We start from the raw sequence: 57,671 nt of genomic DNA, 5'->3' as shown, positions 1-57,671 counted from the left end.
GGCGGGCGAGGCGGTCCAGGCGCCCAGGGTCCGGCCCAGCAGCTCGTCGAGGTCGACGCCGGTGAGGTCGCCGACGACCACGGCGGTGGCCGTGGCCGGGCGCACGTGCCGGTCGTAGAAGGCGCGCACGGCCGCCGCGTCGATGGCGCCGACCGTCTCCTCGGTGCCCTGGCGCGGACGCGACATGCGCGCGTCGGCCGGGAAGAGTTCCTTGGACAGCTCCTTGGCGGCGCGGCGGGCCGGGTTGGCCAGCTCGTGCGGGATCTCGTCGAGCCGGTTGCGCACCAGTCGCTCGACCTCGCTGTCGGCGAACGCGGGCGCCCTGAGGGCGTCGGACAGCAGGCCGAGTCCCTTGGCCAGGCGGGAGGCGGGGACTTCCAGGCTCAGCCGTACGCCGGGGTGGTCGGCGTGCGCGTCGAGGGTGGCGCCCGCGCGCTCCAGCTCGGCGGCGAACTCCTCGGCGGAGTGCTGGTCGGTGCCCTCGGAGAAGGCGCGCGCCATGATCGTGGCGACGCCGTCCAGGCCGGCCGGCTCCGCGTCCAGGGGTGCGTCCAGCAGTACCTCGACGGCGACGACCTGCTGGCCGGGGCGGTGGCAGCGCAGCACCGTCAGGCCGTTGTCCAGCGTCCCGCGCTCGGGTGCGGGGAACGCCCACGGCTTGGCCGCGCCGGCCCGGGGCTGGGGGTGGAACTCCATCGTGGCGAGCTCGGTCACTTCGCCGCCTCCTCGGTCTCGTCGGTGGCCGCGGCGTCCGCGTCCTGGGCGTCGTCCTGCGCGTCGGCGGCGGTCGGCTCGTAGACGAGCACCGCGCGGTTGTCGGGGCGCAGCCGGGACTTGGCGACCTCCTGGACCTCCTCGGGCGTCACCTCCAGGACGCGCTTGACGGCGGTCAGGGCGAGCTGCGGGTCGCCGAACAGGACGGCGTAGCGGCACAGTTCGTCGGCGCGGCCGGCGACCGTGCCGAGGCGGTCCAGCCACTCGCGCTCCAGCTGGGCCTGGGCACGCTCCATCTCCTCGGCCGTCGGGCCCTGTTCGGCGAACCGGGCGAGCTCCTCGTCGATGGCCGACTCGATGACGGGCACCTCGACGTCGCCGGAGGTCTTCACGTCCAGCCAGCCCAGGGAGGGCGCGCCGGCCAGCCGCAGCAGTCCGAAGCCGGCCGCGACGGCCGTGCGGTCGCGGCGCACCAGCCGGTTGTAGAGCCGGGAGGACTCGCCGCCGCCGAGGATGGTGAGCGCCAGGTCGGCCGCGTCGGACGCGCGCGTGCCGTCGTGCGGCAGACGGTAGGCGGCCATCAGGGCGCGGGCCGGGACCTCCTCCTTGACGACCTCGCGCCGCTGCCTGCCGATGACCTCGGGCAGGGAGCCGTCGCGGGGCTCGGGCTTGCCGTCGTGGGACGCGATGGAGCCGAAGTACTTCTCGATCCAGGCGAGCGTCTGCTCCGGGTCGATGTCACCGACGACCGACAGGACGGCGTTGTTCGGCGCGTAGTACGTGCGGAAGAACGCGCGCGCGTCCTCCAGGGTGGCCGCGTCCAGGTCCGCCATGGACCCGATCGGCGTGTGGTGGTACGGGTGGCCCTCCGGGTAGGCGAGGGCGGTCAGCCGCTCGAAGGCGGTGCCGTAGGGGACGTTGTCGTAGCGCTGGCGGCGCTCGTTCTTGACGACGTCGCGCTGGTTCTCCATGGACTCGTCGTCCAGCGCCGCGAGCAGGGAGCCCATGCGGTCGGCCTCCAGCCAGAGGGCGAGCTCCAGCTGGTGGGCGGGCATGGTCTCGAAGTAGTTGGTGCGCTCGAAGCTGGTGGTGCCGTTGAGCGAGCCGCCCGCGCCCTGCACCAGCTCGAAGTGGCCGTTGCCCTTGACCTGGGCGGAGCCCTGGAACATCAGGTGCTCGAAAAGGTGAGCCAGACCGGTGCGTCCCTTGACCTCGTGGCGCGAGCCGACGTCGTACCAGAGGCACACCGCCGCGACCGGGGTCAGGTGGTCCTCGGAGAGCACCACGCGCAGGCCGTTGGCCAGCCGGTGCTCGGTCGCTGTCAGGCCGCCGGATCCTGCTTCGGCTGCGGCCGTGTGACCCTTGGGCATGTACGTCCCTTCGATCGCGGTGGCGGTCTGCGAACCGCCCTTTTCCTGCCGGTCCTGCCACTGTATGCAAGCGTGCGGACCCCTGGCGAAGTTCCCACGGTCCGTACGCCGAGAGCGAGACGGAAAGCGACGCGCCCCGGCGGCACCCGGGAGCGGGACGGGGCGCGAGGCGGCCGTGGACGGGCGGGAGGGCGGCCCGGAGGCCGGACGGGACCCCGGAACGCGCACTGTGGGGACGGGGCGTGGTCCGGGTTGTCAGCCGGGCGGTCCACAATGGTCGGCGTCAGATCCCGTCACGCTTCAGCAAGGAGCCGGCAGCGATGGCCCGCCGCAGCACGAAGACCCCGCCGCCCGACGACTCGTACGAGGAGAGAATCCTCGACATCGACGTCGTCGACGAGATGCAGGGCTCCTTCCTCGAGTACGCGTACTCGGTCATCTACTCCCGCGCGTTGCCGGACGCCCGGGACGGACTCAAGCCGGTGCACCGCCGCATCGTCTACCAGATGAACGAGATGGGCCTGCGCCCCGACCGCGGCTACGTGAAGTGCGCCCGCGTCGTCGGCGAGGTCATGGGCAAGCTGCACCCGCACGGCGACGCGTCGATCTACGACGCCCTGGTGCGCCTGACCCAGCCCTTCTCGATGCGCGTCCCCCTGGTCGACGGCCACGGCAACTTCGGCTCGCTGGGCAACGACGACCCGCCGGCCGCCATGCGGTACACCGAGTGCCGGATGGCCGAGGCCACGGGCCTGATGACGGAGTCCATCGACGAGGACACCGTCGACTTCGCCCCCAACTACGACGGCCAGGAGCAGGAGCCGGTGGCCCTGCCGGCCGCCTTCCCGAACCTGCTGGTGAACGGGGCCTCGGGCATCGCCGTCGGCATGGCCACGAACATGCCTCCGCACAACCTCAACGAGGTCATCGCGGCCGCCCGCCATCTGATCCGCCACCCGAACGCGGACCTGGACGCCCTGATGCGGCACGTCCCGGGCCCCGACCTGCCCACCGGTGGCCGGATCGTCGGTCTGTCCGGGATCAGGGACGCCTACGAGAACGGCCGCGGCACCTTCAAGATCCGCGCGACGGTCTCGGTGGAGACCGTGACCGCCCGCCGCAAGGGTCTGGTCGTCACCGAGCTGCCCTTCTCCGTGGGCCCGGAGAAGGTGATCGCCAAGATCAAGGACCTGGTCGGTTCGAAGAAGGTCCAGGGGATCGCCGACGTCAAGGACCTCACCGACCGCGCGCACGGACTGCGGCTGGTCATCGAGATCAAGAACGGCTTCGTGCCGGAGGCCGTCCTGGAGCAGCTCTACAAGCTGACGCCGATGGAGGAGTCCTTCGGCATCAACAACGTCGCCCTGGTGGACGGGCAGCCCCTCACGCTCGGTCTGAAGGAGCTGCTGGAGGTCTACCTCGACCACCGCTTCGACGTCGTACGGCGGCGCAGCGAGTACCGCCGCAGCAAGCGGCGCGACCGGCTGCACCTGGTCGAGGGCCTGCTCACCGCTCTGGTGGACATCGACGAGGTCATCCGGCTGATCCGGGCCAGCGAGAACTCCGCGCAGGCCAAGGAGCGCCTGATGGAGCGCTTCTCGCTGAGCGAGGTGCAGACCCAGTACATCCTCGACACCCCGCTGCGCCGCCTGACCAAGTTCGACCGCATCGAGCTGGAGGCGGAGAAGAGCAAGCTCACCGCGGAGATCGAGGAGCTGACCCGGATCCTGGAGTCGGACACCGAGCTGCGCAAGCTGGTCTCGGCCGAACTGGCCGCGGTCGCGAAGAAGTTCGGCACTCCGCGGCGCACGATGCTGCTGGAGGCGAGCGACGCGCCGGCCGCCGTGGTGCCGTTGCAGGTGGCGGACGACCCGTGCCGGATCCTGCTGTCCTCGACCGGCCTGATGGCCCGCACGGCGAACGCCGGGCCGTTCCCGCCGGGCGCGGACGGCAAGCGGCACAAGCACGACGTGATCGTCTCGGCGGTCCCGGCGACCGCCCGGGGCGAGGTGGGCGTGGTGACGTCGGCGGGCCGCCTGCTCCGCGTGAACGTCGTCGACCTGCCCCAACTGCCGGAGACGGCGTCGGCGCCGAACCTCTCCGGCGGCGCTCCGCTGGCCGAGTTCGTCTCCCTGGAGGACGACGAGACCGTGGTGTGCCTGACCACGCTGGACGAGTCCTCGCCGGGCCTGGCGCTCGGCACCGAACAGGGTGTCGTCAAGCGGGTCGTCCCCGACTACCCCTCCAGCAAGGAGGAGTTGGAGGTGATCACGCTCAAGGAGGGTGACCGGATCGTCGGGGCGGTGGAGCTGCGCACCGGCGAGGAGGACCTGGTCTTCATCACGGACGACGCCCAGCTCCTGCGCTACCAGGCCTCCCAGGTCCGCCCGCAGGGCCGCGCGGCCGGCGGCATGGCCGGCATCAAGCTCGCCGACGGCGCCAAGGTCATCTCGTTCACGGCCGTCGACCCGGCCGCCGACGCGATCGTCCTCACCGTCGCGGGCTCGCGCGGCACGCTGGACGACTCCGTGCAGACGACGGGCAAGGTCACGCCGTTCGACCAGTACCCGCGCAAGGGCCGCGCCACCGGCGGCGTGCGCTGCCAGCGGCTCCTGAAGGGCGAGGACTGCCTGGCCTTCGCCTGGGCGGGCCCGGTCCCGGCCCGTGCCGCCCAGAAGAACGGCAGCCCGGCCGAACTCCCGGACATCGACCCGCGCCGCGACGGCTCGGGCGTGTCCCTGCCGAAGACGGTGGGGGTGGTGGCCGGCCCCGCCTAGCCCGAGGGCCCCTTCCGGTCCCGGCACCGGGACCGGAAGGGTCGGGACCGGGGCGGGACCGGTCCCGCGAGACCCGAGGCCAGGATGCCCAGGCTCGTCTAGACCGAGGGGTCCACCAGGTCCGGGGGCGGGTCCGCGAGGACCGGGTCCGGGGCCGGGATCGTGGGGTCGTGGGGCTCGGGGTCCCGGACGTAGCGCAGGACGCCCCACATTCCGTGTTCGTCGGTCTGCGGAGCGACCCGCTTGCACGCCTCCAGCTCCTTGCCGAGGGCGCCCGCGTCGATGCCGGAACCGATGAGCACCAGCTGGGTGAGGCGGGGCTCGCCGTCCGGCCAGGGTTCGGGGTAGAAGCGCAGGAAGCTCCCGACGGCGTGCACGGCGTACCGGTTGCGCGGATCGTACGGGCCGAAGCCGACGTACCCCTTGATCCGGTAGAGCCCGTCGGGACGGCTGTCCAGGAACCGCATCAGCCGGCGGGGATCGAACGGCACGTCGGAGACGAAGGAGAGGCTCTCGTAGCCGGCGTGCGGATGCCCGGCATGGTGGTCGTGGGCATCGTCCGCGTCGGGCACGTGCAGGTCGTCGAAGGAGAGCTGTCCGACCCGCTCCTCGCTCGGCCGGCAGTCGAAGAGGAACTCGGGGTCCACCCGGCCGTACGAGGCCGGGACGACGGCGGCCCCGTCGGCCAGGGTCCGTACGAGTTCGAGCACCTTCCCACCGGCGCCGGCCCGGTCGGTCTTGTTGACGACCACGAGGTCGGCGAGCGCCAGATGCCGGTCGATCTCGGGATGCCTCGCGCGGGTGTCGTCGAACTCGACGGCGTCGACGACCTCGACGAGCCCGCCGTAGACGACCCTGGGGTTGTCGCTGGCCAGCACCATGCGGACGAGTTCCTGGGGTTCGGCGAGTCCGCTGGCCTCGATGACGACGACGTCGACACCGGCGGCCGGACTCGTCAGCCGGTCGAGGTACACGTCGAGCTCACTGGCGTCGACCGCGCAGCACAGGCACCCGTTGCCGAGGGAGACGGTCGAGTCCCCGAGGGCTCCCGCGACCGCCATGGCGTCGATCTCGACGGCCCCGAAGTCGTTGACGATCGCGCCGATGCGGCTGCCGCCACTGCGGTGCAGCAGGTGGTTGAGGAGCGTGGTCTTGCCCGAGCCGAGGAATCCGGCGAGCACCACGACCGGGATCTGCGCCGCGCTGCGACTCGGACTCGGGTACCGGCTCGGCTGACTCACCGTGCGACCTCTCTCACGCCGACGCGCGCGCCGGCTCAAGAACCGGCGCACGTACGAGGATGGAATGCCGACCAAGGATACGAGCCGTGGGCGTCACGGCTGCCGAACCGTCGGCGCGGCGGTATCCGGAGCAGAACACTCCGGGGGCTGGACGCTGCTCCGGCCGGAGTCAGGTTAGGCTCACCTGCGTGAGTACGTGCTCCACCTCCTCCCGGCAGCTCGACGAGCCGGTGGCCGCCACCGCGGCCACGGCGACGACCTGGCTGCTGCTGTAACAGCCCGGCCCCTGGGGTGCCAAGGCACTCACCTCGAGCCACCTGGACCCCGCGCTCGGGCGTGCGCTGGAGCGCGCGGTGCAGGGCACCGGCGTCCGTGTCGCGCTCATCCGCCGTCCGGGGCGGCACGCCGATCGCCGCACCCGGCCCGTACGGTCCGTACGGCATGTGTACGCGGCCCACACCATCCCGGGAAAGGTATGGCTGCACAGCGCCACGACCACCGACCCGGACGACCTGCTGGCCCTCGACTTCGCCGCCCTGGGCAAGGGTGACCACCACACCTTCGACGCCGCTCTGCGGGGCGAACCCCACACAGGTGATCCGCTCGCGCTGGTGTGCACCAACGGCAAGCGGGACCAGTGCTGCGCCCTCCTCGGCCGCCCCCTCGCGGCCGAGCTCGCCTCCTCCGGAGTCCAGGACGTCTGGGAGGTCACGCACCTGGGCGGCCACCGCTTCTCGCCGACGCTGCTCGTACTGCCGTTCGGATACGCCTACGGCAGGGCCGAGGCCCACGCGGCCAAGGAGGTCCTGCACGGCGTGAGCGAGGGCCGGGTGGTCCTCGAGGGCTGCCGGGGCCGCACGGCCTGGGAGCGGCCCGGGCAGGCCGCGGAACTGGCGGTGCGGGAGGCGGCGGGCGAGTACCGCGCGGACGCGCTGAGCGTCGTGCGCACCGAGGACCTGCTCACCATCGACTCGGCGCCGTGCTGGGAGGTCACCGTCGCCCATGCCGACGGACGCCGGTGGCATGTGACCGTCGTCCAGCGGGCCGCTCTGCCGCCGCACCCGGAGAGCTGCGGCGCCTCGCTGCTGGGCGGGCCGACACGCATGGAGGTCGTCGCCGTCCGCGAACGGGCGACCGCACCGCTCGCCTGCTGACGGCCCATCGGCCGTGGACGACCACCGAGGCGCACGGCGGGAGATCCGCACCACACCCGGGAGCAGCCCCCGCGCCCCGACGTACTGTCATGGCCATGAGCGCCTCTCCTCCCGCACGCCGCCGGCGGCTGGGCCTGCCGCGACGTGTCTTCTCGCAGGTGTTGTTGATGCAGTTGGTGATCGCCGCGGGAGTCGCCGTGCTCGCGACCGGCCTGTTCCTCGCGCCGCTGGGTCACCAGCTGGACGAGCAGGCGATGCGCCGGGCACTCGCCATCGCCGAGACCGCCGCCCAGAACCGGCAGATCGCACGGGACCTCCAGCACACCGCTCCGAGCGTCGACGGGCCCGTGCAGCGGGAGGCGGAGCGGATCCGGAAGGCGACCGGCGCCGAGTACGTCGTGGTGATGGACATGCACGGCACGCGCTGGTCGCACACGGATCCGGAGCAGATCGGCAGGCCCGTGTCCACGGATCCCGCGACGGCCCTGGCCGGCCGGAAGGTCATGGAGATCGACACCGGCACGCTGGGCCGCTCGGCACGCGGAAAGGTGCCCCTGTACGACGACGACCACCGCATCGTGGGGGCGGTCTCCGTCGGCATCGCCTACGGCAGCGTGCGGGCCAAGCTGATCGACGCCATCCCGGGCCTGTTCGCCTACGCCGGCGGCGCCCTGGCCGTGGGCGCGCTGGCCGCGTGGCTGGTCTCCCGGCGGGTCCAGCGGCAGACGAGGGACCTGGCCTTCTCGGACATCGCGGCCCTGCTCGCCGAGCGCGAGGCCATGCTGCACGGCATCCGGGAGGGGGTCGTGGCCCTGGACCGCGGCGGGCGGATCCGGCTGCTCAACGACGAGGCACGGCGGCTGCTCGGCCTCGACGACGCGGCGGTCGGCCAGTCGCTCGACGAGGCGCTCGGCCAGGGCCGTACGACCGACGTCCTGGCCGGGCGGGTGACGGGCACCGACCTGCTCACCGTGCGCGGGCAGCGCGTCCTGGTCGCCAACCGGATGCCGACCGACGACGGGGGCGCCGTCGCCACCCTGCGCGACCGCACCGAACTGGAGGAACTGGGCCGGGAGCTGGACTCGACGCGCGGCCTGATCGACGCCCTGCGCGCCCAGGACCACGAGCACGCCAACCGCATGCACACGCTGCTCGGGCTGCTGGAGCTGGAGATGTACGACGACGCCGTGGAGTTCGTCGGAGAGGTGGTCGGCGACCACCGGGCCACCGCCGAGCAGGTCACCGAGAAGATCCAGGACCCCCTGCTCGCCGCCCTGCTCGTCGGCAAGGCGACCGTCGCGGCCGAGCGCGGGGTCGCGCTGTGGCTGTCGGACCGCACGCACCTGCCCGACCGGCTCGTCGACCCCAGGGGGCTGGTGACGATCGTCGGCAACCTGGTCGACAACGCGCTCGACGCCGTCGCGGCGACCCCCCACGCGCGCGTGGAGGTCGAGCTGCGCGCGGAGGTACGTACCGCCGTGCTCCGGGTGCGCGACACCGGACCCGGGGTCCCGGCGGGCCGGCGTGACCTGATCTTCACGGAGGGATGGTCGACCAAGCAGCCGCCGGCGCACGGCAGGCGCGGTATCGGTCTGTCCCTGGTGCGCAGGCTCGCCGAGCGGCAGGGCGGAACCGTCGCGGTCGGCGAGGCATACGGCGGCGGCGCGGAGTTCACGGTCGTCCTCCCCGAGGCGCTCGCCGAGCCGGAACCGGAGCCAGCAGCCGTCCTCGGCCCCGCCGCGGCGGCCGGCGAGGAGCAGCGGTGATCGAGGTCCTGGTCGTGGACGACGACGTCCGGGTGGCGCGGGTCAACGCCGCCTACGTGGAGAAGGTGCCGGGCTTCCGCGTCGCCGGTGAGGCGCACAGCGCGGCCGAGGCCCTCCTCCGGCTGGAGACGCTGCCGCGCCTGGACCTGGTCCTCATGGACCACTACCTGCCCGACGACACGGGTCTGTCGGTCGTGCGGGAGATGCGCGGTCGCGGCCACCTGACCGACGTGATCATGGTGACGGCGGCCCGCGACGTGTCGACCGTGCGGGCGGCGATGCGGCACGGCGCGCTCCACTACCTGATCAAGCCGTTCACCTTCGCCGGGCTGCGGTCCAGACTGGAGGCGTACGCGGCGCTGCGCCGCGCCCTGGACGACGGCGGGGAGGCCGAACAGGCCCAGGTCGACCGGTTCTTCGGGGCGCTGTCGGCGCCGCCGGGACCCGGGCTGCCCAAGGGGCACTCCCCCGCCACCGCCGAACTCGTCCGCCGGACCCTGATGAGGGCCGACGGGCCCCTGTCGGCCCAGGAGGTCGCCGAACGGACCGGGGTGAGCCGGCAGACCGCCCAGCGCTGTCTGAAGTTCCTGGAGCGCACCGGGCGGGCCCGGCTGACGCTGAAGTACGGCGGCGCGGGCCGCCCGGAACACCGTTACGTGTGGGCGGCCCGCGCCTGAGGCCGTGGCTGGGACCTGTTCGCAACAGGCCCCGGGAGGGACCCCTGCCTACGGATGTCAGCCCGCGGCCTTCTCGACGAACTCGGTGGTGTACGTCTTGCTCAGGTCCACGTCGGCCTTCTGGATGCTGGGGTTGAACGCCTTCAGCACCTTCTCGACGGTCTCCGGACCGTTCTGGGGCATGACGCCGTCGGTGGTGAACATCGGCAGCGTGCTCTTGATCGCCTCCGCGTAGAGCGCCTGGTCGCCCTGGGAGTAGTCGGCGGGCATCTTGGCGGCGATCTCGTCGGCGCTGTGGGTGGACATCCACTTGAGCGTCTTGACGAACGCGTTGGCCAGCTTCTGGACGGTCTCCTTGTGACTGTTGACCCAGTCCGTCTGCATGTAGAGGCTGGACGACGGGTACGGGCCGCCGAGCGCCTCCTGCGAGCCCTCGGGCGTGCGCATGTCGACGAGGACCTTGCCCGCCTTCTTCTTCAGGATCGTCGCGACGGTCGGATCGGTCGTCATTCCGGCGTCGATGGAGCCCTGCTCGAGTGCGGCGATGAAGGTCGGCCCCGCGCCGACGGCGACCGGGCTGAACTCGCTGACCTTCACACCGTTCTTGACCGCCAGGTACTTGGTGAGGAAGTCGGTGGAGGAACCCAGGCCGGTGACGCCGAGCTTCTTGCCCTTGAAGTCCTTCGGTGAAGTGATCTTGTCCGCCGCCTTGTTGGAGACGACCTCCACCTCGCCGGGCGCGTGCGAGAACTGCACCACGGACTCGACGTACTTCTTGTGGGTCTGAAGGTCCAGGGTGTGGTCGTAGAAGCCGACGGCGCCCTGGACCTGGCCGGAGACGAGGGCGGTCTCGGCCTGGACGCCGGCGGGCTCGCTCAGCAGCTCGACATCCAGGCCCTCGTCGGCGAAGTAGCCGAGGCGCTGGGTGAGCATCGCGGGCATGTAGATGACCTTGTCCAGGCCGCCCACCATGATCTTGACGTGCTCGCCCTCGCCCTTGCTCCTGCCCGAGTCGGAGGTGGAGCTCGCTTCGTTCGCGCAGGCGGTGAGGGAGGACAGGGCGAGCAGGCCGGCGGCGGCCGACGCCGCGAATCTGGCGGTCTTGCGCATGAAGGTTCACGTCCTTGTGAGAGAGCAGTACGGAGAACGAAGAAGAAGGGGGAACAGAGCCGGTACGGCAGTGGGCCGTCAGTCCCCGGAGCCCGCCGGCTTCCAGCGGAAGACGCGGCGCTCGGTGAAGGTGAGCAGTCCCTCGGCGACGAGCGCGACCGCGGCGAGGATGACCATCGCGGCGTACACACCGGCCGCGTTGAAGGTGCCCTGGGAGGTCGCGACCAGCAGGCCGATGCCCTTGGTGGCGCCGATGTACTCGCCGACGATGGCGCCGATGAGGGCGAAGCCGAAGCTGACGTGCAGGCTGGTGAAGATCCACGAGGTCGCGGACGGGATGACCACCTGGAAGGTGACCCTGCGGTCGCTCGCGCCGAGGATCCGCGCGTTGGACACCAGGTTGCGGTCGACCTCCCGGGCGCCCTGGAAGGCGTTGAAGAACACCGGGAAGAACACGAGCACCACGGCCGAGGCGATCTTGGAGAGCGGCCCGAGCCCGAACCAGATCACGAAGATCGGCGCCAGGACGATCCTCGGGAGGGAGTTGAGCACCTTGATGTAGGGGCCGAGGACGTCGGCGAGGAAGGTGATGCGCCCGAGCGCGATACCGAGGATCACACCGACCACCACGCCGAACACCCAGCCGATCAGGGCCTCGTAGAGCGTGTACCAGATCTGCTCGCCCAGCGAGCCCTGCGCGGTGCCGTGCATGGTCCAGGTCCAGATCTGGTCCCAGATCTTCGAGGGCATCGAGAAGTTGAACGGATCGATGACCTCGGCCCGGGACAGCACCTCCCACAGGCCGAGCACGGCCACCAGCACCAGGGCGCGGGCGGTGCCGACGACCACCTTGCGTCTGCGGGCGGCGCGGGCCCTGGAGTGCGCGCGGTCCGGGGTCTTGACCGTTTCGGCGACCGGAGTGCTGAGAACCTCAGGCGACATGAGCCGCACCTCTTTCACGGGTGATGCGGACCTCTTCGCCGAGCGAATCCCAGATCTCGCGGTAGATGTCGATGAACTCCGGCTGCAGGCGCACCTGCTCGACCTTGCGCGGCCGCGGCAGACCAATGTCGAAGACCTGCTTCACGGTCGCGGGCCCTGCGGTCATGACGACGACCTTGTCGGCCAGCGCGATGGCCTCCTCCAGGTCGTGGGTGACGAAGACCACCGAGGCGCCCGTGCCCTCCCACAGCTCCAGGAGTTCGTCCGACATCAGGGCCCGGGTCTGCACGTCGAGCGCCGAGAACGGCTCGTCCATCAGCAGGATCTCGGGGTCGTTGACGAAGGTGGCGGCGAGGGCGACGCGCTTGCGCTGACCACCGGAGAGCTGGTGCGGGTAGCGGTCCTCGAAGGCGGAGAGCCCGACGCGGGCCAGCCAGGCGCGCGCCTTCTCCTTCGCCTCCGCCTTCGGTACGCCGCGGAAGCGCGGTCCCGCCATCACGTTGGACAGCACCGTACGCCAGGGGAAGGTGGCGTCCTGCTGGAAGACGAAGCCGACCTTGCCGCCGACGCCCTGCACGGGCTCGCCGGCCACCAGCACATCACCCTCGGTGGGCTCCTCCAGCCCGCTGACCAGGGTCAGGGTCGTCGACTTGCCGCAGCCGGTGGGGCCGACCACGGCCACGAACTCTCCGCGCCGCACGGTGAGGTCGAGGTCCCGGACCGCCGTGTGCAGGCCCCCGGACGGGGTCCTGAACGTTTTGCTCGCGCCCCGCAGTTCGATGGCGGGGCTGGTGTCTGCGCTCATGGCCGGGACGGTAGATGTGGCCCCGCCCACAGCAGCAGTCTTCTGAGCGCAATCCGTTCTTTTGCTCGCAAGCACCTGTTGTGCTCGTTTTGCTCGCGCTACAACAACGGAGCCGGACAACGGCTCAACGCCCGCATGGCCTTCAGGGAAAGTGGCCCGATGATTGACGTCCTGGTGGTCGACGACGACTTCCGTGTCGCTGAGATAAACGCCAAGTACGTGGGAAAGGTTCCCGGTTTCCGGGTGGCCGCCCGCGCGCACAGTGCCGCGCAGGCCCTGACCACCGTGCAGCGCGGTGGCATGGACCTGGTCCTGCTCGACCACTACCTGCCCGACCGCACCGGTCTTGAACTCGTCCACCGCATGCGGGAACAGGGCATCGGCACCGACGTCATCATGATCACGGCAGCCGGCGACGTGGCGACCGTCCAGCAGGCGATGCGCCTGGGCGCGCTGCACTACCTGGTCAAACCGTTCACCTTCGCCGCGCTGCGCACCCGCCTGGAGTCCTACGCCGCCCTGCGCCGCACCGTCGACCGCGTCGGCGGACGCGGCGTCACCGGGCAGGAGCAGGTGGACCGGATCTTCGGCGCCCTGCGCACCGCGCCCGCGCCGGCGTCCCCGGGGCTGCCCAGCGGCCACTCGGAACCGACGACGGACCTCATCTGCGGTGTGCTGCACCGCGCCGACCAGCCCCTGTCCGCCCATGAGGTGGCCGCCCGCACCGGCCTGAGCCGCTCCACCGCCCAGCGCTACCTGCGCCACCTGGAGCAGGCCGGACGCCTGCGCCTGTCCCTGAAGTACGGCGACACGGGGCGGCCGGAGCACCGCTACGCCTGGGTGGCGCCGTAGCCCGTCCTCCCCGCGCCGCACGGCGGAACGGAGGCTCCTGACGCCGCGGTGCGGTGCCGGGCGTCGCTACACGGCCCCCGCCCCCGTCAGCGACCGCACCTCCGTCTCGGCGTGCTTGGCCTCGTCCGGCACCTCGGTGGAGGTGACGGTGCCGAGCCAGCCGGCGAGGAATCCCAGCGGGACGGAGACGAGGCCGGGGTTCTCCAGCGGGAAGAACTGGAAGTCGACACCCGGGAACAGCGCGTCGGGGCTGCCGGAGACCACCGGGGAGAGCGCGACGAGCCCGAGGGCGGGAACCAGTCCGCCGTACACGGCCCACACCGCGCCCCGGGTCGTGAAACCGCGCCAGAACAGCGAGTACAGCAGCACCGGCAGGTTCGCCGAGGCGGCGACGGCGAACGCCAGGCCCACCAGGAAGGCCACGTTGAGGTTGCGGGCGAGCAGACCGAGGGCGATGGCCACCAGGCCGACGCCGACCGCGGCGACGCGCGCCACGGCCACCTCGCCGTACTGCCGGGCGCCGCGGCGGCGCAGCGACGCGTACAGGTCGTGGGCCACCGACGCCGAGGAGGCGAGGGTGATCCCGGCCACCACCGCGAGGATCGTGGCGAAGGCGACCGCGGCCACCACCGCGAACAGGACCGTCCCCGCCGTGGAGTCGGCGCCGCCGCCGAGGTCGAGGGCCAGCAGCGGGACCGCCGTGTTCCCGGCCGCGTTGGACCCGCGCAGGGCGTCAGGACCGACGACCGCGGCCGCGCCGAAGCCGAGGACGATCGCCATCAGGTAGAAGCCGCCGATCAGCCCGATGGACCAGATCACCGAGCGCCGGGCGGCCCGCGCGGTCGGCACGGTGTAGAAGCGGGACAGGATGTGCGGCAGCCCCGCCGTGCCGAGCACCAGCGCAAGACCGAGACTGATGAAGTCCAGGCGCGCGGTCAGGTCCCCGCCGTATTTCAGTCCGGGCACCAGGAAGGCGTCGCCGTGGCCGCTGCGCTCGGCCGCGGTGAGCAGCAGCCGGTCGATGTCGCCGTGGAACCTGACCAGGACGAGCACGGTCAGCACGACGGTGCCGCCCAGCAACAGGACCGCCTTGACGATCTGGATCCAGGTGGTGGCCCGCATCCCTCCCAGCGAGACGTAGATCACCATCAGGGCGCCGACGCCGATGACGGTCCAGGCCTGCGTCCCCGCGCCGGTCCGGCCCAGGAGCAACGCCACCAGGCTGCCCGCGCCCACCATCTGCGCGACCAGGTACAGAACGGACACGGTGACCGAGGAGGTTCCCGCCGCGATCCGCGCCGACCGCTCGCTCATCCGCGCCGCGACCACGTCGGCGAGCGTGAACCGCCCGCAGTTGCGGACCAGTTCGGCGACGAGGAAGAGCACGACCAGCCAGGCCACGAGGAAGCCCACCACGTACAGCACCCCGTCGTAGCCGAACAGGGCGATCAGTCCGGGGACGCCCAGGAAGGAGGCGGCCGACGCGTAGTCGCCCGCGATGGCGAAACCGTTCTCCATGGGCGAGAACAGCCGGCCGCCCGCGTAGAACTCCTCCGCGGATCCATGCCGGTTGCGGCTCACCCAGGTGGTGATCCCCAGAGTGACCGCCACGAACACGCTGAACAGGACGAGCGCCAGCGTCTGGTGGTTGCCCGTCACGAGGCACCACCGCGCACGCCGCGCGTCAGCTCCTGTGTGTCCCAGCGCAGTTCGAGCGCCGCCCGGTCCCTGCGCAGCCGTGCGTGCCGGGCGTAGGCCCAGGCGAGGAGAAAGGTGCTGAGGAACTGCCCGAGGCCCGCCAGCATTCCCACGTTCAACGCGCCCACCACCGGCCGCGCCATCAGCCCGGGCGCGGTCGTCGCGGTCAGGACGTATCCCACGTACCAGGCGAGGAAGAGGGCGACCGCCGGCATCACGAACCTCCGGTACCGGTTGCGCACCTCCTGGAACGCCGCGCTGCGCTGCACCTCGAGGTACGCCTCGGCCGCCGCGCCGGCCTCCGGCCCGGCCGCCCCCTCCCGGTGGGCCGCCGGTACGGGTGCGGTGGGAGCTCCCGTGCCGTTGCCGTCACCCCAGCCGGAGGCCAGCGCGTCGTACCACGGGTCGCGGTACCTGATGTCCTCGGGCTCCGGATCCTGGCCTTCGTCGGTCCCGGGCACGTTCCCGGGACCGCCACCTCCGGCGCGGAAGCGGTCGTTGCTTGGCTGCATGTCCAAGGATGGACAGAAGCGGAAGTTCCCTGACTTCTCTTCTCTCCGCTCTTCACTCCATCAGGTGACGCAGCCCGTCGGTGGCCGCGCCGGCACCGACACGGCGGTGCGGGCCTCCCCCGGAGGGAAGACCCGCACCCGCACTTGTACCCGCGCCCACGCCCGCGCCGAAGGGAACCGGTGTGCCCTGGCTAGGCGTCGATGCGCGAGCGGTCCAGGGTCGCGGCCGAGCTTGCGATGAACTCCTTGCGGGGTGCCACGTCGTTGCCCATCAGGAGGTCGAAGACCTGCTCGGCGGCCTCCAGGTCGGAGAGGTTGATCCGGCGCAGGGTGCGGTGGCGCGGGTCCATGGTGGTCTCCGCGAGCTGGTCGGCGTCCATCTCGCCGAGACCCTTGTAGCGCTGGATCGAGTCCTTGTACCGCACGCCCTTGCCCTGGAACGCGAGCAGCTTGTCGCGCAGCTCGCGGTCCGAGTAGGTGTAGACGTACTTGTCCTGGCCCTTCTTCGGCTGGATCAGCTCGATACGGTGCAGCGGGGGCACCGCGGCGAACACCCGGCCCGCCTCGACCATGGGCCGCATGTAGCGGTGGAACAGCGTCAGGAGCAGGGTCCTGATGTGGGAGCCGTCGACATCGGCGTCGGTCATCATGATGATCTTGCCGTAGCGGGCCGCGTCCAGGTCGAAGGTGCGGCCCGAGCCGGCTCCTATCACCTGGATGATCGCGCCGCACTCGGCGTTCTTCAGCATGTCCGTGACGGACGACTTCTGCACGTTGAGGATCTTGCCGCGGATCGGCAGCAGCGCCTGGAACTCGGAGTTCCGCGCCAGCTTCGCCGTACCGAGCGCGGAGTCACCCTCGACGATGAACAGCTCGCTGCGGTCGACGTCGTCACTGCGGCAGTCGGCGAGCTTGGCCGGCAGCGAGGAGGACTCCAGGGCCGTCTTCCGGCGCTGCGCGTCCTTGTGCTGGCGGGCCGCGATGCGCGTGCGCGCCGCGGCGAGGGCCTTCTCCAGCACCACGCGCGCCTGCTGTGCGGCGTCACGCTTGGTGGAGGTCAGAAACGCCTTGAGCTCCTTGGTGACGACGTTGTTCACGATGCGGCGGGCCGCCGAGGTGCCGAGGACCTCCTTGGTCTGGCCCTCGAACTGGGGCTCGGCCAGGCGGACGGTGACGACCGTGGTGAGGCCCTCCAGGGCGTCGTCCTTGACGATGTCGTCCTCGGCGACGCGGAGCATCTTCTTGGCGCGCAGCACCTCGTTCACGGTCTTGGTGACGGCCTGCTCGAAGCCGGCCACGTGCGTGCCGCCCTTGGGGGTGGCGATGATGTTGACGAAGGACCGCAGCGTGGTGTCGTAGCCGGTCCCCCAGCGCAGGGCGACGTCCACACCGAGCTCGCGGGTGACCTCGGTGGGCGTCATCTGCCCGTGCTCGTCGAGGACCGGGACCGTCTCCTTGAAGGTCCCGTGCCCGGTGAAGCGGAGCACGTCGCAGACCGCCCGGTCGCTCGCCAGGTACTCGCAGAACTCGCTGATGCCGCCGTCGTAGCGGAAGGACTCCTCGCCCTTGCTGCCGCCGTCCCCGAGGCCGTACTCGTCACGGACGACGATGGTCAGTCCGGGCACCAGGAACGCCGTCTGGCGGGCGCGCTGGTGCAGGGTCTCGAGGGAGAGCTTGGCGTCCTTGAGGAAGATCTGGCGGTCGGCCCAGTAGCGCACGCGGGTGCCGCTGCGGGTCTTGGGGATCTTCTTGGCCTTGCGCAGACCGCTCCCGGGCTCGAACCTGGCGTCGGGTCCGCCCCCGGTGAACGCGCCGGGCACGCCGCGCCGGAAGCTGACGGCGTGGGTGTGGCCGCCTCGGTCCACCTCCACGTCCAGCCGGGCGGACAGGGCGTTGACCACGGAGGCGCCGACGCCGTGCAGACCGCCGGAGGCGGCGTACGAGCCGCCGCCGAACTTGCCGCCTGCGTGCAGCTTGGTCATCACGACCTCGACACCGGACAGGCCCGTCTTGGGCTCGACGTCGACCGGGATGCCGCGGCCGTTGTCCCGCACCTCCACCGAGGCGTCGTCGTGCAGGACGACCTCGATGTGGTCGCAGTAGCCGCCGAGGGCCTCGTCGACGGAGTTGTCGATGATCTCCCACAGGCAGTGCATCAGGCCGCGACTGTCGGTCGAGCCGATGTACATGCCCGGACGCTTGCGCACGGCTTCGAGTCCCTCGAGGACGAGCAGGTGCCGAGCGGTGTAGTTGGACCCGTCGCGGTCTGCTCCTGCCAGCAGCGCTGTGGACGGCACGGACGTCTCGGCGGTCACGCGGTTCGCTCCTCGCTGAATTTCAGTTGGGGTCCCGTTGGGTACGGGCACGGCTTGGGTAGCCGCTCAGAGGGTACCGAGGCCTGGTAGGGCCCTTGTAACGCAACCCTCGACAGGAACCCAGACTAGTAGAGAGTCGCATACACGTTCGATCCTTCAGCCGAGTGAAGCACATATCACGTTCCCTTCGAGGCATGAACCATTTAGGCTCCGGGCACGTCCTCATTCACAACCGGCAACCCGGCCGGGGAGGACCGACCATGACCGACAGCGCGAACCCGTACGACACATAGACACGCAATACGGCACATTCGCCGCCAAACCGGCAGCAACCAACCGGCCTGGAATTGATTTTTCGAGGAAAAGCCACGATCGGGAACGTTTGGGGCTGGTTGGATGTTGACCCTGGTACGACAGCTCGTCGAGCTAGAGAAGAGGCGACGTGACTACTGTTCTGACCCCCGCGAGCCCACTGACGGCCGCTGATCGCTGCGACCGCTGCGGCGCGCAGGCATATGTGCGCGTCGTCCTGCTGAGCGGCGGAGAACTGCTCTTCTGCGCCCACCACGGTCGCAAGTTCGAGCCAGAACTCAAGAAGATCGCCGCTGAGATACAGGACGAGACCGAGCGCCTGACCGCCGTTCCGGCGAACGCCTCCGACGAAGAGCGCTGACATCCCGCCCGACGAGCGAGTTCCCGCGCAGGCCGGTGAACGGGCGGTCGCTCCTGGCATCCAGGAGCGACCGCCCGTCCCTGTGCCCCTGGACGCCAATCAGGACTCGACGGACGACGGGCGCGGCGCCTTCGCGCCGGTCCGGGCCAGCGCCCGGACGACCTCGGACACCCGCGTGTAGACGCCGGGGCTCCCGGCGCGCCCGCAGCCGCTGCCCCACGACACAAGGCCGATCAGCCGCCCCTGCGCGACCAGCGGGCCCCCACTGTCTCCCTGGCACGCGTCCCGGCCTCCGCCACTCTCCCCCGCACACAGCATGCTCTCGGGCCGGTACGTACCGTCACCGCCACCCGGATAGGCCTTCTGGCACTCCGCATCGTGCAGGACGTGGACGGACGCGGCATGCAGGCTGGTGGAATAGGAGGCGGCGCCCGTGGTGTCCCCCCATCCGTAGACCGTGGCACTCGTGCCCGGCGAGTACGCCGGGTCGCCGGCGCCCGCCATGGGGATGACGGCTCTCTTCGGCAAGGGCTCGGCAAGCGTGAGTACGGCGAAGTCACCGGCATTGGTGGCGGGGTCGTAGTGCGGATTGATCCAGGTGCCACGCACGGGGACCTCCTTGCCCTGATCGGAGAGCAGATCCGTGCGTCCCGTGATCACCTTCAGATCCGGCGTGCGTGGCGCGCCCACGGCCTCCGCTGACAGGCAGTGGGCCGCGGTGAGCACCGCGGTGCGGCCGATGGCCACGCCCCCGCAGAACTGCCCCGCACGGGTGCCTCCGAACCGGGCACGGCTGGAGAGCGCCACGGTCCACGGACTCTGCGAGACATCGCCGGGGAAACCGCCGATGACAACGCTGTCGGCGGCCACGGGGGCCGCGGTGGCCAACGGTATCGCGGCTCCCGCGGCCGCCAGGACCAGCGGCCCGATCAGGGCACGGGCAATACGGCGTCGCATGGATGCTCCTCACTCTCGGGCGATCATGGAACACCCAGAGTCATGCAGAGTGGCGCGACGCGCAGCACGGAGAGCCCGGCCCCTCGCGGGGGCCGGGCTCTCTGTGTCATACGACCGGACTAGTCGAGGTAGTCGCGCAGCACCTGGGAACGCGACGGGTGGCGCAGCTTCGACATGGTCTTGGACTCGATCTGGCGGATCCGCTCACGCGTGACGCCGTAGACCTTGCCGATCTCGTCGAGGGTCTTCGGCTGACCGTCGGTGAGACCGAAGCGCATGGAGACGACGCCGGCCTCGCGCTCGGACAGGGTGTCGAGGACCGAGTGCAGCTGCTCCTGCAACAGCGTGAAGCTGACCGCGTCGGCCGGGACGACCGCCTCGGAGTCCTCGATGAGGTCACCGAACTCGCTGTCGCCGTCCTCGCCCAGCGGGGTGTGCAGCGAGATGGGCTCGCGACCGTACTTCTGGACCTCGATGACCTTCTCCGGGGTCATGTCGAGTTCCTTGGCCAGCTCCTCCGGGGTGGGCTCGCGGCCCAGGTCCTGGAGCATCTGGCGCTGCACACGCGCGAGCTTGTTGATGACCTCGACCATGTGCACCGGGATACGGATGGTGCGGGCCTGGTCGGCCATCGCGCGCGTGATCGCCTGACGGATCCACCAGGTGGCGTACGTGGAGAATTTGTAGCCCTTGGTGTAGTCGAACTTCTCCACCGCGCGGATCAGACCGAGGTTGCCCTCCTGGATGAGGTCCAGGAAGAGCATGCCGCGGCCGGTGTAGCGCTTGGCCAGGGAGACCACCAGACGGAGGTTGGCCTCCAGGAGGTGGTTCTTGGCGCGGCGGCCGTCCTCGGCGATGATCTCCAGCTCGCGCTTGAGCTTGGGGGCGAGCTTGTCGGAGTTCGCCAGTTTGTCCTCGGCGAAGAGGCCCGCCTCGATGCGCTTGGCCAGCTCCACCTCCTGCTCGGCGTTGAGCAGGGGGACCTTGCCGATCTGCTTGAGGTAGTCCTTGACCGGATCGGCGGTGGCGCCGGCCGCGGCGACCTGCTGGGCGGGCGCGTCGTCCTCGTCCTCGTCGGAGAGTACGAAGCCGGCGCTCTCGGCGCCCTCGGGCTCCTCCGCACCCTTGGCCTCCTCGAGCACCTCGTCCTCGAGCAGCTCGGCGTCGTCCTTCTTGGCGGCGCTGGTCTTCTTGGCGGCCGTCGTCTTCTTGGCGGCCGTCGTCTTCTTGGCCGCCGTCTTCTTGGCGGCGGTCGTCTTCTTGGCAGCGGCCTTCTTCGCGGGGGCCTCGTCCTCGACGGACGCGCCGACGGCGGGCGCCGCCGGAGCAGCGGCGGCGGTGGCCTTCCTGGTGGTCACCGTCTTCGCCGCGACCGTCTTGGTGGCGGTGCGCTTGGCCGGACTCTTCGCTGCGACGCTCTTTCGGGTGCGCTTGTTGGGCTCCGCGGCACTGACCATCAGCGTCACACCCTCTTCCTCGAGGATCTGGTTGAGGCTGCGCAGTACGTTCTTCCACTGAGTGGCCGGAATCTGGTCAGCTTCGAAGGCCCGACGCACATCGTCGCCGGCGATCTGCCCCTCAGCCTTTCCCCGCTCAATGAGCGCCATGACAGAGACGGACTCGGCGATCTCCGGCGGGAGCGTACGGGATGTGCTGGCCGACACGAACAACCTCTCGGAACGTTGGAAAACGGCTTCCGGCCCCGTCCGTCATGGACAGGAGCCGACCACCGGCCTGGGGATTGGGCCGACGGCGCGGGCGGGGGCCGGGAAGTCGCACAGCGCCGTGCACGGCGTCCGTATTCCTTCCTCGGCTGTCACCTCTTAGGTCATCGCGTTGTACCCAGGAGTGTTACGCCCAATCTGCGTGGCCCCAATCACACCCCGTAAGTGCGTAAAAACGGTCAGAGGTGGGCAGATGCAATGGGGCGGCCGCCACGGACACGATCCCGCGCGCGGCTCGCCGATCTCACCCGCGACCCGTCCGGTCCTGCCCGCGGCTCGTCCTGCCCCGCGCGCCCCCGTCGGCCGGTTCACGGAGGGACCCGCGGACCTGCGGACGCGGTCGGCCGGCGAACCGCCTCTCGCAGGACCCCACCGGAGGACGGCAGGCCCCGGGCCGTGCCGCCCACACAGGGACCGATGCCCGAGCGGTTCAGTGCTCGCGCGGCGCGGGGACCACCCGCTCGACCTCGGGGTGCACCGTGAGCAGTTGGCGCATGGCGCTTTCCGCCGCGGCGCCGTCGCCGCCCGCGACCGCGTCGACGATCCGGGCGTGCTGCGCCAGTGAGGCCTCGCTCGGCCGGTCGCAGCCCGTGACGGGGCCGCCGGACACCTGGAGGGCGGCCGAGACGATCCCGGAGAGGTGCTCCAGCATCCGGTTGCCCGCGATCTGGATGAGCAGCGAGTGGAACTCGGCATCCGCACGGGAGAAGGTGAGCGCGTCACCCTGCCCCAGGGCGTGCCCCATGATCTCGACCATGTCGGACAGGCGCTGCTGGATGTCCTCGCGCCCGTGCCCGGCGGCGAGTCGCGCGGCGAGCGGCTCGATCGTCCAGCGCAGTTCGCTCAGCTCGCGGCGCTGGTCGTCGCGCTGCGGTCCGAAGGCCCGCCACTCGATGATGTCCGGGTCGAGGAGATTCCAGTCGCTGACCGGGCGCACCCGCGTACCGACGTTCGGGCGGGCGCTGACCAGGCCCTTGGCCTCCAGGACGCGGAGCGACTCGCGGACGACGGTGCGGGAGACCTCGAAGCGCTGGCCGATCTCCTCGGGCACCAGCGGACGGTCGGCGCCCAGGTCCCCGGAGACGATCATCTGTCCCAGCTGCTGGACGAGTTGGCCGTGCAGTCCGCGGCCGCGGCTGCCCGCGGTACGCCGGCCCACGCGCCCCAGCTCCGGGTCGGGCCCCTCCCAGGAGGGGCTCGCGACGCGGTCGGGGGCGGTCGCCTCGGTGTAGGGGTATCGGTCGAGTTCGCCCGGGCCGACCAGGCCGGAGTCTGCGGAGCGGGCGGCGGTCATCATGGTGTGCGCAAGGGTACTCACGGATCTTTTGTCGGCGCCGCCTCCAACTCCCTTGAGGGCTTTGGTGAAAAGCACACGAAAGGGTGATCGCTCACTTCGTCGCAATTGACGCCTTATCGGAAAGAAATGGGCTCTCCCTGGGAAGTTGCGTACAGAGCCCGACCGAAAGGGAGCGAACGGCCGTCATCGGCTCCGGCTCCGCAGCGCGGTCAGCAGCTACGCGCACAACGGCGCGGGAGCTTCAACGCCAGAGCGCCGCCCACGGGTTGGGCAATCAGTTGCACCACGGCGGGCACGGTCGCGAGCCCCGCCGTGGTGGACCGGAACACTCCTGCGGCCAGCACCCCGGCCCGGGCGCATCCCGCCACGAGGCCGATCCAACTCACGCCCAGCGACAGCCAGTCGCCGGGAACCCGAGTGAGCTCCTGCCCGTGGACGGCACAGAACACCTCGACATCGCAGCCGACCGTGAGGAAGACGACCGTCAGCGCGGTCGCGGTGGCGGCCACGACCGGCTTCGCGGCGAGCAGTCCGAGACGGCCGCGGCAGTCGCCGTGGCCACGCGGAAAATCCTTCGGGAATCGCTGGTCGGCCCGAAGGCCTGGATCACCCGCAGCAAGGGAGCCCCTCGTGTCCGCTCTCTCCGGCTGTCGGGCCCCGCATTCGACAACTGTCCACCCTACTCGGCTCCTTGGCCGGCCCCTTGCTTGGCCCCTTCCTCTCGCGAAGCAACAGGATTGGTTCGGCGGGCCCGGTCATCCGCTGGTCGAACACGCCGACGCACGCCGACGCACGGCGGCGACAGACGGACGCGGGTCAGACCTCCGGGCGCAGCATCGGCGGGTTGAGCAGCGTGGCTCCCCCGGCCCGGAAGAGCTGGGCCGGCCGGCCGCCCTGGCGGGTGGTCGTCCCTCCGGTCGGCACGAGGAAACCCGGGGTGCCTGTCACCTTGCGGTGGAAGTTGCGCGGGTCGAGAGCCACGCCCCACACCCCTTCGTAGACCCGGCGCAGTTCACCAACGGTGAACTCGGGCGGACAGAACGCGGTCGCCAGCGAGGAGTACTCGATCTTCGAACGGGCCCGCTCCACTCCGTCCGCAAGAATCTGGGCGTGATCGAAGGCCAGCGGCGCCACCGGCTCTCCGTCACGGCCGTAGCCACCCTGTTGCAGCAGTTCCTCCACGGGTGCCCAACGGGCGTGGTCGGCATCGCCACCCGCCCGAGGCGCGGGCAGGTCGGGAGCCAGGGCGAGGTGCGCGACGCTGACGACCCTCATCCGCGGGTCACGCTTGGGGTCGCCGTAGGTCGCGAGCTGCTCCAGATGCGCACCGTGGTCCTGGACCGGGGCGACCGGGTCGTGCACGCACAGTCCGGTCTCCTCGGCCAGCTCCCGCGCCGCCGCCTGCGCCAGATCCTCGTCCTCCCGTACGAAACCTCCGGGAAGCGCCCACCGGCCCTGGAACGGTGGCTCGCCCCTGCGCACCGCCAGCGCGCACAGGGAGTGGCGGCGCACGGTCAGCACGACCAGGTCAACGGTGACGGCGAAAGGCGGAAAGGCTGACGGGTCGTAGGGCATGCCGCGATCATAGTCGTCTGCCTGACGATAAACACTCCCTTCTCCGGTCGCATCGATGGCGGATCCGCATCGGTCCTCCACTCCCCCGCGGGCCCCGCCGGCGTTCGTTCACGGGCGCTTCTCGGTGGCGCCGCTCCCCCGGTCGGTGCCCGGCCTGTCGGCACCCCGGCGACGCGCTCCACTCCGTCCCGAGGTGCGCGTACACGGGCGCCCCGGTGCCCTGGAGAGGCCCGGGCGCGCGCCGTCAGTCCGTGAGGTCCCGGGGCGCGACCCGGCCGGCACGGCTTCGCCCACGCGCGTCCGGCGACGACGGCGGGACGCCGGGTCAGGAGCCACCGGGACAGCACCGCCATCGGTTCCGCTCACCTCGTGCGGCACAGCGGCGTCCTCGTCGTCCCCGGCGTCCCCAGCGCCCCCGGCGTCCCCAACACCCTCAGCGGCCACGTCTCCCCTTGCTGCCGCGACGCCCCCTGATGCCACGTCGCCCCGTGCTGCCATGTCGTCCCCGACGGCCGGCTCGCCCCGCGGGGTGTCGACCTCGGCCGCTCTCGCGACGGGACCCGCGTCCGGGACCGTCGACCGTGCGCGCCCTTGGCGCTCCGTGCGCAGGCAGCGCCGGACCGACTCGGGGTCCAGCCCCTCGTTGCAGGCCTGGTGCAGGAGCCGGGCGAAGAGGTAGTCGGGGTCCGCGCCCAGAGCCATGGCCAGGGCCTCCCGGGCCTCCAGCTGGTCCCCGGCCGACCAGGCCACCCAGCCGGCCAGGGTCAGGGGCGCCGCGGCGTGCTCTCCGTACGGGCCTACACAGCGGCGGGCGAGCGCCCGCCACAGCCGCAGGGCCGGCTCGGCCTCGTCCCCCTCCATCCACGCCGCGGCACGGTCGCGTGTCGTACGGTCCTGGAGGCCGAGGATCAGTGACGCCGCTTCCTCGTGGTCGAGCAGTTGGTCGTCACGGAGGTCCTCACGGACGCTACCGAGCAGGAAGGGCGCCTCGGCGAACCGGGTCATGACGCGCTCGGCGAGAATCAGGGTCTCCTCGGCCACCGAAGCGCGCTCGGCCTCGTCGAGGATCCTGGGCACCAGGGAAAGGCCCGCGGCGTCCAGGGCGATCTCCTGTTCCAGGGCCGCGGCGGTCTCCCAGGGCAGCATCCTGGCCCGCAGCTCCTTCAGGCTGCCCCTGACCTGGATGCCCGCGTACGCCGCCGCGGCGGCCAGCACGGAGGTGCCGGGCAGTCCCATGGGCAGCCCCTCGCTGGGACAACATCCCTCGGTCGGGCAGCAGTACGACCAGAAGCGCCCGCCGGAGATGCACAACGCCTCGATCACGGGGACGTCGAGACGGCCGCATTCCGTACGCAGTTTCTGGGCCAGCGGCTCCAGCCTCCGCACGACGTCGCGTCCCGACTCGCCCGCCGCCGGCTCCTGGCAGAGGAAGGCCACCATCTGCTCGGGCTTGGCACCCCTGCGCTCGCTTCCCGCGATCAGGCCGTGGGCCAGCTGACGGGCGGCGAAGGGCCAGTCGTCCGTGCCGGCGGGAATGCCGAGCCGGGCACGGCCGCCGAACCGGCCGCGCCCGCCCCGGTCGTTCAGCGCGACCAGGACGATGCTGTCCTCGGGGCGGTACCCGAGCAGATAGGGCAGGGCGTCGGCGAGTTCGGCCGGGGTGCGAAGGGTGATCTGGTGTTCGGGGGTGGATCCGTCGTACGCGATGTCCCCGTTTTCGAAGGATCCGGTCGTTTCGCTGTGATTCGTCATGTGATGACGATCTCGCGGAATGCAAAAGTCCGCTTGAGCCTGTGGACAACTCTGGACGAGGACACGTCAACCGCAGCCCTCGCGCGTGGTCCGGCCCGCCGACCGCGGGCTCCCGACCGCCGATTCCTGGCCACCGATTTCCTGACCACCGGGCTCCCGACCGCCCCGGCTTTTCCCGGTTGTCACTGCCGTCCTGTTGTATGGAACGCATGGAGCACACGAGCAACGCCGACCTCCGGAAGGCGGCCGACACGGTCCTCGCCCGCCTGGTCGCCGACAGCACGGGCACGGCCCGACTGCGCGAGGACCAGTGGAAGGCGATCGAGGCCCTGGTCGCCGACCGGCGCCGGGCCCTGGTCGTGCAGCGCACCGGCTGGGGAAAGTCCGCTGTCTATTTCGTGGCCACCTCCCTGCTCCGGGCACGCGGAAGCGGCCCCACCGTGATCGTCTCCCCACTCCTCGCCCTCATGCGCAACCAGGTCGAGGCCGCTGCCCGCGCCGGCATCCACGCCCGAACGATCAACTCGGCGAACACCGAGGAGTGGGACACCGTCCAGAGCGAGATCGCCGAAGGGGCGGTCGACGTCCTCCTGGTCAGCCCAGAGCGGCTCAACAACCCGGACTTCCGCGACCAGGTCCTGCCCAAACTCGCCGCCGCGACGGGACTCCTCGTGGTGGACGAGGCGCACTGCATCTCCGACTGGGGCCACGACTTCCGGCCGGACTACCGGCGGTTGCGCACCATGCTCGGCGAGCTCCCGCCCGGCGTCCCCGTCCTCGCCACCACCGCCACCGCCAACGCGCGCGTGACCGCGGACGTCGCGGAACAGCTGGGGACCGGCGACGCCTCGGACACCCTGGTGCTGCGCGGCCCGCTGGACCGGGAGAGCCTCAGCCTGAGCGTGCTGAGGCTGCCGGACGCCGCGCACCGGATGGCCTGGCTCGCCGACCACCTCGACGACCTGCCGGGTTCCGGAATCGTGTACACGCTCACGGTGGCCGCGGCCGAGGAGGTCACCGCGTTCCTGCGGCAGCGCGGCCACACCGTCGCGTCCTACACGGGCAAGACGGAGAACGCCGACCGGCAGCAGGCCGAGGAGGACCTGCTCGCGAACAAGGTCAAGGCCCTGATCGCCACCTCGGCGCTGGGCATGGGCTTCGACAAGCCCGACCTCGGCTTCGTCGTGCACCTGGGGTCACCGTCCTCCCCCATCGCCTACTACCAGCAGGTGGGCCGCGCGGGCCGCGGTGTGGAGCACGCCGAGGTGCTCCTGCTTCCCGGGAAGGAGGACGAGGCGATCTGGGAGTACTTCGCGTCGCTCGCCTTCCCCTCCGAGGATCTGGTGCGCCGCACCCTCGACGTACTCGGCCGCACGGAGGGGCCGTTGTCGCTGCCCGCCCTGGAGCCCCTGGTCGAGCTGCGCCGTTCCCGGCTGGAGGCGATGCTCAAGGTGCTCGACGTGGATGGAGCGGTCAAGCGGGTCAAGGGCGGCTGGATCGCGACCGGCCGGCCGTGGACGTACGAAGCGCAACGGTACGAGTGGGTGGCCCGGCAGCGGGAGGCCGAGCAGCAGGCGATGCGCGAGTACGCGGCGGCGACGGACTGCCGGATGGAGTTCCTGCAACGCCGGCTCGACGACGACAGCGCCCGGCCCTGCGGCCGTTGCGACAACTGCGCGGGCGCCCGGTTCACCGCGGACACCTCCACCGGGGCGCTGGACGCCGCGCGCGTGGACCTCGGCCGGGCCGGTGTGGAGGTGCAGCCCCGCCGTATGTGGCCGACGGGTCTGCCGACGGTCGGCGTCGATCTCAGAGGACGCATCCCGGCCAGTGAACAGGCCGCTGAGGGAAGGGCTTTGGGACGCCTTTCGGACATCGGCTGGGGCAACCGGCTGCGGCCGATGCTCGCGTCCCGCACAGCCGACGCTCCCCTGCCGGAAGACGTGGCGCGGGCCGTGGTGGACGTGCTGGCCGACTGGGCGAAGGGACCCGGCGGCTGGGCCCCTGGCGCGGTGGACGCGGGGCCGCGTCCGGTCGGCGTGGTCACCATGCCCTCTCGCACCCGGCCCCGGCTGATCCACTCCCTGGGCGCGCACATCGCGGAGGTCGGCCGCCTGCCGCTGCTGGGCGGCGTGGAGTACACGCCGGACGCGCGCCGGGTGCCGCGGAGCAACAGCGCCCAGCGCCTGAAGGCCCTGGACGGGGCGCTGACCGTACCGCCCGCTCTGGTCTCCGCCCTGGCCGCCAACCCGGGCCCGGTGCTGCTCGTGGACGACTTCACCGAGACCGGCTGGACCCTCGCGGTCGCCGCCCGCCTGCTCAGAAGGACCGGTACGCAGGCGGTGATGCCACTGGTCCTGGCAGTGCAGGGCTGACGGGGCGCGTCCGCGGCCCCTGTGCACGGCGCGGGCGGTCCCGGGAGTCGCGGGAGGAGCGCCGGGTAGGGATATATGCCATGGGTCAGCCGATAACGGCCGGTGCCCTCAATTGCTCGTTGCCGCATCCAAGTTCGACAGGAAGAATTGAACTCCGCTCCCCGCACGGCTCAGCCGTTGGCCGGTAGGGCTCTCCTGCGGTGTGCGCTCCCCCGAATCCGACCCCGCGCGCAGTGTGGGCGCACAGCCGAAGGGAGGAACGTGACCTTCGGATTCGCTCCGTCCTCGGCGGCATCGCTGTCGACGTCCGCCGCCTCCGTCCACCGTGTACTCGAACCCGCGGAGTGGGCGGCCGCGGGCATCCCTCTGCTGCGCAATCCGCGGGAGGTCGTCAGCGGACTGCACGCCCGGCACCACCCCAGGCCGGCCACCGCCGTGGTCGCGGTCCTCGACCCGGACGAGCGGCTGCGGGCGAGCGCCTCCTTCGCGCGTCGGCAGGCAGCTGCCGACGGCTGGATGTTCCGCAACGTGCTGCTGGCCCAACTGCGCCAGATCATCCCGCACGATCTGCGGCGCCGCACCCCGGTACGCACTGCCGTACTGCTCTACTGCCGTGACGGGGACGCGCGTTGGACCGAGGAGGACGGAGCGTGGATGTGGGGGCTGCGTGACGCCTGCACGCTGCACGGGCTGCGTTGCGGGGCGTACGTCACGCTGACCCGGGACGGCTGGCAGGTTCTCGGCGAGGGCCGCGGGGGCCGGCGGCCGCACGCGCACTCGGCGCCCGAGCCCTTCGGTGCCGCCGAGGCCCTGTCCCCGCTGCCGCGCACCGGCGGCGCGGCCTCCGAGGTGCTGCGCCGCGCGGCGGCCCGCTGACGGACGGCACACCCCGGTCGTCCGCCCATGCCGGACGGTCAAGCGGAGTACGCACGACGAAGGCCCCGCCGCCGGCAGGACGGCGCGGCGGGCACGACGTCGCCTTCCCTCGGCCCCCGGCGGGCTCACGACCACCAGAAGAGAGCTCAGGACCGCCGGACGGCCTCGAAGCCGCACAGGCTCGAACCGCACAGGCTCGAAGCCACGCGGGCTCAGGACCGCCGGACGGGCCGGCCGCGGCTCAGACAGCCGCGCCCAGCACCGAGTTGATCTGCTGCGGGTCGCCGCAGACGACCAGCAGCGCCCCGGCCTTGGTGTGCGCCAGCGTCAGGGCCGTGGCAGCAGCGGCCTGGGCGCCGCCGTTGACGGCGACCACGACCACCGGGCGGGACGCGGCACGCGAGGCCACGGCGGCGTCCGCGTAGAACACGTCGTCGCGTGTGTCGTGCTGCGCCCAGTAGGACGTCTCACCGAAGGACAGTTCGTGCGCGGCCCACGGATGCGACTCACCGGTGGTGATCACCAGTACGTCGCCGGGGGCACGGCCCGACTCCAGGAGCAGGTCGACCGCTTCCTCGGCGGCGTCGAGCGCGCCGTCGGCGGAAGCCGGGACCATCTGGATCTGCGGGGCCGCCGAGGCGGCAGGGGCGGTCGGCCGGGACGGTCCGGGCTTGGCCGGTGCCGACTCCCGTGGCGCGCGCTGCGCCGGCGGCGCGGGCCGTGCGGGACCTGGGCGCCCGGGGCGCGGCGGGGCCGCGGGACGGGGGCCGGGAACGGGGCGAGGGGTCGGCGCGGTGCGTCCGGCGGACGGCGTGGCGCGGGGACCCTGGGCACTCTCGTGAATCTGAGGCTCCTCGGGAATGAGAGGCATGAGCTGATGTTTATCAAACGTTGGTGCGGCTCGCGTGAGCGGGTGGCACATCGGGCCGAGGGGAACGATCAGAAGTCGAAGCCGAGCTGGCCCTCGACCTCCGGAACGCCTCCGTCTGCCCGGACGCGGACCTTCTTGAGGTGCCGCCACCGGGGCAGCGCATCAAGATACGCCCACGACATCCGGTGGTACGGGGTGGGTCCCCGCTCCTCCAGCGCGGCCTTGTGCACGGGCGACGGATACCCGGCATTGGCCGCGAAGCCGAAGTCTGCATGTTCGACACCCAGTTCGGCCATCATTTTGTCGCGGTGAACCTTGGCGATCACCGACGCCGCGGCGACAGCCACGCACGACTGGTCGCCCTTGATGACCGTACGGACCCTCCACGGGGCGCCGAGGTAGTCGTGCTTCCCGTCGAGGATGACCGCGTCGGGAGGGATGGGCAGCCCCTCCAGGGCGCGCACGGCTGCGAGCCGCAGCGCCGCCGTCATCCCCAGGTCGTCGATCTCCTCCACGCCGGCGTGCCCGAGAGCGTACGCGGTCACCCACTCCCGCAGTACCGCGGCGAGTTCGGTGCGTCGCTTGACGGTCAGCAGTTTGGAGTCGGTGAGCCCCACGGGCGGCCGGCGCAGTCCGGTGACCGCCGCGCAGACGGTGACGGGTCCGGCCCAAGCGCCGCGCCCCACCTCGTCGACACCGGCAATGACCTTCGCTCCGGTCGTGGCCCTGAGGGAGCGCTCGACGGTGTGAGTAGGTGGTTCGTACGGCATGGCGCCCTTAGCGTACGCTGCCCCGATCCTGCTGCGACACCCTGGTTCCCTCATGCGCCGGGGCGTCCCGCACCCGGGCGGTCAGTGGCCGGTCGGGGACGACGACGGAACCGCCGTCCGGCCGGTCACCCCTTGGGGAACACGGCCCGATTATTCGCTCGCGCACATTCCGGCGCGGCGCGTCACAGCGGTCCGGACGACTTCGTACACAGGGCCGTTCGCCGCCCCGGACCTCGCTTTCCCGGCCGTGTTCCAGGGGTGAGGACGTCCGCAAGGAAGCTTGCTCGTCGGCTCGACCGCCCCTCGGAGATCAGACCTGGAAGCGACGCGCCCGCTTCGGGTCGCATTCGTGAATCCATGTGCGAAGCGCGCGGCCGCGAAGCACCGGCCACTCGCCCCCTGCACGAGCAACGGCCCGCGAAGCGGAGATCACAGGGACAGCGGAGATCACAGGGACGACGGCACCCAGTCAGGCAGCGCCTCCGTACGCCGCACCCACTCGACGGGCGGAGCCCCGGCCTTCCCCGAGGCGAGCACGCCGCCCACGATGGCGCAGGTGGTGTCCACATCACCGCCGACCCGGGCAGTCGTCCAGAACGCGTCCTCGAAGTCGGCCGGGGACCGGGCGGCCGACCAGAGCGCGAAGGGCACCGTGTCGTGCGCCGTCGTGCGCCGTCCGCAGCCGAGGACCGCGGCGACGGTGGCCGCGTCGTCGTAGTCGAGCATGTCGCGGGCGCGCCGCAGACCGGCGCCCACAGCGCTTCTGGCCGGTACGAGGTCGATGACGCCGCCGAGCAGCGCCTCCGCGCTCGGCGGGCCGCCGGGGGCGGCGGCCAGCGCGGCGGCCGCGGCCACGGCCATGGCGCCCACGACGGCCTCACGGTGCTGGTGGGTGGGGTAGGCGGAGATCTCGGCCTGGTGGGTGGCCTGCTCCGGGTCGTCCGCGTACCAGGCGCCGAGCGGCGCCGTGCGCATCGCGGCGCCGCTCCCCCACGACCCGTGCCCCTTGAACAGCGCGGGTGCCAGTGTCCGCCAGTCGCCGCCCTCGCTGATCCGCCGCAGCAGCCCGGCCGTCCCCGCGCCGTACCCGCGCTCCGGTGCGTGCCGCCGGGCGAAGGACTGCGCCAGGGCGTCCTGGTCGACCCGGTGGTGGGCGGCCAGGACAGCGATGACGGAGCAGGCCATCTCGGTGTCGTCCGTCCACTGCCACGGGCCGGACGGCAGCTCGCGGCGCCTGAGCAGCGGATGGTTCACCGGAGCGAAGAACTGGGAGCCCAGCGCGTCCCCCACCGCGAGCCCGCGCGCGCTGGCCAGGGCGCGCTCCAGGCGTACGCCCGGAGAGGAGTCAAAGGTCATCGCTCAACCGCTCCATCCAGTGATCCCGTACCATTCCGGCTCACGCCACCGCACGAACGGACGGTCGAGCGTGTACTTGCCGTCGTCCCCGAGAACGAGCATCCGCATCTCGGCGTTCCCCGGGTTCGAAAGGCTCTCGAACTCGCCGACGGTCCAGTGGAACCAGCGCATGCAGAAGAGCCGCATCGCCAGGCCGTGGGTCACCAGGAGCACGTTGGGCGGGTGGTCGGGCTCCTCGAAGCTGCGGAAGAGGCTCTCCAGGAAGCCGCCGACCCGGTCGTAGACGTCGGCGCCGGACTCGCCCTGGGCGAAGCGGTAGAAGAAGTGCCCGTAGGCGTCCCGGTAGCTCTTCTGAAGGCGCAGGTCGTCGCGGTCCTGCCAGTTCCCCCAGTCCTGCTCGCGCAGCCGCGGCTCCTCGCGCACCCGTATGAGGTCGGGGTCCAGCTGGAAGGCGCGGAGGGTCTCGTGGGTGCGCCGGTAGGGGGAGACGTAGACGCTCACGCGTTCGGGTCCGAACAGTTCCCGCAGTTCCTTGCCGGTCTCCTCCGACTGTCGCCGGCCCCGCTCGGTGAGCGCCAGCGCATGGTCGGGTTCGCGCTCGTAAACGGAGTCATCGACGTTGCCCGTGGACTCGCCGTGCCGGACAAGGATGATGCGCCGTGGTCGTGCCATGCCAGAACAGTAGATCGGGTGGGTGCCGATCGAGGACTCGCGCGGGCCTCGTACGGCGCAGATCACATATGTCGCACGGCGTGCGCCGCACCGACCCGCGGGCCACCGTCCGCCGTCAGACCGTCCAGGTGCTCTCGAGTTCCACGATGTCGCCCGTGAGCGACGCCATGTCGGCCTCCGTCTGGGCGCGCAGCGCCAGGCGCTCCACGCGCTCCGTGCGGTACTTGCCGTGCTCGGCGGAGGACTGCCACATGGACAGTACGAGGAACTCGTTGCCGGGGGCCTCACCGAACAGGCCGCGCACCATGCCGGGCGAGCCGGCCATCGCCGGGTTCCAGACCTTCTCCTGCATCAGCGTGAAGTGCTCGGCGCGCTCCTCGTGGACCCGGCAGAGGGCGACCCGCAGCAGGTCGGCGTCAGAGAAGCGGGGTTCGAAGCCCGTCTTCACATCGAACCGGTGGTCGAACAGCCGGACCTGGGCGTCCTTGAAGGTGGCGGCCTGTGCCGCCGCCAGCCGGTCGTGGGAGCGGGCCATGAACGAGTCGTAGAAGGCACGGCTCTCCCAGAAGGCGAAGATGTGCGCGACACCCGGCCGTGCCCGGCTCCACCCGCCCCCCTGTCCCCGAAACCCCGGCTCCCCCAGAAGCCCCGCCCACTTCCGCTGCCCCCGCTCGAAGCCCCGGCGGTCCACCACGGTGCAGCGAATCCACTTGACCAGCACCGCGCCATCGTAAGGCCCTGGGACGTGGCATCGGTCACTCCCGTGGGGACAGCGCCCACACAAACGCCCCCGCACGCGTGGCACGATGGACAACAGGCTTCCTTGGAAGGGAAGTTGGGGCAGAGGGCGCACGGGCCGGGCAAGGGGGAGTCGGATGAGCGGACTCAGCAAGGGGATCGGCAAGGTCGAGGTCGCGGTCAAGTGGGATCCCAGTCCCGCCGGGCAGCCACCCACTGATCTGGATCTGGTCGCCGCGACGTACCAGGCCGGCGATCCGCAGGGTGATCCGGCCTACGTGGTGCACTTCGACAGCCGCTCCCCGGACGGCACCATCTTTCTCAACCGGGACAGCAGGGACGGCCAGGGCTTCGGATGGGACGAGGTCATGACGCTGGAACTCGACCGGCTCGACGACGGCTACGCGCGCGTGGTGGTCGGCGTCGTCATCCAGCAGCGTCCGGTGCGCCGCACCTTCGCCGGCGTACTCGCTGCGGGAATGCGCGTGAGCGAGGGCTACACCGTCCTCGCCGAGGACGACTTCGGCGGCGTGCTCGGCGCGACGGCGGCCACGGTCGCGGAGTTCGCGCGGAACGAGGCGGGCACCTGGGAGTTCCGCCCCGGCGTCCACGGCTTCGCGGACGACCCGGAGACCTTCCTCCGCGACATGGGTCGGGCGCGCCCGTCGTAGCCGACACGCGTAAGGGGCGCGGCCAATGGCCGACGCCCCTTACTTCACGGCGTACCCGTCAGGTCAGCTGCAACCGCTGGTCGAACCGCAGCCCTCGCAGATGTAGCAGGAGCCGGCCCGCTGCATCTTCGTACCGCAGGAGAAGCACAGCGGGGCGTCGGCCTGGATGCCCAGCTGCATCTCCACCAGCTCGGCGCTGGTGTGCGCCTGCTTGGGAGCGGGCTTGGCCGCCTCGACCTCGGCCTTCGGCGCGGCGACCGCCTTCAGGTCGGTCTGCCGGGGCGCCGACTGGGCCAGGCCCTCGACGTCGAGCTCGTCGTCGGTCGGCTCGTAGGAACCGGTCTCGAGGTGGCGCTGACGCTCCTCGGCGGAGTGGATGCCGAGTGCGGAGCGCGTCTCGAAGGGCAGGAAGTCCAGCGCCAGGCGGCGGAAGATGTAGTCGACGATCGACTGCGCCATCCGCACGTCCGGGTCGTCGGTCATACCGGCCGGCTCGAAGCGCATGTTGGTGAACTTCGAGACGTACGTCTCCAGCGGCACGCCGTACTGAAGGCCCACCGACACGGCGATCGAGAAGGCGTCCATCATTCCCGCGAGCGTCGAGCCCTGCTTGGACATCTTCAGGAAGACCTCGCCGAGACCGTCGTCCGGGTAGGAATTGGCGGTCATGTAGCCCTCGGCGCCGCCGACCGTGAAGGAAGTGGTGATGCCGGGCCGGCCCTTGGGCAGGCGCTTGCGGACCGGGCGGTACTCGACGACCTTCTCGACCGCGCTGCGGATCGTGCCCTCGGCCTTCTCGGCGATCTCGGCCTTCTCGTCCTCCTTCTTCTTGGCGGAGAGCGGCTGGCCGACCTTGCAGTTGTCGCGGTAGATGGCGAGCGCCTTGACGCCCAGCTTCCACGCCTCGAAGTAGATCTCCTCGACCTCCTCGACGGTCGCCGACTCCGGCATGTTGACCGTCTTGGAGATGGCGCCGGAGATCCACGGCTGGATCGCGGCCATCATGCGGACGTGGCCCATCGGCGAGATGGCGCGCTCGCCCATGGCGCAGTCGAAGACCTCGTAGTGCTCGTGCTTGAGGCCGGGAGCGTCGATCACGTTGCCGTGCTCGGCGATGTGGGCGACGATCGCCTCGATCTGCTCCTCCTGGTAGCCCAGGCGGCGCAGGGCCTGCGGGACGGTGCCGTTGACGATCTGCATCGAGCCGCCGCCGACCAGCTTCTTGAACTTGACCAGCGCGAGGTCGGGCTCGACACCGGTGGTGTCGCAGGACATGGCCAGGCCGATGGTGCCGGTGGGCGCGAGGACGGACGCCTGGGAGTTGCGGAAGCCGTTCTTCTCACCGATCCGCAGCACGTCCTGCCAGGCCTCCGTGGCGGCGGCCCAGACCGGCGAGTCCAGGTCGTCCATGCGGACGGCCGTGGCGTTGGCGTCGGCGTGCTGCTTCATCACCCGCAGGTGCGGCTGGGAGTTGCGGGCGTAGCCGTCGTACGGGCCGACGACCGCGGCGAGCTCGGCCGAGCGCTTGTAGGCGGTACCCGTCATCAGGGAGGTGATGGCACCGGCGAGGGCGCGGCCGCCGTCGGAGTCGTAGGCGTGGCCCGTCGCCATCAGCAGCGCGCCGAGGTTGGCGTAGCCGATGCCGAGCTGGCGGTACGCGCGCGTGTTCTCGCCGATCTTCTGGGTCGGGAAGTCCGCGAAGCAGATGGAGATGTCCATCGCCGTGATGACCAGCTCGACGACCTGGGCGAAGCGCTCGACCTCGAAGGACTGGTGGCCCTGGCCGTCGTCCTTGAGGAACTTCATCAGGTTCAGCGAGGCGAGGTTGCAGGACGTGTTGTCCAGGTGCATGTACTCGCTGCAGGGGTTCGAGCCGTTGATGCGGCCGGACTCCGGGCAGGTGTGCCAGTGGTTGATCGTGTCGTCGTACTGGATGCCCGGGTCGGCGCAGGCCCAGGCGGCCTCGGCCATCTTCCGGAACAGGTCCTTGGCGTCGACCTGCTCGATGACCTCGCCGGTCATCCGCGCGCGCAGACCGAACGAGCCGCTCTGCTCGACCGCCTTCATGAACGTGTCGTTCACGCGGACCGAGTTGTTGGCGTTCTGGTACTGGACGGAGGTGATGTCATCACCGCCGAGGTCCATGTCGAAGCCCGCGTCGCGCAGGGCGCGGATCTTCTCCTCCTCCTTGACCTTGGTCTGGATGAAGTCCTCGATGTCGGGGTGGTCGACGTCGAGGATGACCATCTTGGCCGCGCGGCGGGTGGCGCCGCCGGACTTGATGGTGCCGGCGGAGGCGTCGGCGCCGCGCATGAAGGAGACGGGCCCGGAGGCGTTGCCGCCGGAGGAGAGCAGCTCCTTGGAGGAGCGGACGCGGGACAGGTTCAGGCCGGCGCCGGAACCGCCCTTGAAGATCATGCCCTCTTCCTTGTACCAGTCGAGGATCGACTCCATGGAGTCGTCGACGGACAGGATGAAGCAGGCGGAGACCTGCTGGGGCTGCTTGGTGCCGACGTTGAACCAGACGGGGCTGTTGAAGCTGAAGATCTGGTGCAGGAGGGCGTAGGCCAGTTCGTGCTCGAAGATCTCGGCGTCGGCGGGCGAGGCGAAGTACTTGTTGTCCTCGCCGGCCTGCCGGTACGTCTTCACGATGCGGTCGATCAGCTGCCTGAGGCTGGTCTCGCGCTGCGGGGTGCCGACGGCACCGCGGAAGTACTTGCTGGTGACGATGTTGACCGCGTTCACCGACCAGAAGTCGGGGAACTCGACGCCACGCTGCTCGAAGTTGACCGAGCCGTCGCGCCAGTTGGTCATGACGACGTCACGGCGCTCCCAGGCCACCTCGTCGTACGGGTGCACGCCGGGGGTGGTGTGGATGCGCTCGATACGCAGCCCCTTGCCGGCCTTGGTGCCCTTGGCTCGGGAACCTCGTGCCGGGCCGCTCGCCGTCTCTGTCATGCCGCCTCCCTGTACGGGCGTAAACGCCCTGAAGTGCCCCTGTTGTTCCGGGGCACGGTGTTCTGTCTGGTGCCGCGGGCACCCTCGCTGCCACCCGCGACAGGTCTTCCTCACCGCCGCCGAGCCGGATCCGGACGCACCGTCCGGATCGGCCCGCTCCTCAGTCGGCGGTGCCTGCGGGCAGGGGGGCCTCAGTCGTCCCACCACGCCCGCGGCCGTCTTCCTGGCCGCCCACGCCAGGGCAGTCGCCGTCCTGCGCGGCGGGGCGCCCCGTTCCTTCTCTGAGTTCCGCAATGGCGGACTCGAAGTCCTCGAGCGAGTCGAACGCCCGGTAGACGGACGCGAACCGCAGATAGGCGACGAGGTCGAGCTCCTTCAGGGGGCCGAGTATGGCGAGCCCCACCTCGTGAGCGGCCACCTCGGCGCTGCCGCTGGCGCGCACCGCCTCCTCGACCCGCTGGCCGAGCTGGGCGAGCGCGTCCTCGGTGACGGGCCGCCCCTGGCAAGCCTTGCGCACACCGTTGATGACCTTGATCCGGCTGAAGGGCTCGGTGACCCCGGACCGCTTGACCACGATGAGCGAGCACGTCTCCACCGTCGTGAACCGACGGGAGCAGTCAGGGCACTGGCGGCGCCTGCGGATGGACGTGCCGTCGTCCGTCGTACGGCTGTCGACCACGCGGCTGTCGGGGTGCCTGCAGAAGGGGCAGTGCATGGGACTCCAACCCTCCTCACAGCAGACTCATGGGCCTCGCCAGCCTCATGGGCCCCGCGAAGCAGGCACAAGCATAGGCGATGAACTGTGGCCCGAAGACCGGGGGGAACACAATCTGTGGGCCGCTGTAGCCATCCAACCACTACATGTGGGGATTGGCCCCCTACGGGCAGGCGATGCGCGCGTGTCGCACGGATACGGCCGGACGCCGGGCGGCAGAGCCACCAGGGGCAACGCGCCACTGGCGTCCGCGCCCGCGGAGGGAGCTTACGGAGATACCGTGAGCGCCGCACGGAGGACGCGTGGGACTCCGGGGCAGACCGGAGGCGGTACCCGACTGAAGGGGCACCGGATGGCAGACTGGGGCGGCACGCGGCACCCAACGAGGCGGCCGTCCCGGCGGTGAAGAGTACAACAATGAGCCCCTTTGCCTGCCGGGGACCACATTGCCCATACACCCAGATACGGATTCAAGTCCGGCTGACGGCCTTTTTTCACTCGAACGTGTGTTTGGCGCAACCTTTCGAAAGCAACTACCGTTGTGCCGGAGGGAGACCATCGAGAGGGGCCGACGTGACCACCACCGCAGACAGTGCCACCATCACTGCCCAGGACCGCTCCCAGGGCCGACTCGAGCCGGTGCATGCGATGAACGAAGCCACGAATCCAGAGGGGCACAAGCGCTCCCTGCCGGGCCGACCTCCGGGAATCCGGGCGGACAGCTCAGGCCTCACCGATCGCCAGCGCCGGGTGATCGAAGTCATCAGGGACTCCGTGCAGCGGCGCGGCTACCCGCCGTCCATGCGGGAGATCGGGCAGGCGGTCGGCCTCTCCAGCACCTCCTCGGTCGCACATCAGCTGATGGCGCTCGAGCGCAAGGGTTTCCTGCGGCGCGATCCGCACCGTCCGCGGGCGTACGAGGTCCGCGGCTCGGACCAGGCCACCGCGTTGCAGCCGACGGACACGGTCGGCAAGCCGGCCGCGTCGTACGTCCCTCTGGTCGGCAGGATCGCGGCCGGTGGCCCCATCCTCGCCGAGGAGTCGGTCGAGGACGTCTTCCCCCTTCCCCGGCAGCTGGTCGGTGACGGAGAGCTGTTCGTCCTCAAGGTCGTCGGCGACTCGATGATCGAGGCCGCGATCTGCGACGGCGACTGGGTCACAGTCCGCCGTCAGCAGGTCGCCGAGAACGGCGACATCGTGGCCGCGATGATCGACGGCGAGGCCACCGTCAAGCGCTTCAAGCGCGAGGACGGCCACGTCTGGCTCCTCCCGCACAACGCGGCCTACGAGCCGATCCCGGGCGACGACGCGACCATCCTCGGCAAGGTGGTGGCGGTGCTGCGGCGCGTGTGAGAACCGCGTCGGGCACACTCGCCCACCTGCCCCCTTGATCGGGCCCCGGGACCCCTGCGCCGGTTCCGGGGCTCCGTGCTGTGTACGGACCCCGTAGGGGCCGGCCCCGGTCACCGCGCTTGCGGAGTGCGGGGGTAGCCTGACCGGCGCCGGTCAGGCTACCCCCGCGCTCAGTTCCCCTCCTGCTCGGCCACCGCGTTGATGGCCGCCAGCGACTTGCGCACCTGGTTGCGGTCCGTGGTGGACCAGAAGTCCGGCAGCGACGCCTTCAGATAGCCGCCGTACCGGGCCGTCGCCAGGCGCGGATCCAGTACGGCGACCACGCCGCGGTCCCCCGACGCCCGTACGAGGCGTCCGGCGCCCTGGGCCATGAGGAGCGCGGCGTGCGTGGCGGCCACCGCCATGAAGCCGTTGCCCCCGGCGTCCTCCACGGCCTTCTGGCGGGCGCTCATCACCGGGTCGTCGGGGCGGGGGAACGGGATCTTGTCCATGACGACCAGCTGGCAGCTGGGCCCGGGGACGTCCACGCCCTGCCAGAGCGACAACGTGCCGAAGAGGCACGTCCTGGGATCCGCCGCGAAGTTCTTGATCAGTTCGCCCAGCGTCTCCTCGCCCTGGAGCAGGATCGGGAACTCGGGGATGCGCCCGCGCAGCTCCTCCGCGGCCAGCTGGGCCGCCCGCATGGAGGAGAACAGGCCGAGCGTGCGCCCGCCCGCCGCCTGGATCAGCTCCGTCAGCTCGTCGAGCATGTCGCCCCGGTCACCGTCCCGCGCGGGACGCGACAGGTGCTTGGCGATGTACAGGATGCCCTGCTTGGGATAGTCGAAGGGCGAGCCGACGTCGACGCCCTTCCACTGCGGCGCGTCGTCGCCCTCGGTGCCCTCCGGCGCGAGACCGAGGGAGGCGCCGACGCCGTTGAAGTCGCCGCCGAGTTTGAGGGTCGCGGAGGTCAGGACGACGGAGCGGTCCGCGAAGAGCTTCTCCCGCAGCAGGCCCGAGACGGACATGGGCGCGACGCGCAGGGAGGCGCCGAAGCGGTCGTGGCGCTCGTACCAGACGACGTCCCACTCGGAACCGTTGGTGATGCGCTCCGCCACGTCGTGCACGTTCTCCACGGAGGCCAGGGCCTGTTTGCGGACGGCGTCCTCGTCCTGGACCGACCTGTCTCGGGTGGCGCCGAGCGCGGAGATGACGTTGCGCGAGGCGTCCCGCAGGGCCAGCAGCACATAGCCGAGGTCCTCGGGGATCTCCTCCAGGCGGCCCGGCAGGGCGAGCTCCATCAAACGCTCGAAGCCCTCGGCCGCGGTCTGCAGCTGATCGGCGGCCTTCTCGTTCACCAGCTTGGCGGCGCGGCGCACCGCGCGGTTGACCTGACCGGGGGTGAGCTCTCCGGTGGCGACGCCGGTGACCCGCGAGACGAGTTCGTGCGCCTCGTCGACGATGAGCACCTCATGCTGCGGGAGGACCGGCGCGCCCTCGATGGCGTCGATCGCGAGCAGCGCGTGGTTGGTGACGACGACCTCGGCGAGCTTGGCGTGCTCCCGGGCCATCTCGGCGAAGCACTCGGCGCCGTAGGCGCACTTGGAGGCGCCCAGGCACTCCCGCGACGAGACCGACACCTGTGCCCAGGCCCGGTCGGACACTCCGGGCGCCAGGTCGTCGCGGTCGCCGGACTCGGTCTCGTCGGCCCAGTCACGCAGCCGCAGCAGGTCCTGGCCCAGCTTGCTGGTGGGCGCGGCCGCCTCGAACTGGTCGAACAGTCCCTCCTCCTCGTCCTGTGGCATGCCTTCGTGCAGGCGGTGCAGGCACAGGTAGTTCGACCGGCCCTTGAGCATGGCGAACTCCGGGCGGCGGCGCAGCAGCGGGTGCAGGGCGTCGACCGTGCGCGGCAGGTCCCGCTCGACGAGCTGGCGCTGGAGGGCGAGGGTCGCAGTGGCCACGACCACTCTCTCCCCATGGGCCAGGGCGGGCACGAGGTAGCCGAGGGACTTTCCGGTGCCGGTGCCGGCCTGGACCAGCAGATGCGAGCCGTCGTCGATCGCGTCCGCGACGGATTGGGCCATGGTCACCTGGCCGGGGCGCTCCGTACCGCCGACGGCGGCGACGGCGGCATGCAGGAGTTCGGGGAGGGAGGGCTTCGTCATAGCGCGACCACCCTACGGCTCGGGACCGACAATCGGGCGATCAAGGCGGGGACCGGTGGCTGGGTATCTCCTCCTCGGGTCCGGCGGGGTGGGAACCGGATCGGGCTGAGAGGTGTACCAGAAGTGATGACACTGTGGCTCATGGTCACAGCAGATCGCGCAGGATCCGGTCGCGGATCATGAGGGCGGCCCGCTTGCCGGGCAGGTCGACCTCGGCGGCGAACCGGAAACCGGCGCTCAGAAACGCGGCCAGGGAGGGTGCGTTGCGAAGGTCGGGTTCCGCGAGGACGCGGGCACATGTGCGGCGTCGGTCGAGCACCAGGTCGGCCACGGCTCTGAGCAGGGTGCTGCCGAGCCCCCGCCCACGGTCGGCGACCCCACCGACGAGGAGATGGATACCGGTGTCGTGCGGGCGGGCCGGGTAGTACCGGGCCAGCGGATCGAGGTCGGCCCGGTAGATCTCCCAGTAGCTCATCGGCGTGCCCTCGAGCAGACCGAGACAGGGGAAGCTGCGGCCGTCGCCGCCGAGTTGCGCGAGCAGATGGGCCTCGGTCACACCCCGCGGCCCCGACAGCTGCCAGAACTCCGCGACGGCGGGGTCGTTCATCCAGCGACTGATCAGCGGCAGGTCCCGCTCGAGCCGGACGGGAACCAACTGGAAGACGCCCGCGGGTGTGGGGGTGGGCCCCCAGTCACCCACGCTGTCGAGCAGGTCGGCCGTGGCCGGGGTGCCCGTCCTGTTCGCCGCTCGGAAGCGCGCGACGAAGTCGTCCGGCAGACGCAGCTCGAGGGTGTCCTCTCCCTCGGCACCCGCCTCGGTCGGACGGCGGTGGGGAGCGGTGGCCGGCCCTTGTCCGGTGGCGGCGCCGGCATCGGTGGGAGGCATGGCGCGCTCCTCTCGGAAGACGGGTGTGCGGAAGGCGGGAGTCGGAGTGTGGATCAGAGGTACAGAGGGTTGGCGATGGTGACGTAGACGGACTGGGTGTCGACCGGGCCGACGAGTTCGTCGAGGCCGTGCAGCCGGGTCAGCAGGTTGGCCTTGCAGCGCAGGACCGGGGAGTCGAGCAGGCGGGCCGGCAGGGTGGAGCGTGTGCGGGTGGGGCCGGAGGCCGCGTCGGCGAGGAAGCGGCGGAAGGCGGCCAGCAGCAGCCGCTCGTCGGCGAGCCGTTGGGAGCCGAAGGCGCCGATGAGACCGAACACGTTGTTGACGGCCAGGTAGTAGGCGAAGCGTTCGTCGGTGACCTCGTCGGAGACGAAGGTGTCGCTGTGCTCGCCGATGCCGGGCAGCCGGGCGTCGAGTTCCGCGTGCCGGGAGACGCGGAAGTAGTAGCCCTGGTTGTCGCGGTAGCGACCGCCCGCCGGCCAGCCTTCGTCGTCCAGCAGAAGCAGCGTGTTCTGCTGGTGCGCCTCCAGGGCGACTCCGGCCTCGCCGTCCAGCCAGAGCACGGGGCGGACCACCTGCTCGAGGTAGCGCAGGAACCACTCGGTGGCGACGGCTCTCGACGGGCGGCCGGTGCGGACGGCGAGGCCGGTGACGACCTCGGCCAGGCGGGACCGCAGGGAGAGCGGGGCACCGGCCCGGGGGTAGGGCCGGGGTGCCACGAGTCCGGCGACGCAGGAGACGTCGTCCCACGGGTCGAACGGATTGTGCCGGATCACCACGTCCAGACCCGGCACGGGTGCTCCGTCCTGGTCCACGGCCAGCCAGGCCGGGTCGCGGACGATGTCGAAGCCGGGGTGGGCGGCGCGCCACTGCTGCGAGAGGCCGCTGCGCAGCAGCCGGTGGACCTCGACACCGCGGTGCAGTTCCTTGCGGAGGTTCTCACGACGGGAGTTGGTGATGCGCAGGCCCAGTGACAGCTTGAGCATGGCGGCCGCGCCGGTGCGGTGGACGGTGCGCACGGAGGAGGTGGGGTGCCAGGGCGGCCCGTAGGGACCCAGGTCGCGCAGCAGGCCCGCGTCGAGCAGGGCCGCCGTACCCGGGCGGTGGCGCATCTCGCCCCACTGCCACGGGTGCAGCGGCAGGGCGGTGTATCCGTCGGGCAGGGGCAGCCCCGCCCCGGCGAGCCGGGCGGTGAGCAGGCCGGCGGGCACGGTCCGGCCGCGTTCGGTCCAGGCCGAGTCGCCGGCGAGTACGGAGTGGGCGACCGCCATCCAGTGCAACGGGAAGGAGCCTCGCAATTCGGGCGAGTAGTGGCGGACTTCGGTTTCCGACAGGCCTTCGCGGCTCTTGGGGGTCGGGTGCAGCGGGTGTCCGAGCAGGAGGGCCTGCTCGGCGGAGAGGAAGCGGTCGGTTCCGTCGCTGGGACGGTGCCGGCGGTCGCGCAGGAAGAGGGTGGTGCCACGAACGGAGTCGGCGACACGGGCGACGAGGTCCAGGGCGGCGGTGTCGGAGGGCTCGGCCGAATTCCGGTTCGCGGACGAGTCGACCGCTGTGGGCGCCGGCGAAGTCCTGGGGGCGCGGTTCCTGGCGCGTGCTTCCCGCACGAGCAGCGTGGCGACCGTGACGGCGTCGGCCGGCGGGGCGTCCTCCGGTGCGTCGGCCAGGTAGGGCAGGCCGAAGCGGTGCCAGCCCGTCGGGGACCAGTGGTGAACCGGGACGAGCAGGGCCGTCCCGCTGGCCCGGAGGGGGATACGGAGGGTGCCGTAGCCCGGGGCGGCGGTGCCGGTCTCGCGCACCCAGCAGCGCAGGAGGTTCTCCACGGCCGCGGCCTGGGCGGCGGTGTGCGGGTCAGGGTGTTCCAGGGGGTCGGTGGCCGTGCCGTCGGGCCGCGGGGCGGCCGCAGTCCTTCTCGCCTGCCGGGGGAACTCCTCGACCGGGTCATGGGTGTGGGAGCGGCCGTAGGAGGTGGAGGTGAGGTTCAAGACGGCTCCTGAGGGTGACGTTCGGGTCGACCCGTCCGGCGGCTGACGAACCGGCCGGGCGGTGGTGGAGGCGACGGTGGAGGCAGCGGCGGTGCGATACGGACCAAGCGGTGGGGCGGCTGGGCGGGGGGTCGTGTCTTCAGCGGTCCATGCGGTCCCGGGGCCCGGAGGCCGGGGTTCGGCGGGCGACGGACTACGGGCAACGGACGGCTCGTCCGGGCCGCCTCCGGCACCGCTGCCTCGGTCCGGGCCGCCTCCGGCACCGGTGCCTCGGTCCGGGCGGCCGAGCCGCGTTGGTGGCGGCCTCGGCCTCGGCCTCGGCGTCGGCGTCGGCGTCGGCGTCGGCTCGGGCCTGCTCGCCCCGGGCGGCGTCCGTCGATGGACGCGGGCGGGGCTGCTACCCCGCGCCTTCCGGACGGCCAGTGGGGCTCGGCTGCCTCCGAGAGGTCCGGCGCTCCTGACCGCCTCGGCCGGTGTGGCTCCGGGCCACCGCCTCGACCGCGTCGGCCAGGCGGCCGAGCACGGCGGCGACCTGCTCGTCGGTGATCGTCAGCGGGGGAAGGAGCCGTACGACGCTTGCATGGCGGCCACCGAGTTCGACGAACAAGCCCCGCCGCAGGCACTCCCGTTGGACGGTGGCGGCGAGTTCGGGTACGGGGGGACAGGGCTCTCGGGCGTGGGGCACGCCCGCCCCGCCGCCGCTGTCCCCCTCGGGCTCACCCTCCGGGCTCACCAGTTCGAGGCCGATCATCAGCCCCCGTCCCCGCACCTCGCCGACGCAGGGGAAGTGGCCGGCCAGGTCGCGTAGTTGGGTCAGTACGTGGACGCCGAGGGACGCCGCGCGTTCGACGAGGCGGCTCTCCCGGACATGAGCCAGGGTGGCCGTGCCCGCGGCCATGGCGAGCCGGTTGCCGCGGAACGCCCCCGCATGGGCGCCGGGTTCCCGGACGTCGAGGTCGTCCCGGTAGGCCAACACGGCCAGCGAGGCGCGCCCCTCCGCGGACACGCACCCGCCGGGCGCGGACTCCGTCACGGTCACGGCTCTTCGTCCTCCCGCTGTCCCAGGGCGTCGGCCCGCCACTGACGCGAGGCGCAGGCCTCACGCTGCCGGGCGGGTCGCCGCCCGCGGCACGGGTCCCGGACGCGGACATCAGGACCCTCACCGCTACAACCCCGGACGGTCCACATGGTTACGGGTGCGCTCAAGATCCCTGCTGCCATGGAAAGTTGCCCGGTCGACGCCCACGGCCGCGGACGGCCCGTGACGGAACCGTCGCCCGTAGCGAAACCGTTGCCGTCCCGTCGGCGGGCCCCCACGCCGAACGCATAGTGTGTGGTGCCGTTCGCGCACGCCGTGGGATCAGGGTGAACTGGCCCCGATCCCAGGGTGAGAATGCTGCGGCAAGGAGCAAGTCCGTTCACAGCAGGGGGAGTCAGAGCATGCGACCCATACGCCCGTTCTTCACCACGCGTCGAGGAGGGGGCGCCCGCCGTAGAACCTCACCCGCGCTGACCGCCGTCACCCTGGCCTCCGCGCTCGCGCTCTTCGCGACCGCCTGCGACCCGGGCGACAGCGAGGCCGACGACCGGCCCTCCTCCGCCGCGACCGCCGACGACTCGGGCGTGACCGGCGACGGAAAGATCAAGATCCCGGACGATGTCAGGAAGAAGCTCAAGGAACACGGGATCGACATCGACAAGTGGAAGAACGGCGCCTGGAAGGACTGGAACCAGGACGACTGGCTCCGTGAGGCGAAGGACTACGTCAACCCGATCATCAAGGACCTGTGGGATCCCGACCGGATGCGCCGCGCCAAGGACCCGGACAAGGGCGTCGACGACAACGACCTCTCCGGCGACCAGGGTGTCACCGACCCGACCCCGGCGCCGGTGACGGCGCGTGCGGTCTCGCCGACGTACCACGCGAACGCGGCGACGGCGGGCAAGGTGTTCTTCGACGCCCCCGAGGGCACGATGGTCTGCTCGGCGACGGTCGTTCAGGACCCGGCGCACCCGGGCAAGTCGAACCTCGTATGGACGGCCGGCCACTGCGTGCACGCCGGCAAGAAGGGCGGCTGGTACCGCAACATCGCCTTCGTGCCCTCGTACAACGACGCGGGCCGCAGCACCGCCGACCTCCAGAACGCCGCCAAGGACGAGGTCGCGCCGTACGGCGTGTGGTGGGGAGACTGGGCGCAGACCTCGGATCAGTGGATCGAGCAGGGCGGTCCGACCGGTGGGCAGGGTGCCCCCTACGACTTCGCCGTCATCCACGTGACGCCCGAGCAGGGCGGCGACGGCAAGTCGCTGGAGGAGACCGTCGGCACGGCGCTGCCCGTGGACTTCGCCGCCCCGGCCGTGCCGCAGGTGCGGAGCATGACCGCGACCGGCTACCCGGCCGCTCCGCCGTACGACGGCCAGCGGCTGTACCAGTGCCAGGACAAGCCGGGCCGGCTGTCGCTGAACGCCTCGGACCCGACGATGTACCGCATCGGCTGCACCATGACCGGCGGCTCCTCCGGCGGCGGCTGGGTGGCGACCGGCTCGGACGGCAAGCCCGCCCTGGTCTCCAACACCTCGATCGGCCCGGTGACGGCCGGCTGGCTGGCGGGTCCGCGGCTGGGCGCTGAGGCCAAGGGCGTGTACGACGCGGTCAGCGGGAAGTTCGCCGGGCAGTAGGCCGGGGGCGGCGGGGTGTCTCACGGGAACCTTCACCATCCCGCCGCCGTTCGCCCTCGATTCCCCGGGCATAGTGGGGTGCCGCTCCGACCGGCTCCGCACGGAAGCCCGGCTGACAAGCTCATGACACTAGGGGTGCTCGGCGCTCCGGCAGGGCGCCCGGCATGCGCACCGACCGGCACTCACACCAACCGACGGGGGTTCATCGCACCATGCAGTCGATACCTGGGTCCGCCACGCCCCGGCGCTCGCGCCGGCGCAGCGTCCTCACCGCCACCGGGCTCGTCGCGGCCCTGGCGCTCACCGGCACCGCCTGCGACAGCTCGGGCTCGGCCGACGCCGCCGGCGCATCGGGCGCCACGGCTTCACAGACCGCGGACAGCGGCAGCGGCGACGGCAAGGCCAGGATTCCCGCCGACATCGCGGACAAGCTCAAGGAGCACGGGTTCGACGTCGACAAGTGGAAGAACGGCGGCTGGAAGGACTGGGACAAGGACAAGTGGCTCAGTGAGGCCAAGGACTTCGTCAACCCGGTGATCGAGGGCCTGTGGAAGCCCGAGCGGATGAAGTCCGCCCAGGAGGCCAACAAGACGATCTCCACCAAGGACGCCGCCGCCGACCAGGGCGTCAGCGACCCGGCCCCGGAACCGGTCCGGGCACAGGCGGAGAAGACGCCGTACCACGAGAACGCCGCGCCGGTCGGCAAGGTCTTCTTCGACTCGCCCCAGGGCTCGATGGTCTGCTCGGGCACGGTCGTCAAGGACGTCAACCACCCCGGCAAGTCCAACCTGGTGTGGACCGCGGGCCACTGCGTGCACGCCGGCCGGGACGGCGGCTGGTACCGCAACATCGCGTTCGTGCCGGCCTACAACGACCTCGGCAAGTCCGCGGCGCAGCTGAGCAACGCCAAGGTCTCCGAGGTCGCCCCGTACGGCGCCTGGTGGGCGGACTGGGCGTCCACCTCCAGCCAGTGGATCCAGGGCGGTTCGGAGACGGGCGGCGCGGGCGCGGCGTACGACTACGCCGTGCTGCACGTGAAGCCGCAGTCCGGTGCCCGGTCGCTGGAGGAGACCGTCGGAGCGGCCCTGGACGTGGACTTCTCCGCGCCGCCCGCGACGCAGGTCGCCACGATGGGCGCCTGGGGCTACCCGGCCGCGCCTCCGTACAGCGGGCTGACCATGTTCCGCTGCGTCGACCGGCCGGGCCGGCTGTCGCTCAGCCCGTCGCTCCCGACGATGTACCGCATCGGCTGCACCATGACCGGCGGCTCCTCCGGCGGCGGCTGGTTCCGCGTGGTGGACGGCAGGACCAAGCTGGTGTCCAACACCTCGATCGGTCCGGCGGACCACACCTGGCTGGCGGGTCCGCAGCTCGGGCGGGGCGCGGAGGCGCTGTACCAGAACATGAGCAGGACGTACGGCGGCCGGTGACCCGGTGACGACGCCGAGGGCCCGCCCCCTGTCGCAGGGGGCGGGCCCTCGGGCCGTGCGGCGGTGGGTCAGAGCGCGGGGGCGGGCACGTGCGGTGCCAGCTCCGCCGCGAGCTCCTCGTGCACGCGGGCCTTGAGCAGGGTGCCCTCCGCGGTGTGCTCCTCGGAGATCACCTCGCCCTCGGTGTGGGCACGGGCGACCAGCTTGCCGTGGGTGTACGGCACCAGCGCCTCGATCTCGACGGACGGCCGGGGCAGCTCGCTGTCGATCAGCGCGAGCAGCTCGGCGATGCCCTGCCCGGTGCGGGCCGAGACGACGAGGGAGCGCTTCTCGATCCGCAGCAGCCGCTGGATCACCAGCGGGTCCGCCGCGTCCGCCTTGTTGACCACGACGATCTCGGGTACGTCGGTGGCGCCGACGTCCCTGATCACCTCGCGCACCGCGGCCAGCTGCTCCTCCGGGTCGGGGTGGGAGCCGTCCACCACGTGCAGGATCAGGTCGGAGTCCCCGACCTCCTCCATGGTGGAGCGGAACGCCTCGACCAGGTGGTGCGGCAGGTGCCGGACGAAGCCGACGGTGTCCGCGAGCGTGTAGAGCCGCCCGCTCGGGGTCTCGGCCCGGCGCACGGTCGGGTCCAGGGTCGCGAACAGGGCGTTCTCGACCAGGACACCCGCGCCGGTGAGCCGGTTGAGCAGGGAGGACTTGCCGGCGTTGGTGTAGCCGGCGATGGCGACGGAGGGCACCTTGTTGCGGCGCCGCTCCTGGCGCTTGATCTCGCGGCCGGTCTTCATCTCCGCGATCTCCCGGCGCATCTTCGCCATCTTCTCGCGGATCCGCCGACGGTCCGTCTCGATCTTGGTCTCACCGGGACCGCGGGTGGCGAGGCCGCCGCCGCTGCCGCCGCCCATCTGCCGGGACAGCGACTGACCCCAGCCGCGCAGCCTCGGCAGCATGTACTGCATCTGGGCGAGCGCGACCTGCGCCTTGCCCTCGCGGGACTTGGCGTGCTGGGCGAAGATGTCCAGGATCAGGGCCGTACGGTCGATCACCTTGACCTTGACGACGTCCTCGAGGTGGATCAGCTGGCCCGGGCTGAGCTCACCGTCGCAGATGACGGTGTCCGCGCCCGTCTCCAGGACGACGTCGCGCAGCTCGGCCGCCTTGCCGGAGCCGATGTAGGTGGCCGCGTCGGGCTTGTCACGGCGCTGGATCACGCCGTCGAGCACGACCGCGCCCGCCGTCTCCGCGAGGGCGGCCAGCTCGGCCAGGGAGTTCTCCGCGTCCCGCGCGGTCCCCGAGGTCCATACGCCGACGAGCACGACCCGCTCCAGGCGGAGCTGGCGGTACTCGACCTCGGTGACGTCCTCGAGCTCGGTGGACAGGCCCGCGACACGGCGCAGCGCCGCCCGCTCGGAACGGTCGAACTGATCGCCGTCCCGCTCTCCGTCGAACTCGTGGCTCCAGGTGACGTCCTCTTCCATCAGGGCATCGGCCCGGAGACCTTCGGGGTAGGAGTGCGCGAGGCGCTTGCTGTCCTGGGACGCCTCAAACGTCTGGGAAGAGGAAGAAGAGGAGGTCATTTGGTCCTTACGTGGTGGGAGAGTCCGTCATCGGTCACAACGTACGGGCACCTCGGGAGATTCCCGTGGCCCTGCCGCGCCGGTCTGAAGATGGTCGCACGGTACGGCCCGTCTCGTCACTGCGTTATTCCTCCGGGTTCCTCCTCCGGGTTGTCCCCTTCGCATCCGCTCCCTCCACGTCCGCTCCCTCCACGTCCCCTCCCTCCACGTCCGCTCCTTCCACGACCGCTCACTTCCTCGCCCCCTTCGGCGGCGGGGCGGGCTTCCAGTCGGAGTGGCCGGGCATCGGCGGGGTCTTCTCGCCGTACAGCCAGGCCTGGAAGAAGCCGCTCAGGTCACGTCCGGCGACGCCCGAGGCCAGGCGTGCGAAATCGGCCGTGGTGGCCGTGCCGTCCCGGTGGACCCGTACCCAGGCCCGCTCCAGGCTCTCGAAGGCGGGCTTGCCGATCTCCTGGCGCAGCGCGTAGAGGACGAGCGCGGCGCCGTCGTAGACGTTCGCACGGAAGAAGCCGATCTTCTGTCCGGACTTCGGCGGCTTGGGGCGCGCGGGCGGTCCGCCGGCCTCGCGCCAGCGGTCGGAGGCGCCGTAGGCGGCCTTCATGCGGGTCTCCAGCGGCTTGTTCGCCTTCTCGTCGGCGTACAGGGCCTCGTACCAGGTGGCGTGGCCCTCGTTGAGCCACACGTCGGACCAGGTGCGGGGGCTGACGCTGTCGCCGAACCACTGGTGGGACAGCTCGTGCACCATGAGCGACTCGACGTACCACCGGGGGTAGGCGGGTTCGGTGAACAGCTTCTTCTCGAAGAGGGACAGGGTCTGCGTCTCGAGTTCGAAGCCGGTGGCGGCGGAGGCCGTGAGCACGCCGTAGGTCTCGAAGGGGTACCGCCCGACCTTGCTCTCCATCCAGGCGATCTGGTCGGGGGTCCTGGCCAGCCAGGGTTCGAGGACCTTGCGGTCCTTGGCGGGGACGACGTCGCGCAGGGGCAGGCCGTGCGGGCCGGTGCGGTGCACCACGGCGGAGCGGCCGATGGACACCTGCGCCAGCTCGGTGGCCATGGGGTGCCGGGTGCGGTACGTCCAGGTCGTCGTTCCGCCGTTCCGGGTGACACCGGCCGGGAGGCCGTTGGCGACGGCCGTGTACCCGTCGGGCGCGGTCACGTGGAAGGTGAACATCGCCTTGTCGGAGGGGTGGTCGTTGCACGGGAACACCAGGTGGGCGGCGTCGGCCTGGTTGGCCATGGCGAGGCCGTCCACGGTGCGCACCCAGCCGCCGTCGCGGCCCTTCGCGGGCATCGGGTCGCTGGTGTGACGCACGGTGATGCGCATCCAACTGCCCCGGGGCAGCGGGACCTTCGGGGTGACCACGAGGTCCTCGCCGGCGGTGGCGAAATCGGCCGGCAGGCCGTCGACCTCCACGGAGTCGACCGAGCCGTGCGCGAAGTCGAGGTTCACGCGCTCCAGGTCCTCGGTGGTCCACGCGTCGATCGTGGTGACGGCACGGAGCGGCTTGCCGTTGTCACCGGCGTAGGTGAACGACAGGTCGTACGACGACACGTCGTACCCCGGGTTGCCCAGGTACGGGAACAGCCGGTCACCGATGCCCAGCGGCTGAGGCGGAGCACTCGCGGCAACCAGACAAGCGCAGGCGGCGGACGCGAGGAGAGTCGCCTTCAGGCGACGCGGGACACGTGGTCCAAGGCTGAGCGGCATGCATCACGGCTATCAGCGCCCACCCGCCGCACCGCGCCGACGCGCGCCCAACCCACCCGAATGAGCCCCATGGGAGCAAGCCCAGGACCACGGAGGCGCGGTGGAGCGGAGTGGCGCGCGGGCGCGGAGAGCGAGCGCCCCGGACCCGGACTCGGCAGCCCCGGCGCGGAGTCGGCAGCCCGGGCGCGCGGACCAGGGCAGGCGCGGCTCACATCCCCGGTGGTTGAGGCTGGGTGCGGCTCACGTCGTAGACGCCCGGCACGTCGCGCATCGCGCGCATCAGGGCCGGGAGCCCGGCCGCGTCGGGGAGTTGGAGGGTGTACGTGTGGCGGACGCGCTGCTGTGCCGGCGGGGCCACGGTCGCGGAGATGATCTCTACGCCCTCCAGGGCGATGGCCTCGGTGAGGTCGGCCAGCAGGTGGGGGCGGCCGAACGATTCCGCGAGCAGTGTGACACGGCACGCGGTGGTCTCCCCCCAGCGCACGCCGAACTCCGCGCGCCCCGCGCTTCTCATCCGCGCGACCGCGGCGCACTCCACACGGTGCACGGTCACCGCTCCCCCGCGCACGGCGAAGCCGGTGACCTCGTCGGGCGGTACGGGCGTACAGCAGCCCGCGAGCCGTGCGGCCGCGTCGGACCGGCCGACGACCGCGACGCTCGCCGTGCCGAACCCGGGGGCGGCCTGCGCGGCGGGACCGGTCGACGGGACCGGGCCGACGGGACCCGCAACCGGCGACGGGCCGGCCTCCGCACCGGCCCGCGCGACCTCGGCGGAGCCGGCGCGCGCAGGGCTGCCCACGGCGGGTGCGGCGTCCCCGCCGGTGCCCTGGGTCCGGTCCGCGGCGGACTGGCGGGTGGCCAGCCGGCGTTGGATGGCGATGCGGGCGGCCGGGGTGTGGGCGTGGTCCAGCCATTCCCGGGAGGGCTCGGAGGCCGGATCCTGGCCCATCAGGAGCTGGACGCTGTCGCCGTCCTTCAGGACGGTGCTCAGGGTCGCCAGGCGGCCGTTGACGCGGGCTCCGATGCACGCGTGCGCGTCCTCGCCGTACTGCGCGTACGCGGCGTCCACACACGTGGCGCCCTCGGGCAGGCCCAGAGTGCCCCCGTCGGGCCGGAAGACGGTGATCTCGCGGTCCTGGGCGAGGTCCTCGCGCAGGGTGGACCAGAAGGTGTCGGTGTCCGGCGCGGCCCGCTGCCATTCGAGGAGGCGGGAGAGCCAGCCGGGCCGGGTGGGGTCGGCGCGCTCGCCGTCGCCGGCGGGGTGCTCCTCCGCGGGGGGAGCGTAGGGGTTGCCGAGGGCGACCACCCCGGCCTCGGCGGCCTTGTGCATCTGGTGGGTGCGGATGAGGACTTCGACGACCTGCCCGTCCTCGCGGGCGACGGCGGTGTGCAGCGACTGGTACAGGTTGAACTTGGGTACGGCGATGAAGTCCTTGAACTCCGAGACGACGGGCGTCATACAGGTGTGCAGTTCACCGAGGACGGCGTAGCAGTCGGCGTCCTCGTTCACCAGCACCAGCAGCCGGCCGAAGTCGCAGCCGCGCAGTCGGCCGCGCTTACGCGAGACCCGGTGCACGGAGACGAAGTGCCGTGGTCTGACGAGCACTTCGGCGGGGACGTCCGCTTCGCGCAGCACTCCGCGCACCTGCTCGGCGACCTCGGTGAGCGGATCGCCGGAGCGACTCGCGTTCTCCGCGATCAACTCGCGTGTGTGCGCGTACTCCTCGGGGTGCAGGATCGCGAAGACGAGGTCCTCCAGCTCGGTCTTGAGCGCCTGCACGCCGAGCCGTTCGGCGAGCGGGATGAGGACGTCCCGGGTCACCTTGGCGATACGGGCCTGTTTCTCCGGGCGCATCACGCCGAGGGTGCGCATGTTGTGCAGCCGGTCGGCGAGTTTGATCGACATCACGCGGACGTCGTTGCCGGTGGCGACGAGCATCTTGCGGAAGGTCTCGGGCTCGGCGGCCGCGCCGTAGTCGACCTTCTCCAGCTTGGTGACGCCGTCGACGAGGTAGCGGACCTCCTCGCCGAACTGCTCGCGGACCTGGTCCAGCGTCACGTCGGTGTCCTCGACGGTGTCGTGCAACAAGGACGCGGTCAACGTCGTGGTCTCGGCGCCGAGTTCGGCGAGTATGAGGGTCACGGCGAGCGGATGCGTGATGTAGGGCTCGCCGCTCTTGCGCATCTGGCCGCGGTGCGAGGACTCGGCCAGGACGTAGGCGCGGCGCAGGGGTTCGAGGTCGGCCTCGGGGAAGTGCGCACGGTGGGCCTCGACCACGTGGCCGATGGCGTCCGGAAGCCGGTCGCGGGCGGCCGGGCCGAGCAGCGCGGCACGGCCGAGCCGGCGCAGGTCGATCCTCGGGCGGGCCCTGCGCCGGGGCCCCGCGGGAGCCACCGGGCCCGGGGCCGCAGGATTCGTGGCATCCGCACTCATGGGCACCTCCGGCTGCGTGGACCGGCGGACGGGGCGCCCCAGGGCGTACGCGGCACAGGGGTTGGCAACGGATCCCCCGTCCGGGCCGGTGATTGATGCTACCGAGCCCAGCACGCCCGACCGGCCGTCTCTCGGCGAGCGTGAAACGGATCACCCATTCGAGCGATGGCCAGGAGGTTTACGGCTTTCAGTCACCTGACAGGCGGTCAGCCATGGATTCGCCGCCCGTTCCCGTCTCCGAGCATACGTATGACCTTCCCATGGGCCGCCGAAACTGCGAAGTCCAGCCGGCCGTCCGTCAGCCGACCGCTGTTTCCAGCCACTTCGCGTCGATCTCGCCCTCGGCGACGAGCACCGCGGGTCCGGTCATCTCGATCTCGCCGTCCGGCCGCTCGGTGATCACCAGCGTTCCGCCGGGGAGATCCACCGTGTACGTCGCCGGGGTTCCGGTGGCGGCCGGGTCGGCGCCGTCGCGCCGGGCGGCCGCCACGGCGACGGCACACGCGCCCGTGCCGCACGAGCGGGTCTCGCCCGAGCCGCGCTCGTGCACGCGCAGGGCGACGTGGCGGGGACCGCGGTCGACGACGAACTCGACGTTCACGCCGTCCGGGTAGGCGGAAGCCGGGCTGAAGGACGGCGGAGAGAGCAGGTCCCCGGCGTCGTCGAGGTCGTCGACGAAGGCGACCGCGTGCGGGTTGCCCATGTTCACGTTGCGCGCGGGCCAACTGCGCCCGCCGACGCTCACGGTGACGTCCCCTTCGGGGAGCCTCGCCCTGCCCATCCCGACGGTGACGTCACCGTCCTTGGCGATGTGCACGGTCTTCACGCCCCCGCGCGTGGCGATCGCGAGGTCGCCCTCGGTCGTGTGCCCGGCGTGCTGGAGGTAGCGCGCGAACACCCGCACGCCGTTTCCGCACATCTCCGCGACGGAGCCGTCGGCGTTGCGGTAGTCCATGAACCACTCCGCCTCGGCCGCCATGGCGCGGGCCTCGGGGTGCGCGGCGGAACGCACGACGTGCAGCACTCCGTCCCCGCCGATGCCCGCCCGGCGGTCGCACAGGGCGGCGACGGCCGCCGGGGACAGCTCGACGGCGTTCTCCGGGTCCGGGACGATCACGAAGTCGTTCTCCGTGCCGTGCCCCTTGAGGAAGGGGATGCGCGTGCTCATGGCTCGATCGTACGGGGTCCCTCCGGCGACCCCATGATCACACCCGGCGAGGACCCAGCCCGCCCGGGCACGGGACGACGCCGGATCCCGGGCAAGAAGGGTGTCCGGGAGCCGGCGGAGCCAGGGGCCGGGCGCGGGTGTGGGTGTGGGTGGTGGTCGGGGCTGGCTGGACGGACCGCGGGTACCAGTGGTGCTCGGGGGCCGGCGGAGCCGGGGTCGGGTGTGGGGGTCAGCGCAGGCGGGCCACTCGCCACACGGCGAGCACCACGACCACGGCGACGACGAGGACGTACGCGCCGAGCACCCGCCAGTCCAGGCGCCGCCCGGAACCGCGCGGCGGCAGGCCCGGCCAGGTGTGGCCGACGCGGCGGGCGGCCATCATGCCCCAGCCGGCCGAGCAGGAGCAGATGAGCAGCCCCAGCATGGCGATCACGGCGCCGTTGTCGCCGTCGAAGGCCAGCGGGAAGGCGAACATCAGCGAGCCGACGACGGCCAGGCCCACGATCGGGGCCAGCTGCCAGATGCGCAGCCGCCGCTGCGGGCGCAGCTCGACCTCCACCTCGGGCCCGGCGAACATCTCCTCTGGCCCGGGACCGTCCGCGGTCACGCCGCCCTGCGTCTCGTCGGGCCCGTCCGGGCTCAACGAGCCCTCCTCCGGATCCGCGTCACCGCGGTCCACGGTGATGCGGTCGGTGTCTTGTGCGGTGTCGCGAGGGCCGGCCTCCATCGCCACGCGCCCTCCCAACTAGGACTTCACTCGGTCGATCCGAGCATGATGATGGCACGGCGCCGGAGGCCCGGATGACGGCCTGGGCGTCCCGATGCCATGACGTGATCAGGCTGTGACCGGTCGTTCGACCAACGCCAGGGCGAGATGCGGAAGTTCTGTGAGATCCGCCGCAGCCCCGCTCAGCCAGTGCACACGGGGGTCCCGCCGGAACCAGGAGTCCTGGCGGCGCGCGAAACGTTTCGTGGCGCGTACGGTCTCCGCGCGCGCCTCGTCGAGCGTGCACTCCCCGGCGAGCGCCGCGAGCACCTGCTGGTAGCCGAGCGCACGCGACGCCGTACGCCCCTCGCGCAGGCCCCGCGCCTCCAGCGCGCGCACCTCGTCCACGAGCCCCGCCTCCCACATGCGGTCGACCCGCCGCGCGATCCGGTCGTCGAGTTCGGGGCGGGTCACGTCGACGCCGATCTGCACGGTGTCGTAGACCGAGTCGTGGCCCGGGAGGTTGGCGGTGAAGGGCCGGCCGGTGATCTCGATGACCTCGAGGGCCCGGACGATCCGGCGGCCGTTGCTGGGCAGGATCACCCGCGCGGCCTCGGGGTCGGCGGCGGCGAGGCGGGCGTGCAGCGCCCCGGAGCCGCGCAGCGTGAGTTCGTCCTCCAGCCGGGCGCGCACCTCGGGGTCGGTGCCGGGGAACTCCAGGTTGTCCACGGCTCCGCGGACGTACAGGCCGGAGCCGCCGACCAGGACCGGCCAGCGCCCCTCGGCGAGCAGCGCGTCGATCCGCTCCCGGGCGAGCCGCTGGTACTCGGCGACGGACGCCGTGACGGTCACGTCCCAGATGTCGAGCAGGTGGTGCGGTACGCCACCGCGCTCCTCGGGCGTCAGCTTCGCGGTGCCGATGTCCATCCCGCGGTAGAGCTGCATGGAGTCGGCGTTGACGACCTCACCGCCGAGGCGCTGGGCCAGAAAGACGCCGAGATCGGATTTTCCGGCCGCAGTGGGGCCGACGACGGCGATGACGCGGGGGGCGGAAGGTGCGCTGCTCACCGCACCAGTCTCCCAAACCCCGCAGGAGGTGCCGCGCACGAGTCGTGTGACGGCAGGTGAAGGGGTAGAACGAATAGGGTATCGAGTGAGTATGGGCGTTTTTGCGCGGCTCCCTTCGATGGTCGCGCGACTCCTTCGGTGGTCGGAGAGGCGGAGGAGACCTCGACCGCCGGGGAGAAGGAATCCGCTCCGTCAGGGAAGGTGAACCATGGGTCTGCTGGACAACATGAAGGCCAGGATCGGCCCGGCGAAGGAAAAGGTGTCGGACCTCGCCCAGCGCCACGGGGGCACGATCGGACAGAACCTCGACAAGGCCGCGAAGGTGGTCGACGAGAAGACCAAGGGCAAGTACAGCGACAAGATCCACGCAGGTACGGACAAGGCCAAGGGCGCCATGGACCGGCTCGCCCACAAGGGCGGTACGAGCCCGGAGACCCGCACCGCGCCGGATGCGGGCACGAGCCCGGAACCGGGCGCCGGCACGGCGCCGGGCGGCACTTCCTCGCCGACACCGCCGGAGGGACAGCCGCCCACGTCCTGACGGGCGTCAGCGGAGGACAGGGGCGGGGGGGAGGAGAGGAAGGACCCCCTGTGCACCGCTGTGCTCGCGAGGGGTGCGAGGG

General features: G+C 71.4%; 45 protein-coding genes and 1 pseudogene (1 of these 46 running past the window's edge). 13 read left to right on the top strand and 33 right to left on the bottom strand.

Annotation, left to right across the window (positions count from 1 at the left end):
- Together ACTYVM_RS28615 and ACTYVM_RS28610 are read right to left on the bottom strand one after the other, a co-directional pair.
- Positions 1-714 carry the 5' portion of a M16 family metallopeptidase gene (locus ACTYVM_RS28615; RefSeq protein WP_445528724.1) on the bottom strand. Its footprint begins 675 nt before the window's first position, so only the first 714 of its 1,389 coding nucleotides appear in the window; its start codon is at positions 712-714; the stop codon falls past the left edge of the window.
- Positions 711-2,084 carry a M16 family metallopeptidase gene (locus ACTYVM_RS28610; RefSeq protein ID WP_445528723.1) on the bottom strand — a complete coding sequence of 458 codons (1,374 nt, stop codon included), beginning with the start codon at positions 2,082-2,084 and terminating at the stop codon, positions 711-713. The genes ACTYVM_RS28615 and ACTYVM_RS28610 overlap by 4 nt, the downstream gene beginning before the upstream one ends.
- Before the next feature lie 320 nt (positions 2,085-2,404).
- Between ACTYVM_RS28610 and ACTYVM_RS28605 the strand changes: the two genes are divergently transcribed.
- Positions 2,405-4,861 (top strand): DNA gyrase/topoisomerase IV subunit A, encoded by a 2,457-nt coding sequence (locus tag ACTYVM_RS28605; RefSeq protein WP_445528722.1) that lies wholly within the window; start codon positions 2,405-2,407, stop codon positions 4,859-4,861.
- Positions 4,862-4,959: 98 nt separating this feature from the next.
- Here ACTYVM_RS28605 and ACTYVM_RS28600 read toward each other — a convergent pair whose 3' ends face one another.
- Positions 4,960-6,102: a CobW family GTP-binding protein gene (locus tag ACTYVM_RS28600; protein WP_445528721.1), complete on the bottom strand. Its 1,143-nt coding sequence runs from the start codon at positions 6,100-6,102 to the stop codon at positions 4,960-4,962.
- Between the two features lie 169 nt (positions 6,103-6,271).
- Positions 6,272-6,400, bottom strand: coding sequence for a hypothetical protein (locus ACTYVM_RS28595; RefSeq protein ID WP_445528720.1), 129 nt, complete (start codon positions 6,398-6,400; stop codon positions 6,272-6,274).
- A gap of 19 nt (positions 6,401-6,419) precedes the next feature.
- On the opposite strand from ACTYVM_RS28595, the gene ACTYVM_RS28590 reads away from it, so the two are divergent.
- The 3 genes from ACTYVM_RS28590 to ACTYVM_RS28580 all read left to right on the top strand — a co-directional run bounded on the left by ACTYVM_RS28590 (position 6,420) and on the right by ACTYVM_RS28580 (position 9,699).
- On the top strand, positions 6,420-7,256 hold the full coding sequence (locus ACTYVM_RS28590; protein WP_445528738.1) for a ferredoxin family protein: 837 nt from the start codon (positions 6,420-6,422) through the stop codon (positions 7,254-7,256).
- A 95-nt stretch (positions 7,257-7,351) separates the two neighbouring features.
- A complete protein-coding gene (locus ACTYVM_RS28585) occupies positions 7,352-9,022 on the top strand; it encodes an ATP-binding protein (RefSeq protein WP_445528719.1) in 1,671 nt (556 codons plus the stop codon).
- Positions 9,019-9,699, top strand: coding sequence for a response regulator (locus ACTYVM_RS28580; RefSeq protein WP_445528718.1), 681 nt, complete (start codon positions 9,019-9,021; stop codon positions 9,697-9,699). Before ACTYVM_RS28585 ends, ACTYVM_RS28580 begins: the two co-directional genes overlap by 4 nt.
- A gap of 57 nt (positions 9,700-9,756) precedes the next feature.
- Here the strand turns inward: ACTYVM_RS28580 and ACTYVM_RS28575 are convergent, their stop codons facing one another.
- The 3 genes from ACTYVM_RS28575 to ACTYVM_RS28565 form a co-directional block, all read right to left on the bottom strand.
- Positions 9,757-10,809 carry an ABC transporter substrate-binding protein gene (locus tag ACTYVM_RS28575; RefSeq protein WP_445528717.1) on the bottom strand — a complete coding sequence of 351 codons (1,053 nt, stop codon included), beginning with the start codon at positions 10,807-10,809 and terminating at the stop codon, positions 9,757-9,759.
- Between the two features lie 78 nt (positions 10,810-10,887).
- The gene (locus tag ACTYVM_RS28570) at positions 10,888-11,751 is read right to left on the bottom strand and encodes an ABC transporter permease (RefSeq protein ID WP_445528716.1); all 864 of its coding nucleotides are present in this window, start codon (positions 11,749-11,751) and stop codon (positions 10,888-10,890) included.
- Positions 11,741-12,556, bottom strand: a complete 816-nt coding sequence (locus ACTYVM_RS28565; protein ID WP_445528715.1) for an ABC transporter ATP-binding protein — start codon at positions 12,554-12,556, stop codon at positions 11,741-11,743. The genes ACTYVM_RS28570 and ACTYVM_RS28565 overlap by 11 nt, the downstream gene beginning before the upstream one ends.
- Before the next feature lie 159 nt (positions 12,557-12,715).
- On the opposite strand from ACTYVM_RS28565, the gene ACTYVM_RS28560 reads away from it, so the two are divergent.
- Complete coding sequence (locus ACTYVM_RS28560) at positions 12,716-13,408, top strand: response regulator (RefSeq protein ID WP_445528714.1); 693 nt, start codon at positions 12,716-12,718, stop codon at positions 13,406-13,408.
- A 66-nt stretch (positions 13,409-13,474) separates the two neighbouring features.
- Here ACTYVM_RS28560 and ACTYVM_RS28555 read toward each other — a convergent pair whose 3' ends face one another.
- The 3 genes from ACTYVM_RS28555 to ACTYVM_RS28545 form a co-directional block, all read right to left on the bottom strand.
- Positions 13,475-15,067, bottom strand: coding sequence for a monocarboxylic acid transporter (locus ACTYVM_RS28555; protein ID WP_445528713.1), 1,593 nt, complete (start codon positions 15,065-15,067; stop codon positions 13,475-13,477).
- A complete protein-coding gene (locus ACTYVM_RS28550) occupies positions 15,064-15,618 on the bottom strand; it encodes a DUF485 domain-containing protein (RefSeq protein WP_445528737.1) in 555 nt (184 codons plus the stop codon). The genes ACTYVM_RS28555 and ACTYVM_RS28550 overlap by 4 nt, the downstream gene beginning before the upstream one ends.
- Positions 15,619-15,809: 191 nt before the next feature.
- On the bottom strand, positions 15,810-17,933 hold the full coding sequence (locus ACTYVM_RS28545) for a DNA gyrase/topoisomerase IV subunit B (protein WP_445528712.1): 2,124 nt from the start codon (positions 17,931-17,933) through the stop codon (positions 15,810-15,812).
- 442 nt (positions 17,934-18,375) lie between these two features.
- Here ACTYVM_RS28545 and ACTYVM_RS28540 point away from each other — a divergent pair, with 442 nt between their 5' ends.
- On the top strand, positions 18,376-18,606 hold the full coding sequence (locus tag ACTYVM_RS28540) for a DUF7455 domain-containing protein (protein WP_445528711.1): 231 nt from the start codon (positions 18,376-18,378) through the stop codon (positions 18,604-18,606).
- 99 nt (positions 18,607-18,705) lie between these two features.
- Here the strand turns inward: ACTYVM_RS28540 and ACTYVM_RS28535 are convergent, their stop codons facing one another.
- The 6 genes from ACTYVM_RS28535 to ACTYVM_RS28510 all read right to left on the bottom strand — a co-directional run bounded on the left by ACTYVM_RS28535 (position 18,706) and on the right by ACTYVM_RS28510 (position 25,911).
- Complete coding sequence (locus tag ACTYVM_RS28535; RefSeq protein ID WP_445528710.1) at positions 18,706-19,563, bottom strand: serine protease; 858 nt, start codon at positions 19,561-19,563, stop codon at positions 18,706-18,708.
- A gap of 119 nt (positions 19,564-19,682) precedes the next feature.
- Positions 19,683-21,227: an RNA polymerase sigma factor gene (locus tag ACTYVM_RS28530; protein WP_445528709.1), complete on the bottom strand. Its 1,545-nt coding sequence runs from the start codon at positions 21,225-21,227 to the stop codon at positions 19,683-19,685.
- Positions 21,228-21,717: 490 nt separating this feature from the next.
- Positions 21,718-22,605: a FadR/GntR family transcriptional regulator gene (locus tag ACTYVM_RS28525; RefSeq protein ID WP_445528708.1), complete on the bottom strand. Its 888-nt coding sequence runs from the start codon at positions 22,603-22,605 to the stop codon at positions 21,718-21,720.
- A 188-nt stretch (positions 22,606-22,793) separates the two neighbouring features.
- On the bottom strand, positions 22,794-23,093 hold the full coding sequence (locus ACTYVM_RS28520) for a hypothetical protein (RefSeq protein ID WP_445528707.1): 300 nt from the start codon (positions 23,091-23,093) through the stop codon (positions 22,794-22,796).
- A gap of 307 nt (positions 23,094-23,400) precedes the next feature.
- A complete protein-coding gene (locus tag ACTYVM_RS28515) occupies positions 23,401-24,159 on the bottom strand; it encodes an NUDIX hydrolase (RefSeq protein WP_400026719.1) in 759 nt (252 codons plus the stop codon).
- 108 nt (positions 24,160-24,267) lie between these two features.
- Positions 24,268-25,911 (bottom strand): DUF4192 domain-containing protein, encoded by a 1,644-nt coding sequence (locus ACTYVM_RS28510; RefSeq protein ID WP_445528706.1) that lies wholly within the window; start codon positions 25,909-25,911, stop codon positions 24,268-24,270.
- Positions 25,912-26,120: 209 nt separating this feature from the next.
- Here ACTYVM_RS28510 and ACTYVM_RS28505 point away from each other — a divergent pair, with 209 nt between their 5' ends.
- Positions 26,121-28,286, top strand: coding sequence for a RecQ family ATP-dependent DNA helicase (locus tag ACTYVM_RS28505; protein WP_445528705.1), 2,166 nt, complete (start codon positions 26,121-26,123; stop codon positions 28,284-28,286).
- A 261-nt stretch (positions 28,287-28,547) separates the two neighbouring features.
- Positions 28,548-29,162: a hypothetical protein gene (locus ACTYVM_RS28500; RefSeq protein ID WP_445528704.1), complete on the top strand. Its 615-nt coding sequence runs from the start codon at positions 28,548-28,550 to the stop codon at positions 29,160-29,162.
- 241 nt (positions 29,163-29,403) lie between these two features.
- Here ACTYVM_RS28500 and ACTYVM_RS28495 read toward each other — a convergent pair whose 3' ends face one another.
- The 5 genes from ACTYVM_RS28495 to ACTYVM_RS28475 form a co-directional block, all read right to left on the bottom strand.
- Complete coding sequence (locus tag ACTYVM_RS28495) at positions 29,404-30,033, bottom strand: hypothetical protein (protein ID WP_445528703.1); 630 nt, start codon at positions 30,031-30,033, stop codon at positions 29,404-29,406.
- A gap of 68 nt (positions 30,034-30,101) precedes the next feature.
- Entirely contained in the window at positions 30,102-30,803 is a 702-nt protein-coding gene (rnhB, locus tag ACTYVM_RS28490; RefSeq protein ID WP_445528702.1) for a ribonuclease HII, read from the bottom strand.
- 447 nt (positions 30,804-31,250) lie between these two features.
- The gene (locus ACTYVM_RS28485) at positions 31,251-32,159 is read right to left on the bottom strand and encodes an ADP-ribosylglycohydrolase family protein (RefSeq protein WP_445528701.1); all 909 of its coding nucleotides are present in this window, start codon (positions 32,157-32,159) and stop codon (positions 31,251-31,253) included.
- A 3-nt stretch (positions 32,160-32,162) separates the two neighbouring features.
- Positions 32,163-32,831: a histidine phosphatase family protein gene (locus ACTYVM_RS28480; protein WP_445528700.1), complete on the bottom strand. Its 669-nt coding sequence runs from the start codon at positions 32,829-32,831 to the stop codon at positions 32,163-32,165.
- 115 nt (positions 32,832-32,946) lie between these two features.
- Complete coding sequence (locus ACTYVM_RS28475) at positions 32,947-33,552, bottom strand: YdbC family protein (protein WP_445528699.1); 606 nt, start codon at positions 33,550-33,552, stop codon at positions 32,947-32,949.
- A gap of 154 nt (positions 33,553-33,706) precedes the next feature.
- Between ACTYVM_RS28475 and ACTYVM_RS28470 the strand changes: the two genes are divergently transcribed.
- Positions 33,707-34,240: a TerD family protein gene (locus tag ACTYVM_RS28470; RefSeq protein WP_445528698.1), complete on the top strand. Its 534-nt coding sequence runs from the start codon at positions 33,707-33,709 to the stop codon at positions 34,238-34,240.
- 63 nt (positions 34,241-34,303) lie between these two features.
- Here ACTYVM_RS28470 and ACTYVM_RS28465 read toward each other — a convergent pair whose 3' ends face one another.
- Both ACTYVM_RS28465 and nrdR read right to left on the bottom strand, forming a co-directional pair.
- Complete coding sequence (locus tag ACTYVM_RS28465) at positions 34,304-37,198, bottom strand: vitamin B12-dependent ribonucleotide reductase (protein ID WP_445528697.1); 2,895 nt, start codon at positions 37,196-37,198, stop codon at positions 34,304-34,306.
- Between the two features lie 160 nt (positions 37,199-37,358).
- Positions 37,359-37,913 carry a transcriptional regulator NrdR gene (nrdR, locus tag ACTYVM_RS28460; RefSeq protein ID WP_445528696.1) on the bottom strand — a complete coding sequence of 185 codons (555 nt, stop codon included), beginning with the start codon at positions 37,911-37,913 and terminating at the stop codon, positions 37,359-37,361.
- Between the two features lie 573 nt (positions 37,914-38,486).
- Between nrdR and lexA the strand changes: the two genes are divergently transcribed.
- Positions 38,487-39,266, top strand: coding sequence for a transcriptional repressor LexA (lexA, locus tag ACTYVM_RS28455; protein ID WP_141357653.1), 780 nt, complete (start codon positions 38,487-38,489; stop codon positions 39,264-39,266).
- A gap of 170 nt (positions 39,267-39,436) precedes the next feature.
- Here the strand turns inward: lexA and ACTYVM_RS28450 are convergent, their stop codons facing one another.
- The 4 genes and pseudogenes from ACTYVM_RS28450 to ACTYVM_RS28435 form a co-directional block, all read right to left on the bottom strand.
- Positions 39,437-41,410, bottom strand: a complete 1,974-nt coding sequence (locus ACTYVM_RS28450; RefSeq protein ID WP_400026696.1) for an ATP-dependent DNA helicase — start codon at positions 41,408-41,410, stop codon at positions 39,437-39,439.
- A 145-nt stretch (positions 41,411-41,555) separates the two neighbouring features.
- Positions 41,556-42,296, bottom strand: coding sequence for a GNAT family N-acetyltransferase (locus ACTYVM_RS28445; protein ID WP_445528695.1), 741 nt, complete (start codon positions 42,294-42,296; stop codon positions 41,556-41,558).
- Between the two features lie 53 nt (positions 42,297-42,349).
- Positions 42,350-44,275, bottom strand: a complete 1,926-nt coding sequence (locus ACTYVM_RS28440; RefSeq protein ID WP_445528694.1) for an IucA/IucC family protein — start codon at positions 44,273-44,275, stop codon at positions 42,350-42,352.
- Positions 44,276-44,672: 397 nt separating this feature from the next.
- Positions 44,673-45,269, bottom strand: a pseudogene (locus ACTYVM_RS28435) (aminotransferase class III-fold pyridoxal phosphate-dependent enzyme); the annotation flags it as partial.
- A gap of 446 nt (positions 45,270-45,715) precedes the next feature.
- Between ACTYVM_RS28435 and ACTYVM_RS28430 the strand changes: the two are divergent.
- Positions 45,716-46,954 (top strand): trypsin-like serine peptidase, encoded by a 1,239-nt coding sequence (locus ACTYVM_RS28430; RefSeq protein ID WP_445528693.1) that lies wholly within the window; start codon positions 45,716-45,718, stop codon positions 46,952-46,954.
- 212 nt (positions 46,955-47,166) lie between these two features.
- On the top strand, positions 47,167-48,384 hold the full coding sequence (locus tag ACTYVM_RS28425; protein ID WP_445528692.1) for a trypsin-like serine peptidase: 1,218 nt from the start codon (positions 47,167-47,169) through the stop codon (positions 48,382-48,384).
- A gap of 68 nt (positions 48,385-48,452) precedes the next feature.
- Here ACTYVM_RS28425 and hflX read toward each other — a convergent pair whose 3' ends face one another.
- The 6 genes from hflX to miaA all read right to left on the bottom strand — a co-directional run bounded on the left by hflX (position 48,453) and on the right by miaA (position 57,048).
- Complete coding sequence (gene hflX, locus ACTYVM_RS28420; RefSeq protein ID WP_400026689.1) at positions 48,453-49,964, bottom strand: GTPase HflX; 1,512 nt, start codon at positions 49,962-49,964, stop codon at positions 48,453-48,455.
- Positions 49,965-50,193: 229 nt separating this feature from the next.
- Complete coding sequence (locus tag ACTYVM_RS28415) at positions 50,194-51,672, bottom strand: M1 family metallopeptidase (protein ID WP_445528691.1); 1,479 nt, start codon at positions 51,670-51,672, stop codon at positions 50,194-50,196.
- 208 nt (positions 51,673-51,880) lie between these two features.
- The gene (locus tag ACTYVM_RS28410) at positions 51,881-54,106 is read right to left on the bottom strand and encodes a RelA/SpoT family protein (RefSeq protein WP_445528690.1); all 2,226 of its coding nucleotides are present in this window, start codon (positions 54,104-54,106) and stop codon (positions 51,881-51,883) included.
- A 298-nt stretch (positions 54,107-54,404) separates the two neighbouring features.
- Entirely contained in the window at positions 54,405-55,274 is an 870-nt protein-coding gene (gene dapF, locus ACTYVM_RS28405) for a diaminopimelate epimerase (protein ID WP_445528689.1), read from the bottom strand.
- Between the two features lie 229 nt (positions 55,275-55,503).
- Entirely contained in the window at positions 55,504-56,001 is a 498-nt protein-coding gene (locus ACTYVM_RS28400) for a hypothetical protein (RefSeq protein ID WP_445528688.1), read from the bottom strand.
- A gap of 108 nt (positions 56,002-56,109) precedes the next feature.
- The gene (gene miaA, locus ACTYVM_RS28395) at positions 56,110-57,048 is read right to left on the bottom strand and encodes a tRNA (adenosine(37)-N6)-dimethylallyltransferase MiaA (RefSeq protein WP_445528687.1); all 939 of its coding nucleotides are present in this window, start codon (positions 57,046-57,048) and stop codon (positions 56,110-56,112) included.
- A 208-nt stretch (positions 57,049-57,256) separates the two neighbouring features.
- Here miaA and ACTYVM_RS28390 point away from each other — a divergent pair, with 208 nt between their 5' ends.
- Positions 57,257-57,589, top strand: coding sequence for an antitoxin (locus ACTYVM_RS28390; RefSeq protein ID WP_445528686.1), 333 nt, complete (start codon positions 57,257-57,259; stop codon positions 57,587-57,589).
- The last annotated feature ends 82 nt before the right edge of the window (positions 57,590-57,671 follow it).

This window comes from Streptomyces cyslabdanicus (assembly GCF_052663305.1).
Note: the sequence above shows the minus strand (reverse complement) of the source record. Positions and strands in the feature narration are given on the sequence as shown.

Bases quoted from the DNA above. Each gene is read 5' to 3' on its own strand.
- ACTYVM_RS28610 (WP_445528723.1), bottom strand. From the start codon at position 2,084: ATGCCCAAGGGTCACACGGCCGCAGCCGAAGCAGGATCCGGCGGCCTG.
- ACTYVM_RS28605 (WP_445528722.1), top strand. From the start codon at position 2,405: ATGGCCCGCCGCAGCACGAAGACCCCGCCGCCCGACGACTCGTACGAG.
- ACTYVM_RS28585 (WP_445528719.1), top strand. From the start codon at position 7,352: ATGAGCGCCTCTCCTCCCGCACGCCGCCGGCGGCTGGGCCTGCCGCGA.
- ACTYVM_RS28575 (WP_445528717.1), bottom strand. From the start codon at position 10,809: ATGCGCAAGACCGCCAGATTCGCGGCGTCGGCCGCCGCCGGCCTGCTC.
- ACTYVM_RS28570 (WP_445528716.1), bottom strand. From the start codon at position 11,751: ATGTCGCCTGAGGTTCTCAGCACTCCGGTCGCCGAAACGGTCAAGACC.
- ACTYVM_RS28565 (WP_445528715.1), bottom strand. From the start codon at position 12,556: ATGAGCGCAGACACCAGCCCCGCCATCGAACTGCGGGGCGCGAGCAAA.
- ACTYVM_RS28560 (WP_445528714.1), top strand. From the start codon at position 12,716: ATGATTGACGTCCTGGTGGTCGACGACGACTTCCGTGTCGCTGAGATA.
- ACTYVM_RS28550 (WP_445528737.1), bottom strand. From the start codon at position 15,618: ATGCAGCCAAGCAACGACCGCTTCCGCGCCGGAGGTGGCGGTCCCGGG.
- ACTYVM_RS28535 (WP_445528710.1), bottom strand. From the start codon at position 19,563: ATGCGACGCCGTATTGCCCGTGCCCTGATCGGGCCGCTGGTCCTGGCG.
- ACTYVM_RS28515 (WP_400026719.1), bottom strand. From the start codon at position 24,159: ATGCCCTACGACCCGTCAGCCTTTCCGCCTTTCGCCGTCACCGTTGAC.
- ACTYVM_RS28510 (WP_445528706.1), bottom strand. From the start codon at position 25,911: ATGACGAATCACAGCGAAACGACCGGATCCTTCGAAAACGGGGACATC.
- ACTYVM_RS28505 (WP_445528705.1), top strand. From the start codon at position 26,121: ATGGAGCACACGAGCAACGCCGACCTCCGGAAGGCGGCCGACACGGTC.
- ACTYVM_RS28495 (WP_445528703.1), bottom strand. From the start codon at position 30,033: ATGCCTCTCATTCCCGAGGAGCCTCAGATTCACGAGAGTGCCCAGGGT.
- rnhB (WP_445528702.1), bottom strand. From the start codon at position 30,803: ATGCCGTACGAACCACCTACTCACACCGTCGAGCGCTCCCTCAGGGCC.
- ACTYVM_RS28485 (WP_445528701.1), bottom strand. From the start codon at position 32,159: ATGACCTTTGACTCCTCTCCGGGCGTACGCCTGGAGCGCGCCCTGGCC.
- ACTYVM_RS28480 (WP_445528700.1), bottom strand. From the start codon at position 32,831: ATGGCACGACCACGGCGCATCATCCTTGTCCGGCACGGCGAGTCCACG.
- ACTYVM_RS28470 (WP_445528698.1), top strand. From the start codon at position 33,707: ATGAGCGGACTCAGCAAGGGGATCGGCAAGGTCGAGGTCGCGGTCAAG.
- ACTYVM_RS28465 (WP_445528697.1), bottom strand. From the start codon at position 37,198: ATGACAGAGACGGCGAGCGGCCCGGCACGAGGTTCCCGAGCCAAGGGC.
- nrdR (WP_445528696.1), bottom strand. From the start codon at position 37,913: ATGCACTGCCCCTTCTGCAGGCACCCCGACAGCCGCGTGGTCGACAGC.
- ACTYVM_RS28450 (WP_400026696.1), bottom strand. From the start codon at position 41,410: ATGACGAAGCCCTCCCTCCCCGAACTCCTGCATGCCGCCGTCGCCGCC.
- ACTYVM_RS28445 (WP_445528695.1), bottom strand. From the start codon at position 42,296: ATGCCTCCCACCGATGCCGGCGCCGCCACCGGACAAGGGCCGGCCACC.
- ACTYVM_RS28430 (WP_445528693.1), top strand. From the start codon at position 45,716: ATGCGACCCATACGCCCGTTCTTCACCACGCGTCGAGGAGGGGGCGCC.
- ACTYVM_RS28425 (WP_445528692.1), top strand. From the start codon at position 47,167: ATGCAGTCGATACCTGGGTCCGCCACGCCCCGGCGCTCGCGCCGGCGC.
- hflX (WP_400026689.1), bottom strand. From the start codon at position 49,964: ATGACCTCCTCTTCTTCCTCTTCCCAGACGTTTGAGGCGTCCCAGGAC.
- ACTYVM_RS28415 (WP_445528691.1), bottom strand. From the start codon at position 51,672: ATGCCGCTCAGCCTTGGACCACGTGTCCCGCGTCGCCTGAAGGCGACT.
- ACTYVM_RS28410 (WP_445528690.1), bottom strand. From the start codon at position 54,106: ATGAGTGCGGATGCCACGAATCCTGCGGCCCCGGGCCCGGTGGCTCCC.
- dapF (WP_445528689.1), bottom strand. From the start codon at position 55,274: ATGAGCACGCGCATCCCCTTCCTCAAGGGGCACGGCACGGAGAACGAC.
- ACTYVM_RS28400 (WP_445528688.1), bottom strand. From the start codon at position 56,001: ATGGAGGCCGGCCCTCGCGACACCGCACAAGACACCGACCGCATCACC.
- ACTYVM_RS28390 (WP_445528686.1), top strand. From the start codon at position 57,257: ATGGGTCTGCTGGACAACATGAAGGCCAGGATCGGCCCGGCGAAGGAA.